The following is a 54,821-nucleotide window of genomic DNA, read 5'->3' on the forward strand; positions in this document are numbered from 1 at the left end:
GCGTCGACTGCGGTCAGTCCCGGCCTCCGGACAGGCGGGCGACGGCGGCGTGGATGAACCGCTGCGCCTTGGACGGCGGATGCGGTTGCGGTTGCTCGCCGCGGTCCAGGCGCTGCTGGCGGACCCGTCGCTGGTCGGGTTGAAGGATGCGCCGCGGCTAGCAGCGGTCGTGCTGTACGCGAAGTCGCGGGCGCCCAAGGGCAAGAAGAACGACCTCCAGACGTCGATCTGGGCTGCGGAGCTGGGGCGCTGGCTGGGAGTGGGCGAGTCGACAGTCCACCGCAACGTGCTGTCCCCGCTGCGGAAATCGGACGCCTTGCACACCCAGGTGGTGACGGACGCGAAGGGGCACCCGACCGGGCTGGACTGCCTAATCATGCCTCTGTGGAACGCCCGCAAGGGCGGGGGAGCGGCGCACCCTCTAGCGCTGTCGAAGGCCGAGTTGGCGACGTTGCTGCGCCTGATCGAGGCGCTGTTCGGGCCGGGCTGGGCGTCGAAGGACAAGGAGCCGATCCCGGCCGGGCTGCTGGCCGGCCGTACGGGTAAAGGCGCGGCGACGGACCGGCTCGGGCTGCTCCTGATGGTGCTGAACGCGCGCGCGTCGGGCTGGCTGCAGCTGTGCGGCGGCTCGGTGAAGAAACGGGAGGGGCGCGGGGCGGCGACGCTGGCGCGGCTGCTGGGCTGCTCGCCGTCCGGGGCTCGGAAGGTCTTGGCCCGGTTGACGGAGGCCGGTGTCGTGGCGCGGCAGCGGAAGGCGACGGCGACGCGGATGAACGGCCGCGGCCGGGTCATGCTGCTGCCGGTCGCCCGCGCGTACGGCCGGGTCCTGGCGTCTGTGGAGGCTGCTTCGGGCCCGGAGGCGGTGTTTTCGCAGCGTCCCGATGGTGCAGTCGGAGATCATGCCCCGGCCGACACCGCTGGTGCCCTTGGTGCAGCTGAGGTTCCGGGTGCTGAGGGTGCCGGGGGTGCGGAAGATCGGGAGCGTCCCGATGGTGCAGAGTTCCACGCAGACCACGCATCTGTGGTTCCTCTCATCGTCTCTCCGCAGCTCTCTGGTGGTTTTTCCGGCGAAGGCCGTGAGGGCAACGGCGGTCAGCCGAAGCGCGCGTGCGTGCGCGAGGGCCAGGCCGCCGATGGCGACGGCGCCGTCGCCACGGACGGGTTGTCGGTGGCAACGGTCGGCCCGCTGCGCGGGGAAAAGCCCACCAACTCCCCGGCCGATGAGCGAGACGAGCAACGTCCCGCCGAAGCTGGGGCCAGTACCCGACCGCGGGCCGTGGCAGGCGGAAAAGCACAGCAGCAGCGGAGGGTCGGCCTTCCGAAGGATCTTGATCTGCGGGTTGTCCTGACTCCGGTGGTGGGGCTGTGGGAGCAGCTGAACCGCTGGCAGCAGGACCAGATCGAGCGGTCGGCGTCGGTGGAGCTGGGGCGGCTGAAGAACTTGCTGATGCAGCCGGAGGCCGCGGCGCGATTGCTGGCCGACCGGCTCACCGACCGGCTGGAAGAGACCGGAGGTGAGGCCCTGGTCAGCAGCCCGTTCGGTTGGATCACCCGGCGGGGCCTGGTACAGCGACCGGCCTGCTCGGACGTGCGGTGTGACGACGGGATCCGCCTGGATACCGGCGGCGAGTGCGACAACTGCGGCAACGTGATTCACATCCGGCGCGCCCGGCGGGCCCGGATTGCGGCGGAGATCGACGCGCAGCTGCCCGGTCTCACTGATGGCGAGCGCCGTCAGGTCCTCGAGGACCGGCTCCGCAAGCACGCTGCGGTGGAGGCGGAGGACTTCGTGTGGCGCCGTGAGCAGGCCCGCGCGGCGCAGGCCAGCCGTGACGCAGCCCGTGCGGCGGCCCAGGAGCAGCGGGAGCGCGAGCGCGCGGCCGCGGTGGCCGCGGAAGTGGTCCGTCAGGCGCTGCCGTGTGAGGACTGCGGGCAGGAGCGGGCGGCCGGGCTGTGCGAGGCGTGCGGCTACCGGCGTCGGACCGAGGCTCTGATCGTGGAGGCTGGGCTGGTCGCGGCCACCTGGTCCGCGGCCTTGGACGACCCGGGCGCCGTCGCCGCCGTCACCGCCCACGTCCGCGCGTCGCTGGAGGCCGACATCGAGGCCGCCCGCGTGAAGTTCCTGGAGCTGCTGGACCCTGACGAACTGGAAACGAACCCGGTCGCAGCGGCTTCCGCGCTCCCCTTCGCCGCGCTCCAGGCGGTGGAGCAGGCGGCGCCGGAGTACCGGCGGTGCGCGCTGGCGATGCTCAGCCGGACCGAGGAAGCCGAAGCCGAGGCCCGCCGGGCATACGCGACCGAGCAGAACCGCCGCTGGTTTCGGGCCAACCCGAACGGCGCGGACGCCGTCGCCGCCGCAACCAAGGCCGCCGACACCGCCCGGGAGCGCGCCGCCCAGTACCTGCTCGAGGCGCGGCTGGAGCAGCTGCGCGGACAGGCCGCGGGCCACACCGAGGCGGTCGGCCCCGCGTCGTGGGCGGACCGGCTGCCCGAGCTCGCCGCCCGGCCCCTCGATGGCGACCCGGCCGGGGCGGTGATCGCATGAGCGCCGAGCTGAGCGGCGTCGACCTCGCGCGCCAGGCCTTGGTCGCGGCCCGGGAAGCGGCGAAGAAGAACGGCGGCCGCCGCCAGGAGAAGCCGAAGCGGTCCCGGGCGCGGGTGGTGCGGCGGGACGGCCGCGAGCCGCTCGGGATTGCCGCCGCGATCTCCCTGATGATGACCGAGCGCGGCATGGTCGCCCCAGCCGCCGGCGGCAGCGTCCTCGCCCGATGGGAGAGCATCCTCACCGCGGCGGCGCCTGAACTCGGCGGGCACGTCGAGGCGGTGAAGTTCGACGCGGACACCGGCCGCCTGGACGTCGTCCCCGCCGCCCCGGCCTACGGCACCAAGCTGCGCTGGAGCGCGCCGAAGCTGATCGCGGCAGCCAACGAGCAGGTCAAGGGCGCAGGAGTCCGCACCCTGCACGTCCTGCCGCCCGCCCCCGGTACGGTCGGCCACGCCTCGGAGGCCGCCGCCCCGGCCGGGCAGCCAGCTGCGCCCGCCGAGCCGGTGAAGGCGCGGGAGACGGCCTCGGACGGCTACCGGCGCGCACTCGAAGCCCACCGCGAGGCAGTGCCCGCCCGGCGCGTCGACCCGGCCATCGCGGAAGCGCTGGAGCGGCAGACCCGCGCGATGCGCGAGCTCAGTCGTCGGGCGTTCCCCGAGCCGGATGCCGTCTCGGACGATGGGTCGGCCCCGATCGAGGCAGTCCGTGCCCAACGCCGCCGCCAGGCCGCGGCCACCGAGGCTGCCGCTCTGCGCCAGGCCCGGGCCGAGCGCGCCCAGAAGTTGGGCGGCCCGGACATCGGGACTCAGGCACCAGGCGTGATCCGGCGTACGGCGTGAATGCGCACGGGCGGAGTCACTCGGCTGGAATGCGAGAAGTGCCGATGCCGCGGCTGCGTTGTCCTTTCCACTGGACTGAGGGTGTGTCTCTGACGGCTGGACGATATGACGTGGCCGGGCGAGGAATGGCGAGTACCCGTAGGGCCACCTGACGAGATGGCCGGCGAGACGTGACTTATTCGATCATGTGTGCGATGATCGGCAAGGTTTCAAAAACGGGCCCTCATTTCAGGTACGGTTCTTGAAACCTACTCAGGGGAGGGGCTGTGAACAGCGAACAGCCGTCGCGCTACGCGTCGGACCTCGCGCAGCTCGGTGTCAGCGCGGAACTCTTCAGCGAAGCCACCGACTATGCCGCCGAACAGGCACGCATGTGCAGTGAGTTCGACGCACCGTCCATGCCCGGTTCCATCTTCTGGAGCCGCGCGAACCGCTACCTAGCCGAGATCTTGACCGACAGGGAGAAGCATGACCCGCCGTGGAACTGGACGAAGCGCGACAGCATCCTGCGCGTCGTCCACCCCAGCGGGTCTCACGCCATCACCGCCATCAGCGCCCACGGCGGCGTAGCCGACCTGGATGCCAAGGTGCGGTCCAAGAACCCCAAGGGGCGCGCCATGGCGCACCTGGTGGAGAACAACGCGAAATTCGAAGCGCTGACCGGGCAGGGTGTCTTCTACTCAAGTGACGACATCGCGTTCGGCCGCGAGCTGGACGAAATTCCGCTGTGGTTCCTGCTCTACGGGAAGAACAAGGACGGCTCGCTGGCAGCAGAACTGTCCCTGCCCGTTAAAATGGACGGACAGTTCGTGAACGAGTGGAGCAAGCGAATCCCCGTGTTCACCAACAGGCCCGACCCGGGAATCAACATCGACCTCCTGGACAAGCCCGAAGAGAAAACCACCAACGTCAACGTGGCCCTCAAGGACCCAAAGAAAACAGCAGAAGACTCGTAGAGTCATTCACCCCAGGAGCTGAGGAAAGTGTTTACCCCCGAAAGGCTGGTACTCGCGCGCAAGCGGCGGCGTATGACCCTGGCCGCCCTCGCCCGCAAGGCTGACATCTCCGCTCAGAGCCTTACCGCCTTCGAGAACCACCGAAAGAATCCTTCGGCGGAAACACTTTCCTCGCTCGCCACCGCCCTCCGCTTCCCCATCTCCTTCTTCCACGCCGACCCGGCCCCTGACATGCCTCCCGGCGCCGTCAGCTTCCGTGCCCCGTCCAAGATGAGCGCCGCCGAGCGCGACAGCGCCCTCAGCTCAGGCTCCATCGCCGCCACCCTGAACACCTGGCTCGAGGAGCGCTTCTCTCTCCCCAAACCCGACGTCCCAGCCCTCCCCGAACTCACCCCAGAGCAAGCGGCTGAGCACGTCCGCGGGCTGTGGCGCCTCGGCGAAGCCCCTGCCCCCAACATGGTTCACCTCCTCGAAGCCCACGGCGTACGCGTCTTTTCCCTTGCTCCTGACTGCCTTGACGTTGACGCCTTCTCCACCACCCGCCATGGAACGCCCTACGTATTCCTGAACACCCGGAAGACCGGCGAACGAGGACGCTTCGACGCGGCCCACGAACTCGGGCACCTCGTCTTGCACAGCGGATACCAGTCCCCCCGCGGCCCCGAAGCCGAAGCCGCCGCCGACAGCTTCGCCTCCGCCTTCCTCATGCCCCGCTCCGGAATCCTTGCCCAACAGCTCAACAACGCCAGCGTAGAACGCATCCTCAGCGCCAAGCGCCGCTGGAAGGTCTCCGCAATGGCCTTGGCCTACCGACTGCGCACGATGAAGCTCCTCTCCGAATGGCGATTCCACCAGGCAGCAAAGCAGCTGGCCCAAATGGGCTACCGGAAGGGCGAACCGAACTCCGACCTCGTTCGTGAAAACAGCCAGCTGCTCGCCAAGGTCTTCGAAGCTCTTCGTGGCATCGGCATGACGCCGTCCGAGATCGCGGCCGAGATGAACATCGACCCCGAGGAACTGAACCACTTCGTCTTCGGCCTGATCCCCGTGGGCTTCCAGGGCGGCGGCGAGCTGACGGCGCCTGCCCGCCCAGCGCTGCGCGTCGTCACCTGACACCACTTGGCCCGGCCGTCGGATCGGCCGGCCACCTGACCCCGCGCCCCCGCCATCATCCCGGCGGGGGCGCAGCCGTGTGCTCGGGCACGTACTTACCCGAAACCCAGCAACCAATGCCAAATCGTCGACAGGATGGGGCCGGGGCACGGTCGCCGCCCCTTCCGCTGCTGAGGAGCTGCCATGTTCAACACCACACGACTGTCCGACGGCCTGCCGATCTTGGAGGAGGCGATGCAGCACTTAGAGGTGCAGGCGCTGCCGCCGGGGCAGCACGAGACGGCCGCTCGGTCTCTGGTGGCACGCCAGCGTCGTGAACAGCTCACTGACCGCCGTACCTGGGATGCCGGCGACCCTGCCCCGACCAAGAACGAGTGGGTTCGTGCTGTGCTCGATCAGTCGGGTGCTCTGTGGCGATCTATCCCGGGCAGCGATGTGTGGCGTGAGGTGCCCCGCATGGATCCAGGGAGGACTCCTGGCGCCCCGCTCGAGACCTTCGTGTGGTCCGAGTTGCTGGAGGAGTTGGGACCGGTGACGGAGCCGCCGGCCGCGTGGAGCCGCCAACGCGGTGAGGTGGTGGAAGTACTCCGTGGGGCGGTTGTCGAGCTGGACGACTTGCTGTTCCACACCGTCGGCGCCTACATGGTTGGCACCGAGATCCCGGACGGCCGCATGGGGGAACACGAGGACGATGACGACCTTCTCGACCACGCCACCATGTGGGCCGATCGTCTGGAGAACGCCGTCGAGAAGCTGCGCGCCGCGGCGAGCGCTGCCACGCTGCTCCACGATGAGGTGGTGACTGATCTGACGCAGGCATTGGCGTGTGTCGGCCTCGGTGACAGTCACGCGAAGCGTGGTCCCAATGGGGAGGTCAGCGTGCACCTGTCGCCGGAGAACGCGAATCGGCTCGGCGGCAGGCTGGGTATCAGCACTGACGTGCTGCCGATGAGCCTGCGGGATGTGGGGGTGAAGACCGTGGGTGGGTACAGCGCGGCTCACAGCACCACCGTGCATCTCACGGACGACGGTGGCCGTCTGCTGGTCAAGTTGCTGCACCGGGTGCCGTCCGACGGCAGTGAACCGGAGCAACTGGCCCCCTGACCCGCTTGCCCCGCCGCGATGGTGGCCCTGTGCTCCGGGGCCCGGTGGGCAACCACCCGGGTACTGGTCGTGTGAGGGTAGGTGCCGGCATGACACCTACTCACCCGTCGAATGGAGAACTGGTATGACCGCAGCAGGATCTGACCTGTACGCCCGTGCCGTGCCGATCTTCGGGAAGACGCACCTGGGTGGTGTCGCCTGGCCGTACGGGGTTGCCGACCCGGACCGCTCCCACTACCGCAAGGACGACAGCCCGGCCCGTTACAAGGAGGCGCTGCGGGACCGGCGCGCCGCGCAGCGGGTCGTGACGGAGTGGGCGGAGCGGTTCGGTCTGAAGCAGAGCGAGGCTGGCTGCTGCCCGGTGTGGCTCCAGCGCAGCGTGAGCCGTCGGTGTGTGCCGGAGCGTTGCACGCATTACGGCAATAGCGACCCTGACCGCAGGTGGCTGGACCACCTCACATCGTGGACCAAGGCCGGGAAGCCCGCAGTGCTCACGTCGGCGCCGTACCAGGTCAGCAAAGACGATGAGGCGCGCCTGGCCTGGTGGACGCAGGAGGACTCCCGGCTGTGCCTGGCCCGCGGCACGGGCTGGTACGGGTTCGACACCACGCAGATCGTCATGTGGCGGTCCGATCTGATCGCCACGGTCGATCCGGCGTAGCGCCCTATCGGGTCCGGCTCGGTGACGGTGCCGATGGCTGGGTTCCCCGTCGACGCCCTCGACGGGCTGCGCACCGTCCTCACGCTTTGGGGCTGGCCGGTGGCTGCTCTACCATCCGTTGGACGACGCGATGCGTTGAGCGCACCCTGGACTGATCACCACGGCCTGGCGCCGGCTGGCTATCGGGCGGTCCTTGCGGACCCCGTCGCCAAGTCAGTGTCGGTCCGCCTGGAGAATCCGCGGGGCCGACCTCTCACCTGACCCGGGGCGGCCCCGCGCCCACGTTCACCCCATCGTGGCGTTCCCCACCACAGCACCCTGGGCAACCCCACCCCATGACGACCAACGAGAACGCTGGCGACCGCTTGAGCGAGGCCCACACCGTGCAGGTGCTGAAGCTGCTGAAGGAGATCGCCGAACAGCTGCCGGACGATCTGGAGGGGCAGCAGCGGGCGTTCGACAGCACTCTGCGGTCCGCGTGGGTGGATGGCGAGGAGTGGGCGCTGGAGGTGGTGTCGAAGGCGACCAGGGGCGCGGTGGGCGGCGTTTGACCCTGGACGCGAGAGCGCCCCGGGCCGTGACATCCGGGGCAACCCAGGCTCTTCCGTTCCCCGTGGCGGGTGGCGCCCGATGTTCCCAGGTTCGGGTTCGGCCAAGGCGTCGTTGGTGGCGTCCAGGTACTGGTCGCGGTCCCGCGCGGTGCCCCACAGGTGCGATGCCCAGCGGCCGCGCTGGGACTGCCGCGTCCAGCCTCATGCTGGGCGTGATGCCGCATGCACCGCTCCCATCCGCAACGCCGATCCGGTCGACGGGGCGGTCCGGGACGCGGCAGACTCTGGACAGATGGAAGGGGCAGCATGAGCACACAGCCGATTCACCCGCACGAGCCCGACCGGGTGCCGCGTAACGCCGAGGGCATCGCGGCCACGCTCGACGGCGAGCGGCGGATGGAGTTCTACCGCGAGCTCCTGGCGGCCGCGCCGGAGGCCGCCGAGGCAGTCCTGCGCCGCTGGTGGTGCGAAGCCATGCTCGACACCGACCCGTCCGGTGGCCGGTTCGCCGAGGCCGCGCTGAACGGCACTCTGCCCACGAAGAACGTCGCGGCGGCCATCGCGCGCCGACAGGCAGCCGGGCTGCCTGTTGAGTGAGCCGGACGGCCAGGAGCCGGAAGGCTGGCCTTGTGAACTGTCCGAAGAGGTCGACGCGCTGCTGGCCGACTTATCTCTGCCGGGCGAGGTCTTCGGGGCAATCATCGCGGCGACAGTTCAGATCAACCAGACCCGGGGCATGGTGCCGGGAAGCACCGCCTCGGCGAAGTGGCCCCAGCAAAGACGAATGCCGCTCGGCCGGGACGGGGTACTCGGCGTCGCCGAGTACGTCATCGTTGCCAACGCCGACCCGCCGCACACCGTCCTCACCCGCATCCAGCTGTACTGATCGTCCCTTGGGCCCGTAGCCACACCTCGCGCAGCGCGTGGGGGCCTCGTCGCGGGCGGGGCGGCCGATGGTCGTACCGACCTTCCTGCTCCGGCCGCTGAGGAACGCGCGCCGCGCATGCGAGGGCCGCGGCGAACCGGCGCGGTCGCCGACCACACACCCAGTGCCCCACCTGCCACGACTGGCCCCTGTGTACCTGTGGTCACCGCTACGACCCCAGCGAAGGCAAGACCTGCAGGTGATCACCTATAGCTGCGCCCCACCCGCAGACGAGTGGAACCAGCCGCCGATCTGCTCGAAATCAGCCGCGTATCCGAACGGACGACGTGCCGCACCTCGTCGGCCAGCACGGTTGAACCAGCGGCCCGGCCGCACCGGACGGGCCAACTGGCCGGAGGGGAAGAGCGTGGGCAAACAGACGAAGTGCGGATCGACCGACACCAAGACGGGCAGGCCCTGCCAGAGGCCAGCCATGGTGGGCTACTCCCGCTGCCAGCGGCATCGCGGCGCATGGAACAAGCCGCAGGTGAAGAAGACAAAGAAGCGCTGAACGCGAAACGGTGTCCCCGGGCTGCCCGCAGCCGGGGACACCATGCCGACGTGGACCTGCTGCGACCCGCTTGGTTCGATGTGCGTACCACTAGGTCTGCCAGCACTTCCGGCTAGCGGGTGCGCGGGGGCGCCTGTATCTGATGAAGCGCCGACGGCCGCCGCACGCGGCGCCGGCTGGTGCGCGGCGAGCTCGGCCGGGCTCGCCGCGTACGGACGGTACGGCGCTCCACCGTACGGGTGGCAGGCCATAAGAAGGAGCTGGCCGAGGAGGAGATGGAGCAGGCCGACCGCGCCTGCGCCCGCCAGCTCCGAGACAAGGACGGCCTGTCGTGCCGCGAGATTGCAGCTGTGCTCGACGCTGAGGGCCTCCGTCTCAAGAGAGGGAGCCATGGCACCCGGAAACCGTCCGCCGGCTCAGTCAGACGTTGAGTCCGTCAGGGCTTGGCCACCGCTTGACCGCTGGTCCTCGAACATGTCCAGCTTCTTGCCGAACAGCGACTCCGCCTCTCCCGTGGCAAAGACGATCTTGCCGTACAGCGCGCACTGACAGATCAGAGAGTGGTCTGACTCCGACAGTTGAATCGCCCGTCGAGCCTCGGTCGGCTCAGTGAACCACTGCTTGATGCGCATGTAGTGGAAGCCCTCGGGACCGGTGTGGTCTCCGTAGACGATGTGACTGAGCCCTTTGAGGACCACCTCGTGGGAGAGCGCCTTCTTCGTTCCTGCGGGGTCGGAAAACGACACCTGCCAGGACCACTTTTGCCCTTCGCGGAGTTCCGCATCAGGAGGGAAGACACCGTCGAAGCCAGCGAGGTAGCCAGCGTTCGGACCGATTACGATGCTCTCCCACTCAGCATCGCCCAACCAAGGGGAAGCCGCCAGGAAGCCCTCCGCGACCTGACGAGTCTCGTCATCGGAAATCAGATGCTCTCCGCTCATTCCTTCTCCTCTGGCCTATGGTTCACCGCCCTATGAGCAAGGGCCCTTGCCTATCCTCGGTGATCGGACGTCCGCGTACTGTCCACTTCCACAACCGAACCCGAATCCCGGCCGATCGGTTGATGGGCAACGGAGAGGGGGCGCTCGAACCTCGGAGCCCCCTCTCCCTGATGTACCTGGTGCTACCACTCGAACGCGGGCGCGCCTCCAGACGATGAGCTTCTCCAGCACCTCAAGCAGCACCTGCTGCCTTCGCTCCGCCAGAAAGGGCCAACTCACCCAAGCGGGCACTGACAACAGAACGAAGAACAGCAACGGCACGAACCGATGTGCGACCCGACCGCCGCCCACGCCGTCCTCGCCCGCGGCGATGCGGCGGAGGCGTTCTTCATCGACCCGCTCACCGATATGCCCGTCCTGCGCACCCCCGACGACCGTGGCAAGTCGGCCTGGCGGTTCTACGCCCCGCTGTCCCTCCCGGCCAGCGGCGGAGGCGCGGAGCTCGCCTCGGTCGTGCTGCACCACACCGTGTGGCTCATCACCAGCGACGGGCAGGTCCACCCAGCGCCCTGCACGCCGACCGAGCACCTGTGGTGGGGCGACGGCTGGGGCGACCGGCCCAGCGAGGCCGCGACGGTCGTCAACGCGCTCCTGGAGGACGTCGGCGCCACCGTCAACCTGCGCGAACACTGGAAGGCCCCCAAGGGCCTGACTGCCCTGTTCAACGAGGAGCACAAGCACGGCGCCGAACTCACGCGCAGCACTCTCCTCCACGCCCGGATGACCCCGCCCTGTACCCGCTGAACACGCCTTCCTTCCGCCGGGCGACCACCTGACCGGCGCTACACGGTGTGGGCGAGGAAGTCCCGGACGGCGGGGACGCGCTGGTGCGTGCCGCAATTGGTCCGCAGGTCGGCGAGGATGCTGGTGCCCCGGGACGAGACGACGCCCTCAATGAGTGCAGGGGCTGCTCCGGTGTCGAACAGTGGATGGCGGTAGCGCTGATTCCGGGGCCGGTCGTCTCCCCAGCCTTCGCGCCTTGCTCGTCCCCCGTCGCTGAAGCGGTAGCTTCCGGCTCTCCGCGCCTCATCGGCCGCGGCCCCCTATGCCGAGCGATCGAACAGCCCGCGGGTGCGGGCCCCGAAGTGGAGATCACTTTGACCACCAACCTGTCCGACGCCGTCGAACTCCTCGGCGTCCCCGACCTCCACCTGGTGGAGACGGCACCGCCGGAACTCACGGACGCCCAAAGGGCCGCGATGAACCGCAGGTGGGAGGAGATGACCGCCGCCAACCCCACGCTCTTCGACGGGCCGGTGGTGGTGTGCACCAAAGTGGAGTGGAAGGACCCAGGGACGATGGTCCTGTCGTGGTGCCGCGCCACGTACCGGCTCCTCGTCCTGCGCCTGGACCCTGACCACGCTGTGCCGGCGCCCTCGCTTTTCGCCTCCGTCGCCCAGCCGACGACCGACGGACGCTTGCTGGTGGGGCGCATGGCGGCGTTGACCGTCGGCTCCGGGCGCTGGCAGCTGCCCGGCGGCACGATCGAGCCGCCCACAGGCGACGCCGGGCTGGTCGCGGACGCGTTGGCCCGTCATGCCGCCCGGGAGCTCGCCGAGGAGATCGGCCTCGACGTCCCGCACCGCGACCTGGAGTTGTGGGCGGTGACCCGCGGGAACTGGGGCAACATCGGCCTCCATTTCCGGGCGCCTGCCCGTCCGGCCGACACCCTCAGGGACGACTACGCGGCGCTCGCCTCCAGTGAGATCGGGCAGGGCCGCATCCCCGAACTGGACGGGATCGACTTCATCCGGTCGGAGGCCGACATCGCCAGCCTCGGCGGCCCCACGGCCGACTTCCTGCCGGTGCTCGCCGCCCTGCACTCCGGGGCAGACGCGGCCGGTCGGACCGGCAGCGGGAGGTAGCCGATGCCCGCGAGCCAGGGCGCCGCGGAACACCCAACCGCCCCGGGCGCGAGCGAGGAGGTCCTCGGCCGGGGCCGGGCAGGGCCGCGACATCCTCGGCGATCCGCTCCAGGCCCTGGTCTGGCTGACACGCCGCCTGTCCGGGCTCGGTACGCGACTGCGGGCCGTGAGACGCCCAATTGTGGTGAGGGTGTCCGGATCATGCGGGGGTGCTGGCGTAGGTGTTGGCCTGGGTGCGCCACATGGCCGCGTACGTGCCGTTGCCGTTGTTGTGGTGGAGGAGGGTTTCGTGGGTTCCTTCTTCGACGATTTCGCCGCCGTCGAGGACGATGATGCGGTCGGCGGTGCGGGTGGAGCCGAGGCGGTGGGTGATGAGGATGACGGTGCGGCCGCTGTTGCTGAGGGTGCGGATGCGTTCGTAGACGGCTTCTTCGGCCAGGGGGTCGAGGGCTGAGGTGGGTTCGTCGCAGATCAGGACGGGGGCGTTGCGGTAGAAGGTGCGTGCTGCGGCGATGCGCTGCCATTGGCCGCCGGAGAGGTCGCGGCCGCCCCACCAGGAGGGGGCGAGGTTGGTGTCGAGTCCGTCGGGGAGGGCGGCGAGGACGCTGTCGGCTCCGGCTGCGGCGGCGGCTGTGTGGATGGTGGGTTCGTCGCCGGGGCCTTGGCCGAGGGTGATGTTCTCGCGGGCGGTGACGGGCCAGCGGCGGAAGTCCTGGGGCAGCATCGCGAGGTTTTGCCAGATGTGTTCAGGGTCGGTGCGGGTGAGGTCGGTGCCGTCCCAGGTGATGGTGCCGGTGGTGGGGGTGTAGAGGCCGGCGAGGAGTTTGGCGAGGGTGGATTTGCCGGAGCCGTTGGCGCCGACGATGGCCAGCACCTCGCCGCGCTTCACGCGGACGCTGACGTTGCGGAGGGCGGGCAGTTCGCTTCCGGGGTAGTGGAAGGTGACGTCGCGGGCTTCGATGAGCTTCGGGTGGGCGGGGACGGGCTCGGGCTGGTCTGGGAGGCGGGTGCGGGCGGCGGTGTCGGTGAGGAAGTCGTCCCAGTCGCCGAGATACAGGCCGGTCTTGTAGGTGGTGTTGACGCTGTGGACGAGGCTGGTCAGCAGGCGCTGGCTGGTCTGGACGGCGACGAACGCGGTGCCTGCGGCGGCCACCGGGATGTGGCCGCTGGCGGTCAGCCACAGCAGTGCGGCGTACACGCCGCCGGTGGCGGTGCCCGCGACGGCGTCGCCGAGGAGCTGGTAGCGGGCGGCCGCGCGCCCGACAGAGGCGGCGGCGTCTTCGAGCCGGGCGGCGACGTCGGCGAACCGCTGCAGCAGCCAGGGGCGCATGGTGCCTGCGCGGACTTCCACGGCGGATTCGCGGCCGGCGGTGTGGAACATCAGGGAGTGCCGCAGGCGGCGGTCGGCCAGCGTGTGCCGGTCGGCGAGGTAGGCGGCGCGGGCGGCGCGGACTGCGGCCCAGCCGCGGGGGATGACGGCCAGCAGCAGGAGAGGCAGCAGCACGGGGTGGAGGTGGGCCAGGACACCGGCGGCGCCGAGCAGCCCCAGCAGGGCGGCGGTCACGGCGGTGAGCGCCTCCACCATGAAGTGGGCGTCCTTGGCGGCGCGGCTGGCGGCCTCGGACTGGTCACACCATGCCGGGTCGTCGTAGGCGGCCAAGGGCGCGCGGGTGGCGGCTTCCAGGTAGCGCTTCTCGGCGATGCCGTCGACGCGCGGGCCGATCCGCGCGGTGGTGGCCACGGTCAGCGCGGCCACCAGCGACCGGGCACAGGCCGCGCCCGCGACCACCACGAGCGAGGGCAGCGCCTGGTGCAGCCGCTCGGCCGTGGGCCCAGCAGTCAGCAGCGGGGCCAGGGCCCCGGTGGTGGCATATAGACCCACGGCGGTCACCGCCCCCGTCATCAGCTGGAGCAGGCCGGTGAGGAGAACAGCGCGGGGCGCGGCGGCCCACGCGAGCCGGACGGCGAGAGCGGACAGGTGCGGCAGGCGGCGGGCGATGGTCCACCAGGAGGCGTCCAACGCATCGTCATGGCGTTCTGCGCTCACGCTGTACTGCGGGATCGCCGCCGTCCGGAGCGCGGAGCGCCGTTGTCCCAGGTGGCGGTTACGGCGCTTGGCCGGTGTGGAGTTCGGGGTGGGAGAGGTCGTCACATCCGCGCCAACGATTCACCCGATCGGGTGTCACGGGCCCGTGCACTGGCGGAGGGTGGCGAATATACGTTCTGACGCGGGCTGTGATCGCCGTGCTGTCAGATGAGCAGGGCAGGCGTGTAGGGCCAGACGCGGTCGCTGGGATCCTGCCCGATCACTTCCTCTCCGGCTTGGATCCAGGCGTGGGCAGCGGCCGGAGCGGTCCGTGCTCCGATCACCCAGGTCACGCGGCGCCCGCGCAGCCAGGCAGCGAAAAAGCAGCCCAGTGACTCCTCGAGGCAGGCCGAACGGCCCGGCCAGGAGAGGCCCGCGCGGCGGACTGCGAGGAGCAGCAGGTCAGCTTCGTGAGCGGCCGCTGGGCGTCGGCGAGCGCGCGTCAGGGCGTGGGCGGCGGTGATGCTGGTGCGGATGGGAGCGCAGCGCAGCAGGAGCAGCGCGGCGGCCAGCCCGAGGACGCCGGCGGCGCGGTCGGCCGCTGTCAGTGCGGTGGTCTCGGGTAGGGGTGGGCGGATGGGCTGCTCGCCGGCCGGATGGGGGGCTGGCGCGGCGGGGGCGTCCAGCAGGCCGAGCTCGCCCAGCTGCCCGGTCAGTGCGGTCAGGTCGGCGCGAGCGGTATGCCGGTCGGCGCCTTGGCGGGCGAAGTGGTCGATGAGGTCGTCGAGGACCTGGTCGAGGGGCGTGCCGCTGGTGAGCTGGTGCCACAGGTGCGCGGCGGTGGCGTTGAAGTGCCGCCACTGGCCGCGGCGGGTGCGGGTGTCCATCACCGCGGCGGCTCCGCCGGGCAGACGTGCGGTGTAGAGCTGCGGGGTTACCGGCACGGGGAGCTCCTTTGGAGGTCGGGCTGCCACCAGGTGGCGCGTGCTGTCTGGAGGCGGGCGAGCCACAGTTCGGTGACGAGCAGGGTGTGGAGGGCGGCCAGCGGTGCGGGCGCACCGGCGACGGCGGCGTGAAGGCTGGCGGCGGCCTGGCCCGCGTCGAGCAGCCCCGCCTGGGCGAGCTCGGAGTGGTCGATGATGCGGCGCAGGACGGGGGCGTTGGCGGCCAGCCCGGCGTACAGGCTGGTGGTGAACGCGGTCTTGGTCGTGCGGTGCAGCAGGAAATGAGGGACCAGGCCGGTGAACGCCACCTGAGCGAGCGGCTTATAGACCCCGTGGCGCACCCGCTCGTAGGCGGGGATGCTCATGCTCGCGTCGATCACTGCGCTGTCGAGGAACGGCGCGTGTATGGGGAGGTTCCAGCGCTGGCGGGCGATCGCGTCGAACATCGCGTGACTGGAGGCCATCCACTCCAGACCAAGTCGGTCATGCAGCACCGCCGGGGTGATGTACGGGTCGGCGACTCCGGCGCGGTCGGCAACCAGCTCGCCCACCGCGCGGCGGCCGTCTGTGGTCAGCCAGTCCCCTGCGGCGGTCACTGAGCACCAGGCCAGGCTGCTGGCGCCTGGCGAAGTCGCGGCCAGCGGGCCAGGCCCCGTTAGCCGGGTGGCCAGGCGTTCGAGTGCACGCGGATACGGGGTGGCCGCGGTGGTGGCGAGCTGCTGCCATACCCGCCAGGGCGTGACGCGCTGCGAGCGCGCGTAGGCGGCCGCACGGCGCAGCGCCGAGGCTCGGCGGCCGGCGAGGAAGGCGTCGACGAGGTGGCTGTGGGCCGCGCTCAGCACGTTGTCACCGCCCCGGCCCGTCAGGTGCGCCTGCGATCCGCTCGCGGTCGCGGGCGTGAGCTGGGCGTCCTTGATGGCCAGCAGCCCCAAGGTCAGGGAGGGGATGTCCGTGGTCGGCAGGGCATCGGCATCGGCCAGTGCGTCGAAGTGCGCGACCCCGGCGGCGCGGGCGTCGACGACCTGGTGGGTGATGCCGTCGACCTCGGCGGCCGCCCGGCGTGCGTAGCGTGCGTCGTCATCCTCGGCCATCTGCGCGTCGGTATAGGTGACGGCCAGCAGCGGCCGGGTGCGGGCGGCGATGCAGGTGACCGAACTGCTGTCGACGCCCCCGGACAGATCGGCCGTGAGGCGCTCGTACGCCTTGGCCCGCCGCTCTACGGCTGGCGTGAAGGCGCAGCGGAGCCGACGTACTCCGTCCACGAGACCAGACGGCTTCGCCTCGCCGACGGGCGCCGTGCTGAGTTCCCTGCCGTAGCGCAGGATCAGGGCATGGCCGGGCGGCACGCGCCGGACCTTCTCGTAGTGGGCTTCATGGAGGCGGACATCCACGCCGGTCAGGGTGAGCTCGGCCAGCAGCAGCCGCAGGTTCGGCCCCGCACCGGCCAGCGCGGCCAGCGGTGCCGCCGCCGTGGACCACCAGATGCTGTTCTCGTACGGCAGCCAGTACACCGGCACCACCCCGGCACGATCCCCGACCACCCGCAGCGTGCCATCGCTGTGCACGACAGCCAGCTGTGAACCGGGCAGATACAGCGCCGGGCGCAGGTCACCGCCGAGCGCTGCCGTCAGGGCTGCGTGCCGCTCTGCCCGGGTGGCCAGGCAGCCCCCGACCGTGAACAGTCTCGCGCCCGTGCTCTTGTCGACGGTCGTGGCGATATCCCGCTCATCGTGACCGACAGCCCACAGCCATGCTCTGCCTGCGGCCCAGACCTCGCGGGCATCACGGGGCCGCACTTCAAGGGCTGATCCTGTGGTGCTGGTGGGGCACTTCCCGGCGACGAAACGCGCCATCCCCGGCCTCCTCCCACTCGTGGTTGGCAAAGCAAGCGCCCGGGACGGCTGGCCATCGCTCTACGGCCGCCCCGGGCGCGGTATCAATCCCCGGTCACCTCAACCGGCCGGATCAGCTCCAGTACTCGGTGTCGTCCGCGTTGTTCTGGTTGTTCGAGCCGAGGGTGGCGCCGGTGACCGTGCCGAGCTCGGTCACCACAGCCGGAACGTATGCGCCCTCGACGGCGGAGCCGGAAACCTGGGTCTGGTCTTCCATCGGAATGCCTCCTGCTCAGGGTTCGCCGCGCCCCTCAAATCCGGCATCCGGCCGGGAGCGTCGCGGCGGGGTGTGCCACCACCATCCGGGCACCCCGGCGCAGGCGGAAGACGGGCGGCGGGTGCGGTCCCGGTGCGGCCACGAGCACCCCAAGAGCACCGCTCGGCGGTATTCCGCCCCCTTGGCCTTGGCGGCTACCGTCAACATGTTCGGCCCGTTTAAACCGGAGGGCTGAGGGCTGATGACGCACCTGCTGACACGGGCCCGTGCCGCGCGCGACTGGAATCCGCCCGAATTCGCGCGCCGATTATGCGACCTGGGGGCCAGACGCGGCGTCCCGGTGGGCACCGGCAAGGACGGCGTCTACCGCTGGGAAGCCGGCCGCTGCCCCGACAAGGCCACCCAGCGCCTCATCGCCGAGCTGCTGGACATCCCCCTGGAAGCGGTGGACCAGTACCTGTGGCCCCTCTGGCTGGCTCTGGACCCGCTCCAACAGCCCACCCGCTACCCCTGGGACGCACCCGGCGCCATCCAGGCGCTCGACGACGTGTCAGAAAGAGAAATGATGACCATCAAGCGCAGGGACTTCACCTTTCTGACCGGCGCCACCCTCACCGAATCCCTATGGTCCTGGCTGACCGCCGACCCCGCCGCAGCTGGCCAGATCACTCAAGCCCGCCGGCTCGGCGAAAGAGCCGTCGTCCGCGTCGAGGACCGCGTCCGAGAACTCCGCCACGCCGACGATCTCGACGGCGGCGGCCAGCTCCTGACCGACACCGCCTCCAGCCTCCAACTCGTCGTCAACCTTCTCAAAGACCGCTCCTACACCAACGCCCATGGCGCCCGCCTCCACGCCGCCGCAGCCGACCTCGCACGCATGCACGCCTGGGCAGTCTTCGACATCCACGACCAATGCGCCGACGGCATCTTCCACGCCGCCCTGCGCTCCGCTCATGCCTCCTCCGACGCCTCCCTCGGCAGCCACGTCCTCGCCTTCTGGTCCATCGCCGCCCACAACACCGGCCGTGCTGACGACGCCGAAGCCATGACCAACGCCGCCCTCTCCGCCGCCCGGGGCCGCACCACCCCCCGGGTTGAGGCCATGCTGCTCTCCCGCCGCGCCCGCGCCCGCGCCCACCTGGCCAACTCGGCCGCGTTCACCGACCTCGGCAAGGCCGCCGACCTCCTCGCCGCAGCGGACGAGGCCCCGGGCGAGGACCCCGAATGGGTGTACTGGTTCGACCGCAGTGAACTCCTCGGCACCTGCGCCTCCACCTACCTCGACCTGGACCAGCCCGCCCGCGCCGAAGAGACGTTCATCGAAGCCGCCGCTCTCTTCCCAGCCGACCGCGTACGGACACAGACCCTCTTCCTCAGCCGTAGAGCGGACGCCCAATGGCGTCAGGGAGAGTTCGACGGCGCCTGCGCTACGGCCAACCTGGCGCTCGACCTCACGGAAGAGATCAGTTCCCACCGCGCTGCCGGCCCGCTGTACGACCTCGCCACCCGCATGCGGCCGCAGGAAGCCATCCCAGCCGTCCGCGACTTCCGAGAACGCCTCGCTGCCACCCTGACCGCCTAGCTGTGCCGTCCACATCGCCGCGCAGCCCGTCGACCACAACGGTGCTGTCCGAATGTGGGCGTGCCGCCCACGTGGCGGTGCTGGCTGCTGCTCGGATAGGTACGGGGGCCTGGTTGACGCCCGCCATGGATGAGCAGGTCGCCGCGGAGCTGTGCGGCCTGGAACCCGAGGCAGAGGAGACGCTGTACATGCTCAAGGTCGGCATGCCCAAGGTCACGGCGGATGTGAGGCAGCAGCGGTGAAGGCGAACACCCGCCGGGGCAACAGGCTGGCCTTCGACGAGGTAGCCGCGGTCTATGACCAGGCCCGGCCCGGCATCCCGGACCACCTGGTCACCACGATCGTGGACATCACCGGCCTTGCCCCCTCAGATCCGGTGCTCGAAGTCGGCGCCGGGACCGGCCAGCTCACCATGCCGCTGCGGGCCGCCGGAGTCGAGGTCACCGCCGTTGAACCGGGGGAGCGTCTGCGGGCCCTGCTGAGCAAGCGCACGGCCGGCGACAGTGGCGTGACCGTCCTCGGCGGGTTCTTCGAAGACCTCCCAGATCTCCAGGCTCCTGCTGGCACGTTCGCCGCCGTGGTCTCCGCCAACGCCTGGCAGTGGCTCGACCCGTCCGTCTCCTACACCAAGGCCGCCGACCTGCTGCGGCCCGGCGGGCACCTGGCCCTGATCTGGAACTTCCCCATCGTGGCCGACACCCGGCTGCAGCACGAACTGAACAAGCGGGCCTTCGGTGACTACCCCGACGCTGTCCGCGACCCGGCCACCCACCTGCCCGGCCTTCAGGCGCACGCCGCGGAGGGCCGCGCCGAACTGGCGGCCTCCGACCGGTTCGAGACCCCCTGGTGGCAGTTCACCACCGACACCCTCTCCCTCAGCCCGGACGCCTACTACGACCTGCTCCTGTCCTACGCCAACGCCGCCGTCCTCGATGCCGCCGCCCGTACCGACATGGCCCACCGTGTCCACACCGTTCTCACCGACCACGGCGCGGACACGGTACCGATGCTGAACCACCTGTACGCCTGCATCGCACGCCGGGCGGACCGGTGACCGCCACCCCCACCACGGCCGGCGTGTGCTCAAGTGTGAAGACGACGGCGCGCCCGGGCCGACAGGGCTGTTGGGCCGTATGATGATCACCGTGACAGTCGTTCGTCGTGCTCTGGGGGCTGGCCCACAGACGCCGCCCCCGGCATCCAGTACGGCATCCCCTCAGCGTAAGGGGGCGGCTGAGGCCGATCTGGACGCTGATCTGCCGGCCATCCGGCTTCCGGACCTGGGCGATCTACGCCACCGCGGCGTACTGGGAGCGCCAGGGAGGCTTGGGCGGTGAGCTCGACCCGTCGTGCCTTGGGCACCGGACCTCGTCTCGGTGAGCCGGAGTCGTCACCGGATGGGGATGGCCGCGAGCGTGCCCGTACGGTCGCGGAGCGCGCCGCCCTCGAGCCTCCTGTCCCGTTCCTCGAGGACCAGCTGGAGGCGCGGCCGCCGGGCCGTCGTCAGCTGGGCACCGGGCCTGAGCGGGACGACGCCTTGTAGCGTGCTGAGTCCTTGAGCCGTGGCTGGTCGGGCAGGAGGTGTCCGGAGCCGGAGCTGGCCGCGTTGGTGTCGGGGCTGGAATGTCCCAGGCTGCGGCCAGTGACGTTTTGGCTGCTGGGTCCCGGTGGGCTGCGGTTCGGCGTGAGCGCCAGCCGGTCGGCGTACGAGCGCGCGGCGGGGCCGCTTCGTTCGGTGCTTGTGCGACAAGGTCAGTGGCGTGTCTGGAAGTTGGCTTACCCATGCTGCTCGCTCCTGTTTGGCAAGCGGCTGCTCCTGTGTGATCCATGCCACGTATTTGGTCGACGTTGAGCGCTTCGCCGGTGACGCCTTCTTATTTACACAGGTCACAGGGTTGATCACGTACGCGTATTTTCGTATGAAACTACTTATCGTGGCCAGTTGAGGCCACTCGGTGATTTTCCGCAGGTCGTGCATGCGTGTTCCGGCCCGGAAATCGCTTAGGTGGAACACGAGGCCCAAAAAGCCTCCGGCGTACGCCCGTTGTGCGCCGTGTCCACCTCAACCCTCAACGAAGAGGACCGTGCGATGGATGTCCCCGCGATGCGCGACGCTGCCGGGAGGCCGATGTGATCGGCGACAGCACCTCCGAAAGCGCCGCATCTCCGGACGCAGGAGCCCCTCAACCCGTGCACGCTCCGCTGCAGCTCCCGCTGGAGTTCGAAGCCTTCTACCTCGGACACCAGGAGTTCTTCCACGACTACGCCGAGGCCCAGCTCGGCAGCCGCCGCGTAGCTGAGGAAGCGATTCACCAGGCGTTCCGGGAGATCCAGGCGGGCTGGGAGCAGCTGCTACGGGAAGGCAATCTGGAGCAGCGTGCCTGGACGGTGGTACGCCGGATCGTGGGGCGCCGCCTGGAGACCGAGGGGCGACCGCCGGCGTTCGTCATCAACGGGCCGATCGCCCTGGCACTGCGAGCTGCCCGGAACAAGCTGAAAGTCATGCAGAGCGTCTCGGGTCTGTACGAGGCGATAGCCGAGCTGCCGCCCCGCCAGTTCGACGTGATGGTCCTGCGCTACATCCTGGGATACCCCCCAGCCCGGATCGCCTGGTTCATGGGCCTGACCGAACGCACCGTGGACTACCACTGCCGCAAGGCCAAGGAACGGCTGCGCGTCCAGCTGGGATACCCCGGCCCGGAAGCCAAGGAAGGAAAAGGAAAATGACCTCCTCCGCCCTCGAAGACGTCCTGGCCGACGCCCGCATCCCCACCTCCTCCAAATCCTTCGACGTCGCGGCCGGCCTTCGCCGCCTGGCCGCCGACGCCGCCCTCAGCTCCCCCAACCCGGACCTGACCCGTGCAGCGCAGGCCCAACAGCGCCTGAGCGTGGTCTCGCGCTGGGTCCTCAACGAGCCGGGCGCGGCCGGCCACGTCGACCGCCTGGCCGAAGACCCTCCTCAGGCCGGGGAAGAGCCGGGCCACGCCGAGGCCGCGGAGCAGCTGGACATCGACGGTGCCCTGGTCTACGGCTGTCTGCTGTATCTGACCGGGCACCCGGAAAGCGCCGAGTTCTGGTGGAAGCTGGCCGCCGGCGCAGGCCACCGCGCCGCCGCCTACTGCCTCCACCTGCGCCACTGCGAGCTCGGCGAGGACCGCGAAGCACAGCACTGGCTCCACCAGCTCGTCCAAACCATGGACGAGAGCGGCGACGGCTTCTTCGAGGCCCTCGAGACCGTCGCGAAGTACGTGGGCACCAACGGCTCTGCCGCCAGTGTCCCGACGGGCTGCCTGGAAGCCGAAGTCGAGCGGCTGGCGTCCCGCGCACCGGGCTGCGGCATCGTCCGCCGCCCCGACCGGCGTCTGGCCGACCGGTTCCACCGCTTCGCCAACTGCCGCTGAACCAGGCACGCGACGCCCCACAGAGAGGAACGTCTGCCATGCAGCAGAATCCCGAGCCCGCCGACATGCCCAAGAACGCGGCCAACCCGGCGGTCCGCGCCATCCGGTGGGCGGTGCGCCGCCGGCGCACCGCGGCCCGCCTCATGCTCCATGGAGCCTGCTACGGCACGGGCACCGCCGCCGTCAGTATCGTCGCCGTCTGGCTCCGGCACCTCCTGTGACCACCCCGCACATGCGGCCGGCCCGGTGGCGGGCCGGCGGCGGTCACCTGCCGGGCACAGGGGCGGTGCTCGGCGGCGGGGTGCCGACGGCAATCCGGGCTCCGACCAGTTGACCGGCCTGGGCAGCGGTGCGCAGGGCCTTGGCGGCGGCCTTGCTGTCGTGGCGCAGGTCGGCGAGGCCGACGTGGCCGGCGTAGAGCACGGCCCATCCGTAGCGGGCGGCCTGGGCGAGCCAGCCATCCGGCAACTCCACGCTCCCGGCGTAGAACTGCCCGCCGTCGGGTTCAAGGACCAGGAGTCCGTCCTCGCCTGCGGGGCCGTGTCCGAGGAGCAGCACGCCGATCCACTCGGGCGCCTGGGGCGGGGCCTGGCGCATCCGGGAGACCAAGTGGAAGCCCTGGCCGAGCAGGTGGCTGGCGACCACGTTGGTCAGCTCTGCGCCCGGGCCATTGACGATGTATGCCCTGCTCACAGTCTCGGCGACCAGCACGGGCAGGTCGGCCCCGCCATGGTCGAGGACAGCAGCGGTCATGGTCATGTCGTAACCGTCGGCGGGCACGGACGGGCCGAGGCCGGCTCCCGTCTGGATGACCTCGGAAGGGCCGCATCGGTCGTGCACGTAGACGACGTGCGTAAAGGTGCCGCCGGTGAGGACCACCGTGTTCACCGTGCCGGTCAGTGGCTCCCGGCAACTGGCGCAGATGCCGCTGGTCAGGGAGATATCGGCGGCACGGGCGATGCCCTCGGGGCCGAGTAAGGCCCGGACTTCGGGGCTCATCTGCACCTCAGGCATGGGGCTGTTCCCCGTCGTGCTCGTCGCGGACGACGACGGCGTGCTCCTGGTGGGCGTAGCCGCGCAAGTTGTCGTCCCACCAGGGGGCGGCCGGCACGGGCCCGCGGCTGGTGCCGTGGGCGCGGTCGTGGTCCAGCAGCTGGCGGGCGGTCGCTTCGGCGTCCTGCTGGCTGGTCTCGGTGGGCTCGACGTCGGCCAGGGCGGGTTCGGCGCGGTCGGCGAGTGCGGCCCGGTGCACCAGGTAGGCGCGGTGGCGCCGCTGGTCGCCGGGGCGGACGGTCCGCTCGATGTCCAGCCGCTCGACTGCAGCTGTCTCGCGCAGCAGCGCGAGGCAGGTCTTGGGGGAGATCGTGCTCATCGAGTCCTTCCGGCAGAGGGTCGGGCCGAAGTCGGCTCCCACGACTCCGGCCGCAGTGAGCGTACAGATGCACGTCAAGCCTGCACGGAGTCGTTGTCGACGGTCAGGGCCCTGGGCCTTGTGAAACCTGCGCGGCTCATCCCACCTGGTGGGCACTGCCCGCAGCAGTGCGGCCCTGGACGACAGCTGACCTCAGGACGCCGTTCGCTTCGTCGTGTTCTTCGCCGACGTCTTCTTCCTGCTGGTCTTCTTCGCGGCGGTCTTCTTTCCCGGGGCCTTCTTCTTCGGCTGCATCTCCTGTACCTCGGCCTCGCCCTCATTCTCCCCACGGGACTCACGGGCGGCCCGCACACTGTCCCGGAGGGCGGCCATGAGGTCGACGACCTTGCCATCCGGCTCAGCTGGCGTCTCGACCTCGGCCGGTTCGATGCCCTCGGCCTTGGCGCGGATGACGGCTTCGACAGCTTCCCGGTACTCGTCGCGGTACTGGCTGAGGTCGGTGCCGCCGATGGCTTCCATCAGCTCCATGGCCTCGTCGACCTCTGCGTCGGAGAGGTCCACGCCGCGGGGTGCGAGTCCTTCGGCTGAGCGGATCTCGTCGTCCCAGTGGAGGACCTGGAGGACGATGGCGTCGCCCACGACCCGGAGCGCACCCAACCTCTCCCTGTTGTGCCAGGCGAACTTGGCGACGGCGACCTTGTCGCTGCGCTGGAGAGCTTCCCGGAGCAGGATGTACGGCTTGGCGGCAACGGCGCCGTCGGCTTGCAGATAGTAGGGGCGGCCGAAGCGGATGGGGTCGAGGCGCTCGGCTTCGACGAATGCCGCGACGTCGATTGCCTTCGCGGTGGGCAGGGGGAGGTCGTCGAGCTCCTGGTCGCTGATGGGTATGAGCTGGTCTTTCGACGCTTCGTAGGCGCGGCTGATCTCTTCTGGGTCGAGTTGCCGGTCCTCGATCTCGCAGACCTTCCGGTAGCGGATCCGGCCGCCGTCGGCGGTATGGATCTGCCGGAAGCTGATCGAGTGGTCGTCGGTAGCGGGCAGGACGCGTATAGGGATGGTGACGAGGCCGAACGCGACAGCGCCGCTCCATACAGGACGCATGGCTACCTCCCAGAGGCCCCCCTGGGGTCTTCCAGCGTAGGCGTGTCCGGGCTGGTGTGCCTTTGATCAGCTACGACATCACGTTCGATTAGTATTCGAATGGTGAGTGCAGCTGAAGAACGGCGGTCGAGAGTCGAAAGCCGGGCCGTGGATGCGCGGGACGATCTCCCTCCCGACCTCGACCGGCTCCGAGCGGTAGAGACCTATTTGCGCCTCCAGCTCGCCGCCGTCCAGGCACGCATCGCGGAGCTGGAAGACGGGCGGCCGGCCCGGGCCGCCGGTCCGGCCGTCGGCTGGACGCTCCAGCTCCTGCCCAGCCCAGCGGGAGCCTCCCCGCGCGGGTATCTCCATCGCGAGACCTGTTTCATACGAGGCGGGAGGCCGCTCAGCCGAGAGCAGGCCCGGCTGGTCCTGGCGATGCCCGACGTCACGGCGTGCGACGCGTGCGGCCCAGAAAAGGGGCTGTGATGTACCGCGTGATGCTCCAGTTCGAGGAGAGCGGCCCGGGCGTTACCGGGGAATGGGCGTCCGGCGCCACGGCTCGGAAGACGTACCGAGAGTGGATCGGACTCTATGCCGCCAAGGATTCCGCTGTGGTCGTCCAGCTGGTGGAGGAGACGGACGGCGTACGGCGCACGCTGAGGCGGTGGACCGCGCAGGGTGAAGTCGTCGCTGCCGGTGAACTCGCCAACTGAACAGCACCCCTACGAAGGAGGCCGAACGGACTGTGCTGGTGAACGACTGCGGAACGCCCGATCCGGCGGGGATGAGTCACGCGGAGGCGGCTGCGCTCGTGCAGCGGATCATGGATTCGGACTACGCCTCCGACATGGAGGCGGACAGCTGGCTGGAGCGGCTCGCCAGAGCCCTGGCGTGCCCGTCTGGCTACATCAGCGACTTGATCTTCTGGCCACCAGGGCGGGAGCTCTCGGCTGATGAGGTGGTCGATCGAGCTCTGGCCTATCGCCCGATTGCTTTGTAACGCCGGTACTCAACCTGCAAAGGGGTGCCCCGCCGCACGCGCTGACGCTTCGAGGCATCGCCCAGCGGGGGTGATGCTCCGAGGCGCCCGCTCGGGGAACGTGGTCGGGGCAGTCCCGATACTTCAGGGGATATCGACGGGTGCGGTGGCGAAGAGGAGGTAGTTGAGGACCACCGTGATCGGGGCGAGGAAGGCCAGCCACAGCCGGGCGGCCTCGCGCCGCTGCCAGGTTGCAACGTAGTCGGCGAGCAGCAGGCCGACCGGCAGGGCGAGGCCGAGCCGGTAGACGGTCCACGCGACTTCCAAAAGCAACATCTGCAGGTCACCCGCCGAGGCGACACTCAGGCCGCTTAGTGACCTATCAGGAGCGACGCCCTGCCCGTCCCGGGTTTCTCGGGCCCGAACCGGTGCGGGCCAGGTGCCCGGGTTGATGTGCGGGTACACCGAACGCCTGACCACCGGCCACCCGGCCTGCAGCGAATGCATGGTCGCATGGACGGCTTATGATCCGAACTCGTGGACATGCCTGCCAGACTTATCGCCCTTCAGCAGACAGCTGACGCCGAGCACGCCAACCTCACAGGCCTTATCGGCGACGAGCACCGCGCCCAGTGGAAATGCTGGTTCGACGCCGCCGTCGAGAGCCAGGCCGCCATCACCAAGCACGCCGAGGACGCCGGCCTCAACCGCTTCGAGCTGGAAGCCGCAGTGAAGAAGGCCGTACGACACCCGGACCCGAAGGACTGATGAGACAGGGAGGCGGTCACCACACTTCAGAGCCGCCTCCGCGCCATTCTGGGGCACGTGACCCCGGGCATCGTCGCGTTCGCTCTCCATCACCTCGGCGCGCTGTTGCCCGATCTCACCGCCGAACAGCGGGCACGGATCGACGCGGCCGCCCGCGTCCTGAGCATCCAGGTGCGCGAGGACCTGACCGGAGCGAACGGCACCGGGACTGGTCCCGGCGAACACGAAGGCAGTTCGTGACGCCCGCGGCAGCCGGTCGTCAACTTGCCCAACAATCCCCAACTGCTTGTGCACCCTAATTTAGGGTGTAGGGTGGGTGGTGTGAGGCAGGGGACAGCCCCAGCCCGCTCCGTAAGTCACTCGGAGAACCCCATGAACACGACTGCCGCGGCCGTCGAGGCCAGCGTCACCGTTGAGACCATCCGCACCTGGTGCCGGAACGGCGTCATCACCGCGACCAAGACCGCCGGCCGGCGGGTCATCGACGCCGCTTCCCTCGCCCGCCGTGTCGCCATCGGCGCCATGCGCGCCAGGACGGAAACCCCTACGCCCCAGGAGCCTCCCGCCACCCACCGGCAGGTCGACTACGCCATGAACCTGCTGAGCAACCTGGCCGCCAGCGACTTCGGTCTGGAGTTCTACGACGGCCCCACCACGCGGCCCGAGATTGCGGCGCTGTCCAAGGACGCTGCCAGCAACCTCATCGAAAACCTCAAGGACCGCCAGAACGGCCCCTGCTGACGAGCAGCGATGGCCAAGCCGCCACCGCCACCCTCTGACCGACCCACTTCCACCGGCCAGCACGCCCTTGGCCCGAGTCCTTGAAAGGGATCGCCATGTCTCCCACCGGAACCACCGTGCGGATCATCGAGTGCACCAGCCCCACCGAGCTGTACCGGCACTACGACGGCCAGAGCGAGGCCCAGCCCGCTTACATCGAACTCGACACCCAAACCGGAACGCTGTCCGCCAGCTATAACGGCGAGATCGGCAACGCCGTGCCGTTCACCGTCTTCCACGGTCTGGACCGCCGCTACAGCATCCCCGTCCTTACGGCTGACGCCGTGAACCGCGTCATGCGGGAGATCGCCCCGCTTGCCGACCGGATCATTACCGGCACCGAAGCTGTGTGGGACGGCAACAACACGGTCGCCGAACTCACCGAGGACGCGCTCGCCGCCGAGGAACAGATCGAGAAGACCTTGGGCTGCGGATACTTCTCCAACGATCTGCCCCCGTTCGGCGACGAGGACCTGGTCGGCGTGTGGGACATCGACGGGGCCGTCAACGGCCAGGAGGTCGACGAGTACGACATCACCGCGGACACGACCAACGCCCTCCTGGACGAGATCGAGCAGGACATCCTGGACAACCTGCGGGACTGCGGCGACCAGCAGGTGGTCGTCTGTCACGGCCTCGGCGACTACCTGCGCGGCCTGCGCGACGAACTCGCCGAGGATGACCCGCTGAACCCGGCCGAACTGCGCTCGGCCCGCGAGTACCTGAGCCTGACCGGCGACCACCTGGCGAAGCTGCTCGGGGTGAACCCGCGCACCCTCCGGTCGTGGGAGCAGGGCCGCGACCCGATCCCCGGCCGCGTCCGGCCGGAGATCGCCGAGCTGAAGGCGGCCACCGACAAGGCCGTGGCAGACATGGCCGAGGCGTGGGGCGAGGGCCAGCCCCTCATCACGTACCGCGACGATGACGAGTACAAGGCCGCGAACCGCGGCGGCCGGTGGACGGCATCCTGGCACCGCCGGGTCTGCGTCCGGGCCGCCGAGCAGACCGGCGCCCGCATCGACTACGCGGAAGACGCGGACGAGCAGGGTGAGGCGTGACCCGCATGTCCACCATTGCGGAGGTGGGCGCGCCGATTCCGCGGCGTGCGCCGCAGCCCCGGCGGGGCCTCATGATCCTGCGTTCCTCTCTCCGACCGATAAGCGTTCCGCGCTGCGGCGAACCCCCTGAACACCAAGTCGGAAAGGACCAAGACGCGTGATCCCGCGCCCCAGCAGCCACCGGGCCGTCCAGCTCGAAGGCCACAATGCCCCGACCGGATCCGTACTCGAGCTGCGGACGTACCAGACCGAAGCAGTCGAGGCGATTGTGGCCGCCCTGGCCGGCGGGGGACGTGCCCAGTTACACGCCGCCTGCGGCAGTGGAAAGTCCCTCGTCGGCGCTGTAGCCGGGATGCACCTCGTTGCCGGTGACGGGCTCCTGGTGGTGCTGGTGCCGTCGCTGTCACTCGTCGCCCAGACGCTGACTGCCTGGCGCGATCACACCAGGTTGGACGCGTTCCTCGCGGTGTGCAGCGACGACACCGTGACCGACGCCCCCACCCACACCTCCGACATCGATTCCGACGTCACGACCGATCCGGCCGTCATCGCTGCCTGGCTGACCGGCGGCCGGGGACGGCGGCTGATCGCGGGTACCTACCAGTCCGCCCATCGTCTGGCTAAAGCTCTCCGCGACACCGGCCAGGCGGCGGATCTGGTGGTACTGGACGAGGCGCATCACCTCGCGGGACGCCCGGACTTCGTCACCCGGCGGGTGCTGGAAGACTCCTTCCTGCCCGCCCGGCGGCGCTTGTTCATGACCGCCACCCCCCGCATCGATGACGTGCGGGTGGAGACCGTCAACGGCCTGTCGATGGACGACCTCACCGTCTTCGGCCCGGCCGCCTACAGCTACCCGTGGGCGCGTGCGATCAGCGAGGGCTTTCTGGAGGACTACCGGATCGTGGTCATGGGCGTGACCGAGGCCCAGGCGATGAAGCTGCTCCAGGACGACGAGCACGCATTCGTGGACCGGTCCGGCGCGCCGGACCTGAGAACCCTGGCGGCCCAGGCGGTCATCACCAAAGCCGCCCGCCAGTACGGGCTGCGCCGGATCCTCGCGTTCTGTCCCCGGCTGGATGCCGCCCGTGAATTCACCCGGACCCTGCCGTCCACTGCTGCCCGGCTGCCCGCAGGGCAGCGGCCCGATGGCGCTGTGCATGCGGACCATATCCACGGCGAGATGAGCAACCGCCAGCGGCAGGCGGTCCTGGACCGGCTGCGCCGGCCGCCCGGCGAGTGGATCGTGGTGTCCAACGTGCGATGCCTGTCCGAGGGCGTGGATGTGCCAGCAGTGGACGCGGTGGCCTTCACCCACCCCAAGCGGTCCCAGGTCGACATCGTTCAGGCCGTGGGGCGGGCCCTGCGCCCGTCGCCCGGCGGGTCGGGCACGGCCACCATCATCGTGCCGATCGTCATCCCCGACTCCACGACCCAGGTGACAGACCTCGATCCGGGGGAGTTCAGGACTCTGTGGCAGGTGGTACGGGCCCTGCGCGCGCATGACGAGGCACTGGGCATCGAGCTGGACATTCAGCGCAGCCATGGGACCACACGGAACCCGCAACTGCCGTCCCGCATCACCGTCGAGCTGCCGACCGGCACCAGCGACCGGGTACTGGAGCAGCTCAAGGCGATCACGGTGAAGCAGACCACCTCGGCCTGGTGGGAGGGATACGGACATGCCCGTACCTACTTTTCGGTCCACGGCCATCTGAACGTGCCGTTCCAGTACGTCACGCAGGAGGGCGGGTTCCGGCTCGGGCAGTGGATCGTCAACGCCCGGCAGCACCACCGGAAAGGCTGGATGCGCCGGGACCGGATCGAAGCCCTCGACAAGATCGGCATGATCTGGGAGACCAAGGCCCGGCTGTGGAAGCTGTTCACGGAAGAGTTGAAGACCTTCCGCCGGGCCTTCGGCCACGTACTGGTACCGCAGAGCTACATCGCACCCAGCGGCTACCGGCTGGGCCAGAAGATGAACAGCACGCGCAGCAACCCCCACCGAGTGCCGGAGCATGTACGCGCCACCCTCGACAGCCTGGGCATGGTCTGGAACACCCGGCACGCCCGGTGGCAGGAGCTGCACACCGCGGCGTGCGAGTACCGCGAGCAGCACGGCCACCTTGAGGTGCCGGCCCGCTACACAGCCCCCGACGGCTACCCCCTGGGGGCGAAGATCAAGGCGCACCGCAAGCTGTGGCGTGAAGGACGCATCGACCCCGCCGAGCAGGCGTCCCTGGAAGAGCTCGGCATGCGCTTCGACACCACCGACCAGCCCTGGCAGGAGTTCCTGGCCGCATGCGACCGCTACATCGCGGCCCACTATGACCTCAACGTCCGCAAGGACTACGTGGACCCCACCGGGTACCGACTGGGCAAGAACATGGGCTACTACCGAGCCTTGCACGCCGGGACGAAACCGGGCGGGCTCGCCGACGACCGGCGCCAGGCGCTGGAAGAACGAGGCATGGTCTGGAGGGTCAGCACCACCCGAGACCTCACAGCCGACGAGGCCCAGGCCCTGCGCCGTGTCCCCGCCGCCCGTCAGGGTGAGGAGGTGATGCGCCTCCTCAAGGAGGTCGGTATCACGCAGTCGAGCATCGCGGCCGCACTTCGCATCCACCGGTCCCACCTGAACGTCAAGATCAAGAAGTACCGCGAGACCCGCTCTTGGCCGGTCAGGCAGCGCAGGAACGACAGGTCGTAACACGCGACGCCCGCCCTTCCCCGGCGGTCTGTTCCCGCTCCCCGGCGCGCTGCACGATGGAGAGGTGAACGAGCACGGCGAGAACAACGGCGACGTCAGGCCCGGCGCTGCGCTGGGCATGTGAAAGGCCCTCGAACCCGGGAAGCGACGGGATCGGGGGCCTTCCGCGTGTCCGCGGTTACGCGGTGGGGGCGGGCGTGCTCGGCGCGGCGGTTTGGACGGTGAGCGCGCGGTGGTGGTGGGCGATCACGGACCTGGGGCCGAACAGGAAGCTGTCCGGGGTGAAGTGCGGTTGAGCGAGGTGGCGTTCGAGGGCGGGGAGGTAGTTCCAGCGCACGGCAGGGTGGGCGGAGTGGGCGTAGTGGTGGAGGTCGCCGTACGGGAGCCAGGTTGCTGCGGCGAGCGCGACCAGGAGGCGGTTGTGGGGGTAGAGCCGCAGGCACCGGCCGGCTTCCACCCAGGCCGGGGAGCCGGTGCGGGGTTCGGGGTCGAACCAGGTGTGTTCGACCATGAGGCTGAGCCAGGCCAGCTGGGGATACAGCAGGAGCCGCGGGATCAGGACGCCGCAGAGGAGGGCCGGCCAGCCGCCCACCAGGTAGGCGGCGCCCAGGACCGCGGCGACGGCGGCCGTACGGTGCCATTTTCCGGAGTGCCGGAGGTTGGCGGCGATCCCGGCCGTAGTGCTGCGGAGGCCGCGCCAGGTGAGCGGATGCACTACGGCGCGGGCGAGCTGCAGCCGGGTGATGCCGGGGCGCAATCCGGCCTGGTGGAGCTCGGCGAGGTTGGGGTCGACGCCGGGGCGGGCGGCATTGGGGTGGTGGTCGCGTACGTGCAGGCGCCGCCGCTCAGGGACAGGAATCATGCCGAGTGGGTGGTGGGCGAAGGCCTCGGCGAGCAGCTGGTTGGCACGGCGGGTGCGGGCCAGGACACCGTGCACGGCGAAGTGGCTGATCTCTTGAAGGTGCCGGAACTGGACCGCGACGCCGAGGGCCGCCACGGCGGCCGCCAGGGGGCCGTGTGCGGCCAGGTGCCACCATCCGGCGATCTGCAGCCACTGGCCGGTCAGGAGCAGCGTGGGTGTCCAGGTGGTGACCTGGATTCGCTGCAGGGCTATGAGGTCGGCGGCGCTGCCGCTGGCCGGGCGGCGGCGGGAGTGGTGGATGCGGTCGGGCAGGCGCAGTGCGATGCCGAGGGCGATGAGCGTTAAGGACAGCAGCATGGTGAGTCACCCCGGTGGGACGGACGGGGATGGGGGAGGCCCCACCCGTTGATCACACACCGTACATCTAGTGACTAGCTTTTGGGGTGGGTGGTGCCCGCACCGGGACAGTGGACTGGTCCGGGCAAGCAAAAGCGGCCCCCGCCGAGGCGGGAGCCGCTTCACCATCGCCCTGCCGGGCCCCGGGCTCTACAGTGCGTCGATCCCCTCGCGGACGTTGCCGGTGTCCCAGTCGGTGCTGTCCAGCATCGGTCCACGGCATGTCGGTGGTCGGCAAAGACAGCAGTCGTCGTTCACGCCGCGCAGAGGAAACCGAGCGGCCAACCGGCTGCTTTGCCTGCCGGGCCGGGGTCCTACAGCGCGTCGACTGTCTCGCGGACGCGGTCGGTGTCCCAGGTGGTGCCGTCCAGCATGGGCCGGACGACGGTTTCGTAGCGTTGGAGGATCTGCGGTGCGGCGTCGGCGCCATGTCCCCACACGGATTCGAAGCGGCCTATCCAGCGCTCGGCACCCTTGAAGTAGACGCTGGAGCGGCCCTTCGTGTAGTCGGCATCGCCCTGCTCCTCTTCCACCAGGACGGCGGCCGCCGCGACGATGATGACGTCCACGGCCTGGTCCGCGCGCAGCCGGTCGCGGACGGCCAGCCCGCAAGTGACCCCGAGCTGGCGGTGGTGGTTGATGAGTTGAAGAAGATCGCGGGCGTATTCCTCGCGGACAAGGTCGTCCTGGTAAGCGATGAATAGCCGGTCGATGCTGCCGCCGGCCTCGACCAGGCGGCGGTTGGCGGTCAGGTATTCGCGGCGCCGGGTGAGCAGTGAGGGGTTGGTGGTCAGGTCCGCGGCCAGGATCCGTTTGGGCAGGGACTGAGAGTCGATGAGCGTGTTGACCAGCAGTACTGACAGGCGGGGGACTTCGCTGGCGTAGACCCGCAGGTGCCCGTCGGCGATCTCGCCGTAGTCGGAGATCAGCTCCTGCTCCAGCTGGGAGCGGACCAGGCCGTAGTAGTGCGCATCGTCCATGGCCTTGAGGTTAGTGGCGCGCCGTAGCGTGATGAATGCCTTCCTCAGCCATAGGTGATTGGCCGTCATGACGATGACGATCGCGGTCTCGGTGATCAGCAGGCCGTTCCTCACGCTGGCGCGGGCGCTGGCCCAGGCGATCACCGGGATGACGATCCCGGCGAGGCCGATGAGCGCGTTCAGGACCGGTGACGCCAGTGTGTCGGTGATCCGGGACGCCGGATCGCGGCGTGGTGCGGGCATGGCGGGTTCCCTCCCCCTAGACGGCCCGAGGCCGTGAGCGTTGATGATGTGCGGATACCGCCGCAGCGCCGGACCCGCGATGCGGCACCGAAAGCCCGCTTAATCCCTGTTCCTGCGCCCGTGGCCTGCCCGCTGCCGGGCGGCCGGCAGGTGCGCAGTGGGCGTTCGTCGGGTGTGTGCACAAGTCAGGTGGTGGGCGGCACCGGGATGTCGTAGGTGATGTCCCACCGGTCCGCGGGGATGAGGAGGTCGGCGGTCTCCACCGGCCTGCCGCTGGTGTCGTGGTGGGTGCGCTGGATCAGCGTCGCCTGGGTCCCGGCGGGTACGCCCAGCAGCTGCGCCTGGTCGCGGTCGAGATGGACCGGACGAATGGTCTCCACGGCCCGGGTCACGGTGATGCCCAGGTGTGCCATCCGGGCGGCCACGCCGCGGCCGGCCAGCGGGCCGCCTTCGGGTAGGACCACCACGGTGCCTCCCGTGATGGCCATGGGCTCCCAGCTGGTGCACAGCAGCGCCGGCTGCCGGTCGGCGAAGATCTCGTAAACCGTCCGTACACACAGCGCGCCGGCGTCGGCGGCCAGGCGCTCGGCGATGTCCGGCGGGGCCGGGACCTTGGCAATGCTGTCCGCTTCGAAGGTGCCGTCGAAGCCGGGGCCGGCCAGCCCGGTGGCCGGAGTGCGGAGCATGGTGCGGCGCTGGTGCGGGGCGCGCACGTAGGTGCCCGAGCCCGCGCGGCCCTCGAGGAGGCCCTCGGTGATGAGCAACTCCTGGGCGCGCCTGATGACGTTCTCTCCGACGCTGAATTCGGTGCCCAGCTCGCCGCGTGAGGGCAGCCGCTGGCCCGGGGCCCAGGTGCCGTCGGCGATGCGTGCGCGGAAGGCGGCTGCAACCCCGAGGTAGGGGGCGGCTCGTGAGGTGCCGTCAGCCATTTGTCTCCTCGCCCACGGCGCTGACCTGTACTGATTGACAATCTAGTGGACTAGATCGAATCTAGTGACTAGAAGTACAGTCCGTGTGGATCGGGGGTGTGGGCGTGACCGAAGACCACCAATTAGCCGCAGTCCAGTCCGCCGCCGCCCAGCTGGCGCTCCTCGGCGGCACACCGCCCCGCGTCATCCCCGAACCCGGCGCCATACGCATCGAGACCGAGGTGACCCCACGCCTGGCAGACCGCTGGCCCCAGGTCCTCGAAGTCCTCAACCGCGGCGCCGACTTCGGCCTGACCCTCACCCACGCCGGCCAGACCGCCTGGCTGCGCATCGAACGGGAGACCGGCACCCACCCATGACCACGCTCGCACTCCACCCCTTCATCAAAGGGCACGGCGCCGAAAACGACTTCGTCATCCTCCCCGACCCCGCGGGCCACCTCACCCTCACATCCGCCGAAGTCGTCCGCCTATGCGACCGGCGCACCGGCCTGGGCGCCGACGGCATCCTGCGCGCCGTACGCTGCACCGCCGACCCCGAGGCCACCGCGATGACCGAGGCCGAGTGGTTCATGGACTACCGCAACGCCGACGGGAGCCTGGGCGCGATGTGCGGCAACGGCCTGCGCCTGCTGGCCCGCTACCTCGTCGACGCTGGCCTCCACCGCCCCGGCGCCTTTCTCGTCGCCACCCGCGCCGGAGTACGTCAGGTCCACGTCCCCAGCGACGGCCCGGTCACCATCGACATGGGACGGCCCCGCCTGCCCGGCACGAGCGGCATACAGGTCACCGCGGCAGGCCGCACCTGGCCCGCCACCCACGTCGACATGGGCAACCCCCACGCCGTCGTCTTCCTCGAGGACCCCCACCTCGCCGGAGACCTCCGCACCGCCCCCACCGTGACGCCCGCCGCCGCGTATCCCCACGGAACCACCGTCGAATTCGTCACCACCCGTGGCCCCCACCATCTCCAACTGCGCGTCCACGAACGAGGCGTCGGCGAAACCCGCGCCTGCGGCACCGGAGCCTGCGCCGCCGTCGCCGCCGCCCGCGCACACCACACCCGACCGCCCCTTGCCGCCCACTACACCATCGACCTGCCCGGCGGCCGCCTCCACATCGTGGTACGCCCCGACGGCGCCATGGAACTCACTGGCCCCGCCGTCATCACCGCCCAGGGCACCGTCAGCCTCATCCTGCCCACACTGGAACAGCAAGGGGCACACCCGGCGCTGACCAGCGCCGGGTGATGACACACCAGGGGAGCAGCCGGCCGCATCTGTGCCCAGTGATCTGCTGGCGCGTCGCTGGAATGGGTACTTGTACCGCATGAGCGGCCGGATCAGCTGGCCGGGCATCGTCCACGGCCTTCGCACTGCTCCTCTGCCTCTGTGACGGAGCACAGGATCAGACGAAGGCCACCCTCGCGTCCGGCGGATACCCGTCCGGGCGATCAAGTTCGACACACCGTTCGAGGTCTCAAGACCACTCGGCGCCGGGGAGCCAGGCCTTTCAGGAGTTCAACGGCCGCTTGAACGTAAATGACCAAGTCACCGGTCCACTGCCGTTCGCGTGATGGCTCACAAGCTGCCAGCCCTTCCTGCCATGTCGCTCAAGCATCTCGTCGATGTCCGACAAGATGGAGTGGCCGTCCCGAGGGCTGACGATCACGAACTTGTGCTCCCATATCTCCATGCCCTCACCCTGCCCGAACCAAAGCAGTCGCGTGCCCTGATGACCACGACCCCGGGGTTGCACGACAAGCTAATGTCGGGAGGCTCGTGTGCCCGAAGAGGCCGGCTCTTGGTCCGCACTGTTCGAATCGGATGACACCACCCGTGACTCGTGGAGTTCGGCCCCCACACTCCACCATCCTGGTCGACTGCGGCCTGGAGTGGGACGCGGTCGTCGTCGCGCCGCTGGAACGCGGCCTGGCCGCCCTCACCCGGCTCGGCCTTCCGATAGACCGCGGCTACCTCGTGCTGGCCGACTACGTTCGCCAGGAACTCGTCGTCCACGTTCCCGCCGGCACCGCCCGCCGGTGCGCCGCTTCGGGCACCCGCTCCTTGACGACCGGATCCTGGCTGCTGGTGCCAGCAGGTGAGCGCGGATCCATCTTCGCCACCTGGCTCAGCCCGCCACACCGTAGCCACCCCCGCTACGTCGACCCCGGTGAACTGTCCGACGCGTTGCAGCACGTCGACAAGCACAGCCAGCGTGAAATGCCAGCCTGCAGCTCTCCCTTGTGAGCAGCAGGCCATCAGAAGCCTCGGCGCGTCACACCCCCGGCCCGCCGGGGCTTCTGCGGGCCTTCAGTTCCGTGGACGCTGGGCCTGCGCTGGTGTCAGGCAGCCGAGGCCCTGACGCCCTTCTTGCCCCGGTAGTCCGGGGTCTGCGTCTTCTTCGTCTTCTGAGACTGCTTGTGCTGCTCGGTACGCGTCGTGGTCGTGGCGGTGGCTGCCTTCTTCTGGGCGCGGAGCTTGTCGGTCCGGTCGGTGACGCAGGTGTCGTATCCGCCGCACTCGGTGCGGGCCTGCTGGTACAGCGGGTCCGCGTTGGACTTCTTCGCCTTCTTCGTCGAGTCTGCGATCGCCTTCGCGTTCTGCTTGCGGAGCTTGTCGGTCCGGTCGGTGACGCAGGTGTCGTATCCGCCGCACTCGGTGCGGGCCTGCTGGTACAGCGGGTCCGCGTTGGACTCCTTGGCCTTCTTCGTCGAGTCTGCGATCGCCTTCGCGTTCTGCTTGCGGAGCTTGTCGGTCCGGTCGGTGACGCAGGTGTCGTATCCGCCGCACTCGATGCGGGCCTGCTGGTACAGCGGGTCCGCGTTGAACTTGTCCGCGACTGCTTTCGCGGTGTCGAGCGCCTTTTGGGACTTGATCAGCTCAGGAGCGACCTGGCGGGTGGCGCCCTGCGTGAATCCCTTGGATTCGAAGCTGCGGAAGAGGACCTCGATGTCGTTGTTGTCCTTGATCTCGTTGTAGTCGTCGATGATCCGCTTCGCCAGAGCCGGGTCCTTGCGTGCCTGCTCCAGCAGCTGCTGGTCCCTGCGGTCCAGGTGGGCTGCGTAGTCCTGGCTGATGCCGTCGGCGATGACCCAGGCAATGGCGTCAGCCATCTGGTTGGTGCCCGTGCTGCCCCGGAACCCGGTCTTCGGCGTCTTGAGACTGCTCCACCCCTTCCAGGACGCAGTGGGGCCACTGGGGGTGGTGCTCCTGGTTCCCTTGGGCGTGGTCGTGGGGCCGGTGGCGGTTGTGCCCTTGTTCCCCTTGGTTCCCGTGGTTGTCTTCGGCGTGGTCGAGGTGGCCGTCGGGCCGGGGGAGGCCGGTCCCTTCGGAGGCTTCTTCGGGTCGCGCGGTGTCGTACGCGTCCCGCCGGTGTCGCCGTCGTCGTCCGTCGGTCCCTGGAGCCGGCGGCGGTCGGTCTCGGCCTGGGTCAGGTTCGCACGGGCCGTCTTCAGCTGTCGCAGCTTCTCCCGGCGGTCCGGACTGGACTTCTTCGTCTCGTCCTCAAGGCTGCTGATCTTGTTCCTGAGGCTGCTGATCTTCGTGTCGAGGCCCCGGATCTTCTCCTCGACGCTTCCAGTGTCCGGCTGGGTCTGCTTGACCTTCCAGTACTGCTTGTTTATGTACCTGGCTTGCCTGCGGGCTACGTCCCGGTCCTTCTCGGCCCTCTCCCGCTGGGCGGGAGTCTGGGCCCGGTCGGCCTTCTGGTTCAGATCGTGGATCTTGTCCCCGCCCTCGGTGACCTGCCGCCGCAGCCCGTCGGGGGTCTCCTTCAACCGCCGGTTGAGTTCCAGTGCGTCCTGCACAAAATTCGGCGTATCGGAGATCGAGAAGCTGACGCTGCCCGTTCCGAACTTTGTAATGAGACGCTTGGCTACGAGCTGCCAGGGCAGCTTCCACTTGCGGTTCGGGTCGTGAGGGTCCAGCGCGTCCGGGACCAAGGCCTCGTAGATCTTCCACTGCAGCTTGTTCCAGCGGCTGGGCTCACGGTCGGAGGAGTCCGAGGTCGGACTCGGCGGGGGCGGCGCGGCCGAGGCCGTCGCCGCCGGCCCGACCAAGGAGAAGCTGACTGCGGCGATGATGGCCACCAGAGCCATCCGCAAGGGCACCGGCCAGCGGCGGGGCGCACGAGCCAGCCACCAGCCAGCCCCTCTCCCTCGGTGGGAACCTGTCTTGCGCGAAGGGACGTTCATGGGATTCCTCCTGATACAAGGTGGGGTGCCGGGCGGCCGAACCCGCCGCAGCTTTAAGTTCTGACTTCACTCCGTAGTCCTGGACTGCTGGAGGAAGCCCTCGCACCGGGCGCCGTCGAACGGCTGCCGGGCGGTACGAGAAGCGTCGAGGGCCGCCGACCCCCGCACAACGGATCAAGGCGTCCGGGACCGTCCGGGACCGTCCTGATCCGTCCCAGCCCAGGTCAACACCCTGACCGGACACTCCCGGACACCCGGCCGGACCTCACCACCAACGTCAGTAGCACCTTCTGCCTTCGCAAGGCGTGCCCGCGTGCCGCCCGCAGGCGTTGTCCACGCGCGCGCTGCGTGCGCGCCCTCGAACGGGTCGGGCCGGTCGGCAGCGTCACAGTGGTTGTCACTGTCACAGGCCCAGCCTCGGCCGGTCATCACCCTCGGCCTACCGCCAGGGCGGGCGCGGTCTGGGCTCGTTGGAAGCGGTGAAGTTCGGCGGCGGGGCCGGGCGGGTTGCCCGCGTGGGCTGGTCTGCGGGAACGGGCCGGGCCCGGGATTGGGGCTGCGATCCTCGGTGCGCCAGTTCGGTCCACCCTGCAGCACCTGTTGCAACCGCCCCTTGAATCGACCCTCCGGGAGCTTCCGTCATCGGGGTTTGCGCCGTCTGCCATCTACCAGTGGGGGAGGGACCGTTACCAGTGGTTGGGCAGGCCGGTCAAGCAATCTGTGCATCAGATCGCGTGATTGGGTCGAAGGGGTGGCCCCCGGAAACGGGCAGGTCACAACGCGTGCATGAGACGTCGTCCGGCTGACAGGGTGCGGTGTGTTGGTTGGGGACTACGCCGCGGACTACGTCTCCGTTCCGCCTGCCACGTGTCCAGGGGCGCAGTCGTCGATAAATGCCCTGGTCAGGCCAGGGTTGCGGGGCTAACTCCGCCGCGTTCCATCCTGGCGCCGCCCTGTCCGGGCCTCCCTGTTCCGACCTGTGGCCAGGGAGTTCCGCTCCACCGCCATACCCCGCATGTGAGACACGCATGCCCGAAACCTGGAGGAATCAACCGCTATGTCAACGCTTGCCCTACTGGTCGTCCTGCTGCTGGTCCTGGTCGGCCTACTGGTCGTGGGCGGTCTGGCCTACGTCGTGTACCGCCGTCCGATGCTCACCCAGCCGCTGACGGTCGCGCTGGCCGGGGCGGCGGTGCTGGTCGCCGTGGTCACCGTCGTGGTCACCGCCGGCGCCCCATGAACCGGGGCGCTCGGGCCCGCAACTCCGAGCCGAGATGAGCGCTGTGGGGAGTAGTCGGCGCCGCCCGGACCCGCCGGGCGGTTTGCCGTTCGAGGTCAGCGCGTCGCAGCAGCGCTCTGGGTAACCGGTCCAGCGCAACCACAAGCGCGACCAGGGGTGCGACGAGATACGAACGCAATGTCTGGCCCTGCCAGGTCAGGCTGCCGGGCGTTCGACACGCAGGAGCAGGAGATCGAACTCAGGGCCGCCAGGGGTGTTGTGGTACGGGCCCGCGTACTTGTAGCCCATGCGCTCGTACAACCTGCGCCCGGCCGCGTTGTCGGGCCGGACCAGCAGGGATGACCACTCAGGGTTGATCGCTTTGAGCAGTGCCGTGTGCAGCTTGGATCCGATGCCCTGGGATTGCCAGGCGGGGCTGACCGCGAGTTCACACAACCCCATGAGGCGTCCGGCGCGTACGTGCTCGGGGATCGCTGGCAGCAGGTCGCCGTACCAGTACTCGGGCGTGCAGGGGAAGGCGTAGCCGAAGCCGACCATGGTGCCGCTCGCGTACGCGGCGGCCAGGGTGAACCCCTCGTGGCGGAGGTGGCCGAGGACCTGGCGGTGCAGCGCGGGCACGGACAGGCCATCGGTGGACGCGCTCGGGGTGTCGACGATCTCCGGGTGGGCATCGGCCCAGATGTCGGCGATCGTATCGAGCAGCGGCTCGGTCTGGCCGGGGCCGTAGGTGCGGATCACGACGTCTGTGCGGGTGCTGGGGGTCACGACCGTCCTCCTGTGGTGGCGGTGATGGTGCGGTACTCCTCGATCCAGTCGGCGACCACGGGCACGCGGCGGTGTCGCTGCAGCGCGCCCGCGACGTTGTGCAGGGAGCGCAGCAGCCGGTCGGACCGCACCTCGGGCAGGAACGCCAACACCTTGCCCGCGGCCGCGGCGGCCACCTCCGGCTCGGGCCGGTCCCTCACTGCATGCTGGATGGCGACGTCGGCCGTGTACAGCGCCCTGTTCCGGGCGAACGCCTCCCCGTACAGCAACACGGCCTGTTCGACGCCAGAAGCGGCGCGTTCGTGCTGGCCGAGGTCGGCACGGGCGAGTGACTCCAGTCCAGCCAGTTCTCCGGGTGTGTAGAAGTCCAGCCACGGCGGGTCTGCCTCGGCGGGTCCCTTGGCGTAGAGGTGGTGGGCTCGGACGATGGCCTGATCGGTCGCGCTGGCGTCGCCCATCAGGGCCCACCCGCCGGCCTCACGCATGTGAAACAGACTCAGCAGCCGGGGGGAGCCAAGGCCGCGGGCGACGGTCTGCGCGCCCTGAGCGGCGGAAATCGCCTCGCGCGGGCGGCCGGAGGCCTTCGCCAGCGAGCTCAGGCAGCCGAAGGCGTGCGCCTCCAGCTCCGGGTCGTCGGCGATCCGCGCGGCGGCCAGAGCCTCGCCGTACAGCGAATGGGCATCCCCGGCACGGCCGGAGTCGAACGATAACCATCCTGCGGCGATCGACAGCGCGCCGGTCGTCGACCGCAGCCTCGCCTCGGTCCTGCTGCTCGCGAAGGTGCCGTTCTGGAGCCACTGGTAGGCGGTGTGCAGCGCCTCGGCAGCGGCCCGGCGCAGCGACGCCGACCCCTGGTCGTGATCGGTCGCGTAGAGCTCGGCCACGGCCCGTGTGACGGCCCGAACCTGGGTCGTTCCGATCTTTCCTGGTGTCTTCTTCTTGGTGCCGAGCGGCCCCAGGGCGATGCCGGTTCCGTCTCGCAGGAAGTTGCGCCGTTCCACCGGATCACTCTCCTCCTGCGGTCCGTACGCGGCGGCCGGCGGTACGGACAGTGCTGGGGCGATGCGGAAGCCGAGGTCGGCCATGCTCCGCCCGGTCATCCTGGTCAGGATGCGCTGATACACCGCGCGGGGACAACCGACGTCCCCGTCCTCCCAGGCCGCCACCAGCCGTGCATCGCACCCCACGTTTTCGCCTATCGCCCGGCCCGAGGCGCGGACCGCCGCGGCGAACTCGCCGCGGCTCATCTGGAACTCCAGTTCACGCACCGCGCGCAGCACGGTGTTGGGCGTGATGCTGCGGCGGTCGGCCATGCCGGGCTCCGGAATCCGCGGGCGGGAAAGGTGCGGCGACGGTACCGCTCCCACCCGCTATGTGCCCCGGTCTTGGCCAGGGTTCACCCATCCCGGCATGTCCCGTGACCGACTTACATCGTTCTTTCATCGGTGCGACATCGCACCCGCCGACGGCCGGCTGCTTGCGTGGAAGGTGACGTGACGACTGACCGGGAGGGACGCTGTGGCGGACGCTTCGAACAGCCAGACGGCGATGACCGCAGACACGGCCGAGATCGACGCCCGCACCATCCAGCGGACGTACCAGGCGGTCCTGTGGGGATCGGGCGCCCTGACGGCCGAGAAACGCACCGAGCTCGGTGACCTCCTCCGAGGCCACATCCAGCTGCTCCTGCCCGAAGTCGCCGTGTATGAGCCCCGGATGCGGGGCGAGTATCAGCGCACCACCGTGCACATCATCACCCGCGCTCGCCGCCTGCTCGGGAAGAAGGACGCAGACGTCTGGGATCTCGCGGTGCAGTGCCGGGCCCTGCTCACCCTCTACCTGCACCCCGGCCCCCTGGAGCCAGCGGGGGACACTGTCACAGAGAGCCGATCATGACCAGCACGACCGCAGCGCAGCCCCGCAGAACCGGATACCCGGGCTACACCCTGAAAGGACGCCGCGCCCCGGAGACCGCGGAGGAAGGCCGGTGCCTGGTACGCGTGGCGCTGGCCGCGTGGGGCCTCGCCGATGAGGCGGAGACCGCCGCGCTGATCATGTCCGAACTCGTCGCGAACGCCGCCCGGCACGCCCGCGGCCACACGATCCGCATGACCGTCAACCGCCCGGTGGACAACCGGGTGTACGTCGCCGTGATCGACCGAGCTCCCCTCAAGGTGCCCACGATGCTTACCCCCGGCCCGGACGCCGTCCAAGGCCGCGGGCTCCTCCTGGTCGACGCCGTCTCTCATCAGTGGGGCTGGGAGTACATGGGCACCGGCACACGTCCGTGGGGCAAGCGCGTATGGGCGACGCTGGCAGTGGCCCCGTGAGGCTCCACAAGCCGGTGGCCGGCCAGGACCCGGTTGCTGACAACGTGCTCCTGGTGCTCGCCACCGCTTCGCTCATCGCTGCTCGCGGCCGCGAGCACATAGCCCGCACAGACTCGCCCGACGCTCTCCCCCGTGGGCGCGGGCGACCGAGCCCCCAGCTGGCGCCCCGGCTGGGGGCTCCCTCCTTAGAGGACAGCCGGAACAAGGTCAGCCTGCAGCTCTCCCCGTTAGCAGCAGGCCCATCAGAAGCCCCGGCGGGCTACACCAAACCCGCCGGGGCTTCCCCGCCGCTGTTGCTGTCTATGCGGTGGGGAAGTCAACTCACGTACAGGAGGCCGGGCGCCTGCCGCTGCGCGCAGCCGGCCAATGAGCACATGCCCGTACTCGTGAACGACCAGATGGCCAACGGGACCCGGCGTTCCACCCCGTCACCTCCCAAGTAACCCACCTCGAAGCCCTCGACCCGGGCGGGCGCCGCCCCAGAGACGGCCAACAGCCGGGTCACTGGACCTCGCGCTCGCTTGGCGGAGCCGTCCAGGCCATCGCCAAGGCAAAGCCGAGGTCATCGAATCGGGCCCCGGGGAAGACACTCCCGTAGAGCTCGCGGAACTGCTCGCGCGACAGGTAGCGGTCGCTGAGCAGGTGGGCCAGCCACGGTCGGCTGTGCCAAAAGAGCAACTGGAACCATGCGTCACGAAGACCCACGCGGCGGATCTCACTGGGGAAGCTCCACAAGGCGGGCCAGGTGTACGCCTTGCGCGGCGGCGTCGGATACAGATCACACACGTTGTCGATCAGCGCGACGGTGCCGCCGGGCCGTACGAGGCTCTTCAAGTGCTCCAAGCCCGCGCGGTAGTCCTCCAGGTGGTGCTGGTGCAGCATCGTGTGGCTGTAGACCAGGTCGAAACCGTCTTCGTCTTTCAGCCCGAACAGATCCTCGACCACATAGCGCACGTTGGGCCGGGCCCTCTTAGCCTTGGCGATCTCGATCAGGGGAGCACTCAGATCCAGGCCGACGACTTCCTCGAAGCCGTCCGCCAGGGCCTCGACCGCGTGCCCCGAACCGCAGCCGACATCCAGGGCACGCTTGCCCTTCAAGCCCAGCCCGAGCAGCCAGGCGGTGTTCTGCCCCGGGAGCAGACTCACAAAGCGGTCGTAGTCGAGGGCGAACCGGTCGAAGGACTGAGCATCAGCTATCTGCGTCATACCTCTCGCGTACACGGCACGGCCCCCCGAGCGCGAAGGACCGACCGAACCCTCGCCAGATCGAATGAGAGCTCGCCACGGCTCTCGCCAGATCACGCGCGCACTCGCCAAATCACACGCGACCCGACACCTGCCGCCTGCCTGACGGTCAAGATCGCCCTATCCGAAAGACTTGATCGGGTTAAATATAAAGGCTAAATTGAGGGGTAAGTTTCTGGTAGTGTTCGAGGTGGAGGTGACGTAGGTGTCGAGCAATGAAGACCTGAAGAAGAAGCTGTTCGCGTCCGTGGATGCGCTGTTGGATGAGGAGCCGCAGCTCCCGCCCCCGGCGGAGCGTGCGCGGTTGCGCGAGGCCGCGGGAATGACCCAGCTGCGTCTGGCGAAGGCCCTGGAGACGACCGAGCAGACGGTGAAGAACTGGGAGAACGGACGGAGCTCACCGCGGCCGCCGCGCCTGGAGGCATACCAGCGGCTGCTGGAGGGCTGGGCGGCGAGGTATCCCAAGGACGCCGCCACCGTCCCCGCGGCCGCGCCCCCGGCCCACGGAGCTCCCGCCGCCGCCCCGGTGCCCGCTTCGACTCCCCAGCCGGAGCCGGTTCCGCAGACGTTCACCGGCCCTGCCGCGCCCGAGGCGGAGACCGCCGCGCTGGTGAAGGCACCCGCCGCCCAGGCCGCGCCCGAGGGTCCGGCAGCCCGTTCTGCGACGTCGCGCCGTCCGGTTGCGAAGAAGGCGGCCAAGCCCGCCGTCGACCCGCGGTTCCCGCACGGGCCGCTGGCGGTGCTGGACGGTGACGGCTCCGCGTACGGCGTCGACGGCATCGTGCTCGACTGCCCGGCGACCACGGTGGTGGAGCTGGTGGAGTGGACACTGCGCGAGGCCGGCCTCGGTGCGCCCAAGCTCAGCCGCCACGGCAAGGACCAGGACCCGCTGATCGTCCTCACCGCGGCCGCCGCCGTGAAGCTCGGGCTGCCCGAGCAGCTGGAGGACCGCCGGGGGTTGCGTCTGCCCGAGGACCACCCGGTCGTCAAGCAGGTACTGAAGGCGCGCTGGCAGCTCACTCAGCGCGGCTTCGGCCCGTGGGCCCGGATCTACCGCAAGGCGCAGGGCCGCGACCGGCAGTGCGTGCAGCTGGCGATCCTGCCGTGGGACGCGCTCGACTCCCGGGCCTGGCCCGGCGTGAGCGAGATGGAGCCGGCCGACGTCGCCCGTGTCCTGGGTGTGTACGCCCAGCGGGTCATCACCCCGCGCGGCGGCACGGCGGTCAACGGCCTGGAGCTGATGACCGCGCTGCGCCCGCCCACCCGGCCGGTGCGCGATGAGGAGACCGGCAACTGGGTGTCCGGCCCCAACCCCGGCTCGCTGGGCACGGAGCCGATGGACCCGGCGCCGCCGGAGGGCCAGCCCGAGCACCCCGCGATCTACCACTCCGGCTGGCAGGGCGGCTTCCTGCACGAGGAGGCGTACCAGTGGGTGCGGTCGGTGGACCTGCTCAACGATGAGGAGTGCACGCTGCCGTACGCGGTCGGCCTCGACCTCAACACCGCCTTCCTCGCGGCCGCCGCACGGCTGGTCGTCGGCCTCAGCGCCCCCGACCACTTCCACGCCCCGAAGTTCAACCCGAAGATCCCCGGCTCCTGGCTGGTCGACCTGTCCCACATCGAGTTGGACCCGCGCCTGCCGTCGCCGTTCACGCCGACCGGTGAGCGTCCGACGGGCCCCGCCTGGTACCAGACGCACACCGTCGCCTACGCCCAGGAGCTCGGCTACAACGTGGAGCCGATCGAGGCGTACCTGCGCCGCGAGACCGGCGCGTACCTGGACCCGTGGCACGACCGGCTCAAGACCGCGTACGTCGACACCCTCGCCGACCTCGGCGTCACCAAGGACCTCACGGACGCGGAGTTCCTGGCGGCGATGGAGCGGCACAAGGACGTCGACCCGGCGATGGCGGCCGTGCTGTCCGCGATCAAGGCGACGGTCAAGGGCGGCATTGGGAAGCTGTTCGAGAACCCGCAGGGCAAGGGCTACAAGGACGGCGACCCGTGGCCGGCCATGCAGCGCCCGACCTGGCGCCCCGACATCCGCGCCGCCGTCATCTCCAAGGCCCGGGTCAACATGCACCGCAAGCTCAACAACATGGCCAAGATGACCGGCCTCTATCCGCTCGCTGTACTGTCCGACTGCGTCGTCTACCCCGCCCCCAGCCCGAGCCCGCTGGACTTCCTGCCCTATGCGGAGTCCGGCAAGCCGAAGCCCGGCGCGTTCCGTCTCGGGCCCACCCCGGGCCTGGCGAAGCTGGAAGGCGTCCAGTCGATGCTGTGGGCGGTCGACCTGATGGAGCAGGGCCTGAACCCGGCCCGGCACATCAAGGGCGGCGACGCGGTCCTGGACGAAGGGGAGTAGGACGGTGGCCGGAGAGATCGACGACGCGATCGAGCGGGCCGACCGGGAGTCCTTCACCCGGGAGCCGCCCAAGACCCTCAAGGGTCAGATCGGCTACCTGCTCAAGCAGTTGGGCAGCGCGAAGGCCGTCGCGGCGGAGCTCGGTGTCACCGCCGACTCCGTCAACCGCTACCGGCGCGGCGCCCGCAAGCACGCCCGCGCCGACGTTGCCGCGAAGATCGACGACGCCGTACGGCAGCGGTGGCAGCCGCAGGTGCGCAAGCGCCGGCAGCGCCAGGCCGCGACCACCGGCGGGATCACGGTGGAGACGAGGGCCCGGTTCGGCTACACCGCGCCGGTCGGCACGACCGACGACGGACGGTTCCGGCGACTCACCGTGCACCTCCCCCCGGAGTACGCCCGGCGTCTGTTCGAGGCCCGCGACGCGGGTGCCAGCGACCAGCAGATGCGTGGGATCATCGCTGAAGGGTTTAAGGATGTGTATTTCCAGGACGGCGGCAGTCGCGCTATGGGACTGTCGGACGTGGAAATCAACGACATCGACTATTTGGACCTGGACTACTGATAGGAGCGAAAGCATGACCGCTGAATTCCCGGCTATCGACCGCGACAAGAGCCCGCTGATCGACGCCGACCACGACCCGGTCCGCATCGCCGACGCGCTGCGCGGCAGCCCGCACATCCTCGGTGCCCGCGCCGAACCCGGGTCGGACCGCGTCACCTTCACCACGCTCGCGGGCAACGGCTTCGACCTCACGCTGCAGGACGCCGAACCCACCGACGACAACATCCTGCCCTCGCCGGCGCTCACCGAGGCCCTCGCCGCGGCGATCCTCAACCACCCCGACTTCTACGTCGCCACCCCGGACTCGCCGCGCGATGACACCATCACCATCCAGACCCGGCGCGGCCAGCGCTACCTCCTGGCCCTGGACGTCGACCCGGACGCCGACGCCGACGACTACCCCACCCCGGCCGAAGACCTCTCCTACACCGCCGACCGGCTGCTCACCAGCGACCCGAGCGACGCGGAGCGCGCGACGGCCGAACTCCTCAACTACGTGGCGGCCACCTGGGACAAGCAGGATCTCCCGCTGCGCCAGCACGCCCAGGCCGTCGCCCGCTCCCTGACCCGCTAACCGCGCGCCAGCCCGGCCCCGGCCCGGCTGACCACCCCTGAACGGCTCGGGTCCCCGGCATGTCAGCTGCCGGGGACCCGAGCCCTCAGTGTTCCACCACCGCAGCCGCACACCGAACCCCCTGGAGGAACCCGTGCCCTGCACCACCAACCACAACCGGCGGGAGCCGCAATGGCCGTGACCCAACACGCCGCGCCCCAGCCGCTCTTCACCTCCTGGCGGGACGTCCCGACCGGGATCTACGCGACCGCCACCCAGCTCAAGACCATGGACCTGCCCCGCCGGCCGGGCCCGCCCGCCGCCACCGTCGACGGCCAGGACGGCATCGGCCGGAGCACCACGATCACCCTGTACCGGATCGACCAGTCGACGCCGACCGCGTCCACGGCCGCCCAGCTGGCCGCTGCCCGCAGCCGTGTCGAGAACTCGGTACGGGCCCGGGTGTGCGCGGACTGCGGCGCCCGCCCCGACCGCGCGCCGATCGCGACGGAGTCGTACGGCGCGCTGTGCCCGGCCTGCTGGCACATCCGAGGCCTGCGCCACCGCCAGGAGGAAGCCCGCCAGGAGCGCGCGGCCGCCGTCCGCACCGCCCGCGACCTGCTACGTGTCCCGCAGAACCGGCCGCTTGGGGTGCTGCACGTCGACTACACCGAACGCGGGCACACCCCGGCGGGCACCCGCCGCAGCCCGTCAGCGGCCAAGGTCACCGTCATCGGCGCGAACGGCCTGGTCGTCGTCGAACCGCTGCTGCGCCTGGTGCCCCCGCGGGCCAAGGGCATCCCCGACGGTGCGAGCGACCCGGTCTCGGGCTCGGAGGTCCTGGCCGCGATCCTGTCCCAGCTCACCGTGCTGATCTGGCGCTACCGCGACCTGGACGACCTGTCGGCCGGGCTGCGCTCACAGGGCGCCACCTGGTTCCTGCCGTCCGACGGACACGTCCGCGAGATGGCCCGGCTGGCCACCGCGTGGCGCGGCGAGGTCACCCCGGACGGCGATCGGCCCGTGGCCGTCGCACCCGGCCGGGCTGACCGGATGCTCTACCTCCTGGGTCAGATCGCCGACACCGATCAGGCGCCGACCATGCCGACGGAAGTACGGGTATGAACGCGTGCGAAAGCCCCGAGCAGCTCGCCGACCGGGTGCAGTTCGACCTGGAGAGTGCCGGGCTCACCCCCAAGCAGCTCGACGGCGAGGCCGGCGGATTCGCCGTCTACATCGACGAACAACAGGTCCACGTGGACTGGTTCACCCATCACCGGCTCGACTCGGCAGACCTCGACAGCCTCGTCCTGTCCGACGGCCTGTTCACCGACGTGACCCGGCGCTACCAGACAACCGCCACGACGATGCACGTTGCCCTCGGCTCGATCCTCGCCGCCTTCGGCTACTGCCCCCAGCGCCGCGGCTTCGGGTTCGGCTACATCGTCACCTCAGAAGGGACTCCCACATGACCACCTCCGCCAACGCCAACGCGCAGCTCGCCGACTCCGCAGCCATCGACGGGGACATGAGCCCGTTGCTCGATGGCCACGACGTCGTCGGCATCGCCGAAGCGCTGCGCCGCAGCCCGCACATCCGCAGCGTCGACGACGTCTCGCCCGGCGACAAAGCCGTCTGGTTCCGGGACGCGGGCGGTACGGGCTACACCCTGTCCCTGACCGACGTGGAGCCGATCCCCGAGGACGGTCCACAGGGCGAGGCCTACGCCTGGGACGCCGTCGCCGCCGCGATCGGCAACCACCCGGCCTTCGCCAGCGCGGAACTTGTCAGCAAGCCCATCGGCCTGAACCTCGACACCATCACTGCGGTCACCCGCACCGACTTCGAGTACACCCTGAAACTGACCGCCACCTTCCGTCCTCGCGCCGACAGCGCTGAGGAGGAACCGCCCGCCTCGGTCGACCGCATCCTCCAGGCTGTCGGCCAGCTCCGCTCCCGCAGCGACGACAACCCGGACGCCGTAGTGTTCGACGCGTCGGCCGACCTCCTTGAGCACATCGCCGGGACCTGGGACCAGCAGGACGACCAGACGCGTCAGCGCGCTGTGGCCCTCGCCCTGGCCCTGGTTCTGTAGGGGGAGACGAGATGCTCGCAACGGTTCCCGCCTCTGCCGGTTTCGGCGTCGCGGAGCTCCAGCTCGACATCGACGACGCGGAACACGATCGACGTCACGCCACCGGCTTGGGCGTCGCCACCGGTTACGGCTTCGGCGGCCTGAACGTGCTGATGGCGCTGCCCCACGGCCTTCCCGTCCCGCTCGCCGCCCTCACCGATCACCAGCGCGCCTACATCCGCCGGGCCCCGGCCGGTATCTGCACTGTCACCGACGGCCAGGTCGTCCGGCACGTCACGCGTCCGTGCCAGGTGCGGCTGGCCACGGTGCGGGCCGCGAGCGCCTCCCAGCTGGCCTGGGACGCGGCAGAGAAGTTCACGGTCTTCTGCGCCCGACGAGTGATCATCACCAGGGCTCCCAGCGTCAACTACCCCGAGAAGCTACTGGAGTTCGGCTACTACGGCATCGGCGTCAGCCTCCAGCACCCCGACGGGCACCTGGAGACGCTGGTGGAGCCGCGGCCGTGGCGCACCAGACGGCACACACCCGAAGCCTGGTGGTTCGCTGAGACCGCATACGGCCAGTTCCTCGCCCAGCAGTCATCCCCGTACGCCCCCGCGCTGTCGCCAGCGCCCTGATCCGGCAGGAGGGATCTGTCCCATGCCCGCATCCACGGCCACCCGGCGCGCGTACCGTGAGGTGACGACCCGCCGGGAGGACCAGATGAGCGCGCAGCCCGACCACGCACCCGTCACCCCGTACGCCCCCGCGCCCGGAGCTCCGGCCGAACTGCTCGCGCAGCTGCGCGCCGACCGGCGCGCGGACCGGTGGGTGCCGGCCTTCCAGCAGGAGTGGACGGCTGCCCTCGAGGAATCTCGCCGGACGTTCTCCCTCGCCGGGCTGTACGAGGTCGTCCAGGTGTGGCAGGCGCGCGTCGCCTCCGCCCCGGCGGTCGACGCGTTCCTCGACTCCGGCCGGGATGAGTCCGGGTTCGTGGACCTGGAGGAGATCCGGAGCAGGCGCCGGTGACCGGACAGCCGTACGCGGTCCGGCTGTCGCCGCCGGCCGCGAAGGTGCTCGCCGCACTGCCCGAGCACGCGGAGCAGATGGTCTGGGACGTCCTGGACGCCGCGGCCGGGAACCCGTGGGGCTTCCCGCAGTGGGACGCCGGTGACCCGGAAGGCGAGGACGTGCGCATCGCGTCCGTCGGCCAGCTCTCCGTCATCTACTTCGCCAACCGCGTCCTGCGCCACCTGTCCGTCCTGGACATCGTCTGGCTCAGATAGCCACCCGGTGAACGGTCCGGGCCCCGCATTGCAACTGCTGGGGCCGGACCGTTCCGCATCGTGCCACGGCTGTGTCCAGAGCCGTTGACGCCGATGGCTGATCATCGACTCGTGCTTACCGCGCGCCGGCCGTCACAGTGACGTGATGGATGCAGGACTCGCCGCCGTTCTCGGCGCCACCGTCGGGGCTCTCGGCACAGCGGTGACGGGTGCCACCGCAGCATTTCTCAGCCGCAGCACGGCCCGCCACCAGGTCCGGACCGAAGCTCTCCGGGCCCTGCGGGAGTCGAGACGGGCCACGTACGCCAGCTACGCGAAGACGATCGACCACTACCTGGACAAGCTCGCCACCACGTTGATCCCCCTGAGGCGGGTGGAGCGCTTCCCGGAGAAGCGTGAGGAGTGGGTGGAGAACGCCCACAAGCGATGGAACGAGGCGCTCAAGTACCGGCAGACCGAGGTCGACACCCAGCGGGTCCTTCTGGAGCTGGACGCCACCCCGCAGATGTCCGAGGCCGCGCTGCAGGTGGCCAAGTGGTGTGGCCTCCTCAGCCGGTCGACCGGCCGTGCCATCGCAGACATCAAGGGCCACGACCTCGACGCCGGCCCCCTCTCGCCGCCATCCCCGGCCTATGCCGAACTTCTGGTGACCGAAGGGTTCGACCCGGAGAAGCCCGACCTGGTTCTTCTGGAGAAGCAGGCCCGTCAGGCGTACAGAGCCTTCCTGAGCACGGCGGCCGCCGACCTCGGTGAGAACGGGATCCTTGCCTGACACAGGCCTGTGAGGTCTGTGAGCCACACACCCCGTTTCCCCTGGTGAACAGGGTGCGCTGTGAGGCTGTCAGGTGTGAGGCGAAGGCCTTCGGCAGGGACCTGGTGTCCCCTGACAGGTGATCTTGACTGATTGTCAAGTGATCTTGACGGCTGGGTGGGGCCGCTGGCTGATGGCGGTGCCCTGGCCTGGTTAGGTGGCCGGAGGCATCAGAATCGGTCGGCGGCCCCGACGTGCCTCGCCGCAGTGAAGCATCCAGCGGACGTCATGGACGGTGCATGTCTCCAGGTCGGCGACCAGTGGAACGCCACCGAAAACCGCCGGGTCCTCCAGGAAGGCAACTACTGGGTCCACAATGTCGTCCTCCCCGTCCTTGCACCACCTGACGGTCCAACCTGCCGGGGCCGGGATGCTGTGTTCATAGCCCGCGCTATCGCGGATGCACCGAAAACCGGGCTGCTTGCTGGCCCGCACGAGACGACCGGCTTGGCGATCCAAGATCAAAGCATTGTGATCGCTATCCCACCCTGCCACTGGCCTGAGCTTTTCAAGCTCCCTCCCCTGCTGTACCTCGGTGAACACCGCAACCCAGCGCGGACCAGTCATGCGTTTCTCCTACGATCAGGCAGGTAGTGCCGGCCATCGTAGGGCTCCGGTGGGCCGTCGGGGCGGCGATCAGATTCACCTGACAATCGGTCAAGATCATTTGTCAGAGGTCACCTGGTGCTGCTCCTGGTGGTGGTCGTCGGACGGGACCAGGGTGGTGTCGTGGATGCAGCGCAGCATTTACATGGGCCCGCGTAGCACAAGGGTGCTGCACGGGTCGGAGGCCGGCCCCGGGCGGTGCAGCACGGTGGCACGGCTTGTTCTTCTGCTCCACAACGATCCGGTGTGGCTGGTGCTACCGGCGTGCTGCTCCGTCCCGGCCGGGAACGACGACGGCGCCCTCCCGGTCGGGGGGCGCCGTGGTGGTGCGCGACGTTCGGCGGCGGTTCAGCCGGCTAGCCGGAGGGCGGGCCGGGCCTCGGGGGCCGGGGCGTCCTCGCCGCCGTCCGGGTCGGGGTCGAAGTCGGTGCCGGTGCGCCCGTCGCGCACGCGCGGCGGGCGGATGTCGCCGACGGGAAAGTTGATGGGCCACACGTGGGTGTCCGGGGCCTCGAGGTGGTTGGTCATGTGGGCGAGCGACTCGTAGCCGGCCAGCAGCGGGTGGATGAGCAGTGTGCCCTTGCGCTGCCGCTCGCTGATGATGCCCTTGTCGCGTAGCTGTCCGATCGCGCGGGAGACCGCGGACTGCGACAGGCCCAGGCGCTGGGCGAGCTCCTGCTGACGGATGTGGACCAGGCCGCCGGGCTCCTGGCGCGCGGTCAGCACGTCGAAGATGTCGCGGGCCGTCGCCGACAGGCACGCGTTGGGCAGGACCTCGAACAGCTGCGGGTTGTGGAATCCGGCAATCGTGCTGCTCATCGCGAGGTCTCCTTCTTCCCGACCGTCGGAATTTCGATCTGGTGCTCCAGCAGAACGTTTTGCAGTGACACGACCAGCTCCCGGTGATGATCGCTGCCCCACCCATAAGCGTAGAGCGGGTTGAGCCGGTACAGCCCGCGCTTCTCCTTCCAGGTGAAGTTGTGTCGGGTGAGCTCCCCGATGGCCTTGCTGACCTTGGTCTGCGAGCAGCAGAAGTGCTCGCCCAGCTTCGCCTGGGTGGTCTTCACCAGGGCCTGCTTGTCGTGGTGGGTGACCATGTAGTCCAGCACGTTCCGGGCCACCGTCGTCAGCCGGAACTTCCACAGGTTCGCCTGCAGCACGTCCGAGATGCTGGAGTGGTTCGTCCCGTAGAAGGCGTAGGGGCGGCGCTTGCGGTCGTAGGTGAACGTTCCGCCCTTGGACAGCTCCTTGAACTTGTTGAGCAGGGCAGCGGCGGATTCGAGGCCGTTTACGTAGTCCCGCTCCGGCTCGGGGGCAGGAGCCAGTGGCGACGTCCGCGATGGCGCCGGCGCACTGCTTCTCAAGGGCTGAGCCACTGACTTCCCTCCATGATCACCGAGGCGCATAACATACCTCATGAGTGATGTTATGCGTGAGATCCATTCGCTTCCGGCGTGTCTCTAGCCAGGAGAGATCTAGTCGGCTAGGCCGCATACATCTCCGGCTGCGCGACCGCGATCTATGCGTGCAGGGGAATAGAACTTTCGCGTTTCCGCAGGTCACAGCTTCGCGCCTATCTGATCTTTAGAGGCTCACCCCCTCCGGCCCGCGCTGCGCCTTCCAGCCGCTCCATGCAACTGCGAGGCGGCGACCAGGCGGGGAAACCCGGATCCATCCGCCGATGTCCCGCCAGCTGCTGCGCGTCGGCCCCCAGCCGGGGCTGAGGCGGCTTCGCGTGCGGCTCCGTGATGCGAGTGCGGACCGTAGGCGGCACCAGCGGAGCTGCGTCTCGGGTAGTACCGGCCGTGACGATCAAAAGCGAGGAAGCGTGGCCGGTGCCGGTGGGCGGTTCCGCCGCCCGGCCTAGCGGCCGTTCGGCTCCGGTACCTCCGCACGCCGAATTCCGGCATTCCCATATCCGGACTTCCGTTCTGTGGCTGAGCAATTTACGGCCGCGAAATTGTGGATTCCACCGGTAGTTAATGGCCCCGGGCTGGGGTAGTGCGGCAGGGTCCCAAACGCTACACAGATCCGCACCATGATGCATCAGCCCTTCCATGGGTTCGCTCGCGCGGGTGATGCATCGACGGATTCCGCCCCATGGTGGCGGGTTGGCGTGTATGCTGACGGGGTATTGGTGAACGTGTCGGAGCGAGTTGAGGAGTAGGGGAGGGGGTTCGGGTGGAGCGCAGCGGAGCCCGTCACTGCAGTGAAGCCGGCACCCTGTCAGTCCGACGATCCGTCACCTCCGTTGCGGGGGTGGTAGCTGGAATTCCCAGTGGCTACACAGGCCCGCACGTGATGCACCTCCCCTTGCTGCCAGCCTCAGCATTCCCGCTTGCGGGAATGCTTCCAATTCGCGCTTGCGCGAATTGATCCGCTTTTAGAATTCCGCTTGCGGAATTCAATTCCCGCGTTTACGCGGGAATTTGGCGGAGCGTCAGCGGAGCCGTCACTACTGCCCGGCTTGCCGGGCAGTATCCCGCTCCGCGGG

The 54,821-nt window shown here is 69.6% G+C and carries 59 protein-coding genes; 41 read left to right on the top strand and 18 right to left on the bottom strand.

All coding sequences use genetic code 11. The features are described from left to right. The first annotated feature begins 49 nt into the window (after positions 1–49). From PV419_RS44640 to PV419_RS44680, 9 genes are all read left to right on the top strand, one after another. Positions 50–2,545: a hypothetical protein gene (locus PV419_RS44640; protein WP_319698955.1), complete on the top strand. Its 2,496-nt coding sequence runs from the start codon at positions 50–52 to the stop codon at positions 2,543–2,545. Beyond that, positions 2,542–3,384, top strand: a complete 843-nt coding sequence (locus PV419_RS44645; protein WP_319698957.1) for a DciA family protein — start codon at positions 2,542–2,544, stop codon at positions 3,382–3,384. The genes PV419_RS44640 and PV419_RS44645 overlap by 4 nt, the downstream gene beginning before the upstream one ends. Positions 3,385–3,650: 266 nt before the next feature. After that, positions 3,651–4,340: a hypothetical protein gene (locus PV419_RS44650; RefSeq protein ID WP_319698959.1), complete on the top strand. Its 690-nt coding sequence runs from the start codon at positions 3,651–3,653 to the stop codon at positions 4,338–4,340. 27 nt (positions 4,341–4,367) lie between these two features. Further along, positions 4,368–5,453: an XRE family transcriptional regulator gene (locus tag PV419_RS44655; RefSeq protein ID WP_319698960.1), complete on the top strand. Its 1,086-nt coding sequence runs from the start codon at positions 4,368–4,370 to the stop codon at positions 5,451–5,453. 183 nt (positions 5,454–5,636) lie between these two features. Next, positions 5,637–6,557 carry a hypothetical protein gene (locus PV419_RS44660; protein ID WP_319698962.1) on the top strand — a complete coding sequence of 307 codons (921 nt, stop codon included), beginning with the start codon at positions 5,637–5,639 and terminating at the stop codon, positions 6,555–6,557. Positions 6,558–6,681: 124 nt separating this feature from the next. Continuing rightward, on the top strand, positions 6,682–7,218 hold the full coding sequence (locus tag PV419_RS44665; RefSeq protein WP_319698964.1) for a hypothetical protein: 537 nt from the start codon (positions 6,682–6,684) through the stop codon (positions 7,216–7,218). Positions 7,219–7,553: 335 nt separating this feature from the next. Then, positions 7,554–7,769 (top strand): hypothetical protein, encoded by a 216-nt coding sequence (locus tag PV419_RS44670; RefSeq protein WP_319698966.1) that lies wholly within the window; start codon positions 7,554–7,556, stop codon positions 7,767–7,769. Between the two features lie 306 nt (positions 7,770–8,075). Then, on the top strand, positions 8,076–8,366 hold the full coding sequence (locus PV419_RS44675) for a hypothetical protein (RefSeq protein WP_319698968.1): 291 nt from the start codon (positions 8,076–8,078) through the stop codon (positions 8,364–8,366). Then, a complete protein-coding gene (locus PV419_RS44680; RefSeq protein ID WP_319698970.1) occupies positions 8,359–8,655 on the top strand; it encodes a hypothetical protein in 297 nt (98 codons plus the stop codon). Before PV419_RS44675 ends, PV419_RS44680 begins: the two co-directional genes overlap by 8 nt. Positions 8,656–9,621: 966 nt before the next feature. On the opposite strand, the gene PV419_RS44685 is transcribed toward PV419_RS44680, so the two are convergent. Then, a complete protein-coding gene (locus PV419_RS44685) occupies positions 9,622–10,146 on the bottom strand; it encodes a hypothetical protein (protein WP_319698971.1) in 525 nt (174 codons plus the stop codon). A gap of 327 nt (positions 10,147–10,473) precedes the next feature. Between PV419_RS44685 and PV419_RS44690 the strand changes: the two genes are divergently transcribed. Both PV419_RS44690 and PV419_RS44695 read left to right on the top strand, forming a co-directional pair. Beyond that, a complete protein-coding gene (locus tag PV419_RS44690; protein WP_319698972.1) occupies positions 10,474–10,950 on the top strand; it encodes a hypothetical protein in 477 nt (158 codons plus the stop codon). 353 nt (positions 10,951–11,303) lie between these two features. Further along, complete coding sequence (locus tag PV419_RS44695) at positions 11,304–12,071, top strand: NUDIX hydrolase (protein WP_319698974.1); 768 nt, start codon at positions 11,304–11,306, stop codon at positions 12,069–12,071. A 199-nt stretch (positions 12,072–12,270) separates the two neighbouring features. Here the strand turns inward: PV419_RS44695 and PV419_RS44700 are convergent, their stop codons facing one another. From PV419_RS44700 to PV419_RS44715, 4 genes are all read right to left on the bottom strand, one after another. Continuing rightward, on the bottom strand, positions 12,271–14,223 hold the full coding sequence (locus PV419_RS44700; protein ID WP_319698975.1) for an ABC transporter ATP-binding protein: 1,953 nt from the start codon (positions 14,221–14,223) through the stop codon (positions 12,271–12,273). 98 nt (positions 14,224–14,321) lie between these two features. Beyond that, the gene (locus tag PV419_RS44705; RefSeq protein ID WP_319698976.1) at positions 14,322–15,041 is read right to left on the bottom strand and encodes a lasso peptide biosynthesis B2 protein; all 720 of its coding nucleotides are present in this window, start codon (positions 15,039–15,041) and stop codon (positions 14,322–14,324) included. After that, positions 15,032–16,894, bottom strand: coding sequence for an asparagine synthase-related protein (locus tag PV419_RS44710; protein ID WP_319698977.1), 1,863 nt, complete (start codon positions 16,892–16,894; stop codon positions 15,032–15,034). The genes PV419_RS44705 and PV419_RS44710 overlap by 10 nt, the downstream gene beginning before the upstream one ends. Before the next feature lie 112 nt (positions 16,895–17,006). Beyond that, entirely contained in the window at positions 17,007–17,150 is a 144-nt protein-coding gene (locus PV419_RS44715) for a hypothetical protein (protein ID WP_319698978.1), read from the bottom strand. A gap of 241 nt (positions 17,151–17,391) precedes the next feature. Here PV419_RS44715 and PV419_RS44720 point away from each other — a divergent pair, with 241 nt between their 5' ends. The 6 genes from PV419_RS44720 (at position 17,392) to PV419_RS44745 (ending at position 22,354) form a co-directional block, all read left to right on the top strand. Continuing rightward, complete coding sequence (locus PV419_RS44720) at positions 17,392–18,732, top strand: transcriptional regulator (RefSeq protein ID WP_319698980.1); 1,341 nt, start codon at positions 17,392–17,394, stop codon at positions 18,730–18,732. Between the two features lie 238 nt (positions 18,733–18,970). Continuing rightward, entirely contained in the window at positions 18,971–19,786 is an 816-nt protein-coding gene (locus tag PV419_RS44725) for a class I SAM-dependent methyltransferase (RefSeq protein WP_319698982.1), read from the top strand. Between the two features lie 279 nt (positions 19,787–20,065). Then, complete coding sequence (locus PV419_RS44730; RefSeq protein WP_319698983.1) at positions 20,066–20,275, top strand: hypothetical protein; 210 nt, start codon at positions 20,066–20,068, stop codon at positions 20,273–20,275. 647 nt (positions 20,276–20,922) lie between these two features. Next, positions 20,923–21,459, top strand: a complete 537-nt coding sequence (locus PV419_RS44735) for a sigma-70 family RNA polymerase sigma factor (protein ID WP_319698985.1) — start codon at positions 20,923–20,925, stop codon at positions 21,457–21,459. Further along, a complete protein-coding gene (locus PV419_RS44740; RefSeq protein ID WP_319698987.1) occupies positions 21,456–22,133 on the top strand; it encodes a hypothetical protein in 678 nt (225 codons plus the stop codon). Before PV419_RS44735 ends, PV419_RS44740 begins: the two co-directional genes overlap by 4 nt. Positions 22,134–22,171: 38 nt before the next feature. Further along, complete coding sequence (locus PV419_RS44745) at positions 22,172–22,354, top strand: hypothetical protein (protein ID WP_319698989.1); 183 nt, start codon at positions 22,172–22,174, stop codon at positions 22,352–22,354. A 43-nt stretch (positions 22,355–22,397) separates the two neighbouring features. Here PV419_RS44745 and PV419_RS44750 read toward each other — a convergent pair whose 3' ends face one another. The 3 genes from PV419_RS44750 to PV419_RS44760 all read right to left on the bottom strand — a co-directional run bounded on the left by PV419_RS44750 (position 22,398) and on the right by PV419_RS44760 (position 24,606). After that, complete coding sequence (locus PV419_RS44750) at positions 22,398–23,147, bottom strand: hypothetical protein (RefSeq protein WP_319698991.1); 750 nt, start codon at positions 23,145–23,147, stop codon at positions 22,398–22,400. Then, positions 23,140–23,505 (bottom strand): hypothetical protein, encoded by a 366-nt coding sequence (locus tag PV419_RS44755; protein ID WP_319698992.1) that lies wholly within the window; start codon positions 23,503–23,505, stop codon positions 23,140–23,142. Before PV419_RS44755 ends, PV419_RS44750 begins: the two co-directional genes overlap by 8 nt. Positions 23,506–23,697: 192 nt before the next feature. Then, the gene (locus PV419_RS44760; protein ID WP_319698993.1) at positions 23,698–24,606 is read right to left on the bottom strand and encodes a Ku protein; all 909 of its coding nucleotides are present in this window, start codon (positions 24,604–24,606) and stop codon (positions 23,698–23,700) included. A 102-nt stretch (positions 24,607–24,708) separates the two neighbouring features. Here PV419_RS44760 and PV419_RS44765 point away from each other — a divergent pair, with 102 nt between their 5' ends. From PV419_RS44765 to PV419_RS44775, 3 genes are all read left to right on the top strand, one after another. Then, a complete protein-coding gene (locus PV419_RS44765; RefSeq protein WP_319698995.1) occupies positions 24,709–25,074 on the top strand; it encodes a DUF6233 domain-containing protein in 366 nt (121 codons plus the stop codon). Then, a complete protein-coding gene (locus tag PV419_RS44770) occupies positions 25,074–25,301 on the top strand; it encodes a hypothetical protein (protein ID WP_319698996.1) in 228 nt (75 codons plus the stop codon). Before PV419_RS44765 ends, PV419_RS44770 begins: the two co-directional genes overlap by 1 nt. A gap of 71 nt (positions 25,302–25,372) precedes the next feature. Continuing rightward, positions 25,373–25,588: an e9imm peptide gene (locus PV419_RS44775; RefSeq protein WP_319699046.1), complete on the top strand. Its 216-nt coding sequence runs from the start codon at positions 25,373–25,375 to the stop codon at positions 25,586–25,588. Between the two features lie 123 nt (positions 25,589–25,711). On the opposite strand, the gene PV419_RS44780 is transcribed toward PV419_RS44775, so the two are convergent. After that, on the bottom strand, positions 25,712–25,903 hold the full coding sequence (locus tag PV419_RS44780) for a hypothetical protein (protein WP_319698998.1): 192 nt from the start codon (positions 25,901–25,903) through the stop codon (positions 25,712–25,714). A gap of 207 nt (positions 25,904–26,110) precedes the next feature. On the opposite strand from PV419_RS44780, the gene PV419_RS44785 reads away from it, so the two are divergent. The 5 genes from PV419_RS44785 (at position 26,111) to PV419_RS44805 (ending at position 30,883) form a co-directional block, all read left to right on the top strand. Continuing rightward, the gene (locus tag PV419_RS44785; protein WP_319699000.1) at positions 26,111–26,335 is read left to right on the top strand and encodes a hypothetical protein; all 225 of its coding nucleotides are present in this window, start codon (positions 26,111–26,113) and stop codon (positions 26,333–26,335) included. 57 nt (positions 26,336–26,392) lie between these two features. Continuing rightward, positions 26,393–26,575, top strand: coding sequence for a hypothetical protein (locus tag PV419_RS44790; RefSeq protein WP_319699002.1), 183 nt, complete (start codon positions 26,393–26,395; stop codon positions 26,573–26,575). Positions 26,576–26,707: 132 nt separating this feature from the next. Further along, the gene (locus PV419_RS44795; RefSeq protein ID WP_319699004.1) at positions 26,708–27,076 is read left to right on the top strand and encodes a hypothetical protein; all 369 of its coding nucleotides are present in this window, start codon (positions 26,708–26,710) and stop codon (positions 27,074–27,076) included. A gap of 95 nt (positions 27,077–27,171) precedes the next feature. Beyond that, positions 27,172–28,173, top strand: coding sequence for a hypothetical protein (locus tag PV419_RS44800; RefSeq protein WP_319699006.1), 1,002 nt, complete (start codon positions 27,172–27,174; stop codon positions 28,171–28,173). A 157-nt stretch (positions 28,174–28,330) separates the two neighbouring features. Then, the gene (locus PV419_RS44805) at positions 28,331–30,883 is read left to right on the top strand and encodes a DEAD/DEAH box helicase (RefSeq protein ID WP_319699007.1); all 2,553 of its coding nucleotides are present in this window, start codon (positions 28,331–28,333) and stop codon (positions 30,881–30,883) included. Positions 30,884–31,061: 178 nt separating this feature from the next. Here PV419_RS44805 and PV419_RS44810 read toward each other — a convergent pair whose 3' ends face one another. From PV419_RS44810 to PV419_RS44820, 3 genes are all read right to left on the bottom strand, one after another. Continuing rightward, positions 31,062–32,102 carry a fatty acid desaturase gene (locus PV419_RS44810; RefSeq protein ID WP_319699009.1) on the bottom strand — a complete coding sequence of 347 codons (1,041 nt, stop codon included), beginning with the start codon at positions 32,100–32,102 and terminating at the stop codon, positions 31,062–31,064. A 353-nt stretch (positions 32,103–32,455) separates the two neighbouring features. Next, positions 32,456–33,364: a hypothetical protein gene (locus PV419_RS44815; protein WP_319699011.1), complete on the bottom strand. Its 909-nt coding sequence runs from the start codon at positions 33,362–33,364 to the stop codon at positions 32,456–32,458. 185 nt (positions 33,365–33,549) lie between these two features. Then, on the bottom strand, positions 33,550–34,293 hold the full coding sequence (locus PV419_RS44820) for a GntR family transcriptional regulator (RefSeq protein WP_319699012.1): 744 nt from the start codon (positions 34,291–34,293) through the stop codon (positions 33,550–33,552). Between the two features lie 104 nt (positions 34,294–34,397). Here PV419_RS44820 and PV419_RS44825 point away from each other — a divergent pair, with 104 nt between their 5' ends. The 3 genes from PV419_RS44825 to PV419_RS44835 all read left to right on the top strand — a co-directional run bounded on the left by PV419_RS44825 (position 34,398) and on the right by PV419_RS44835 (position 36,541). After that, the gene (locus tag PV419_RS44825; protein ID WP_319699014.1) at positions 34,398–34,652 is read left to right on the top strand and encodes a hypothetical protein; all 255 of its coding nucleotides are present in this window, start codon (positions 34,398–34,400) and stop codon (positions 34,650–34,652) included. Continuing rightward, complete coding sequence (gene dapF, locus PV419_RS44830) at positions 34,649–35,542, top strand: diaminopimelate epimerase (protein ID WP_319699016.1); 894 nt, start codon at positions 34,649–34,651, stop codon at positions 35,540–35,542. Before PV419_RS44825 ends, dapF begins: the two co-directional genes overlap by 4 nt. A gap of 588 nt (positions 35,543–36,130) precedes the next feature. Further along, on the top strand, positions 36,131–36,541 hold the full coding sequence (locus PV419_RS44835; protein WP_319699018.1) for a hypothetical protein: 411 nt from the start codon (positions 36,131–36,133) through the stop codon (positions 36,539–36,541). A 95-nt stretch (positions 36,542–36,636) separates the two neighbouring features. Here the strand turns inward: PV419_RS44835 and PV419_RS44840 are convergent, their stop codons facing one another. Continuing rightward, positions 36,637–38,391: a hypothetical protein gene (locus PV419_RS44840; RefSeq protein WP_319699019.1), complete on the bottom strand. Its 1,755-nt coding sequence runs from the start codon at positions 38,389–38,391 to the stop codon at positions 36,637–36,639. Positions 38,392–39,544: 1,153 nt separating this feature from the next. Here PV419_RS44840 and PV419_RS44845 point away from each other — a divergent pair. Then, the gene (locus PV419_RS44845; protein WP_319699020.1) at positions 39,545–39,727 is read left to right on the top strand and encodes a hypothetical protein; all 183 of its coding nucleotides are present in this window, start codon (positions 39,545–39,547) and stop codon (positions 39,725–39,727) included. 195 nt (positions 39,728–39,922) lie between these two features. Here the strand turns inward: PV419_RS44845 and PV419_RS44850 are convergent, their stop codons facing one another. Continuing rightward, complete coding sequence (locus PV419_RS44850) at positions 39,923–40,492, bottom strand: GNAT family N-acetyltransferase (protein WP_319699022.1); 570 nt, start codon at positions 40,490–40,492, stop codon at positions 39,923–39,925. Continuing rightward, positions 40,489–41,805 (bottom strand): hypothetical protein, encoded by a 1,317-nt coding sequence (locus PV419_RS44855; protein ID WP_319699023.1) that lies wholly within the window; start codon positions 41,803–41,805, stop codon positions 40,489–40,491. The genes PV419_RS44850 and PV419_RS44855 overlap by 4 nt, the downstream gene beginning before the upstream one ends. A gap of 235 nt (positions 41,806–42,040) precedes the next feature. Here PV419_RS44855 and PV419_RS44860 point away from each other — a divergent pair, with 235 nt between their 5' ends. Both PV419_RS44860 and PV419_RS44865 read left to right on the top strand, forming a co-directional pair. Further along, entirely contained in the window at positions 42,041–42,388 is a 348-nt protein-coding gene (locus tag PV419_RS44860) for a DUF6415 family natural product biosynthesis protein (protein WP_319699025.1), read from the top strand. Continuing rightward, positions 42,385–42,822 carry an ATP-binding protein gene (locus tag PV419_RS44865; RefSeq protein WP_319699026.1) on the top strand — a complete coding sequence of 146 codons (438 nt, stop codon included), beginning with the start codon at positions 42,385–42,387 and terminating at the stop codon, positions 42,820–42,822. Before PV419_RS44860 ends, PV419_RS44865 begins: the two co-directional genes overlap by 4 nt. A 501-nt stretch (positions 42,823–43,323) precedes the next feature. On the opposite strand, the gene PV419_RS44870 is transcribed toward PV419_RS44865, so the two are convergent. Continuing rightward, positions 43,324–44,028: a class I SAM-dependent methyltransferase gene (locus PV419_RS44870; protein ID WP_319699027.1), complete on the bottom strand. Its 705-nt coding sequence runs from the start codon at positions 44,026–44,028 to the stop codon at positions 43,324–43,326. Between the two features lie 244 nt (positions 44,029–44,272). On the opposite strand from PV419_RS44870, the gene tap reads away from it, so the two are divergent. The 10 genes from tap to PV419_RS44920 all read left to right on the top strand — a co-directional run bounded on the left by tap (position 44,273) and on the right by PV419_RS44920 (position 51,682). Continuing rightward, the gene (gene tap, locus PV419_RS44875; protein ID WP_319699029.1) at positions 44,273–46,432 is read left to right on the top strand and encodes a telomere-associated protein Tap; all 2,160 of its coding nucleotides are present in this window, start codon (positions 44,273–44,275) and stop codon (positions 46,430–46,432) included. A gap of 4 nt (positions 46,433–46,436) precedes the next feature. Then, entirely contained in the window at positions 46,437–46,997 is a 561-nt protein-coding gene (gene tpg / locus PV419_RS44880; RefSeq protein ID WP_319699031.1) for a telomere-protecting terminal protein Tpg, read from the top strand. A gap of 13 nt (positions 46,998–47,010) precedes the next feature. Then, positions 47,011–47,571 (top strand): hypothetical protein, encoded by a 561-nt coding sequence (locus tag PV419_RS44885; protein ID WP_319699033.1) that lies wholly within the window; start codon positions 47,011–47,013, stop codon positions 47,569–47,571. A gap of 171 nt (positions 47,572–47,742) precedes the next feature. Further along, entirely contained in the window at positions 47,743–48,675 is a 933-nt protein-coding gene (locus PV419_RS44890) for a hypothetical protein (protein WP_319699034.1), read from the top strand. Beyond that, the gene (locus PV419_RS44895) at positions 48,672–49,022 is read left to right on the top strand and encodes a hypothetical protein (RefSeq protein ID WP_319699036.1); all 351 of its coding nucleotides are present in this window, start codon (positions 48,672–48,674) and stop codon (positions 49,020–49,022) included. The genes PV419_RS44890 and PV419_RS44895 overlap by 4 nt, the downstream gene beginning before the upstream one ends. Further along, a complete protein-coding gene (locus PV419_RS44900; RefSeq protein ID WP_319699037.1) occupies positions 49,019–49,645 on the top strand; it encodes a hypothetical protein in 627 nt (208 codons plus the stop codon). Before PV419_RS44895 ends, PV419_RS44900 begins: the two co-directional genes overlap by 4 nt. Before the next feature lie 11 nt (positions 49,646–49,656). Continuing rightward, positions 49,657–50,262 (top strand): hypothetical protein, encoded by a 606-nt coding sequence (locus tag PV419_RS44905; protein WP_319699038.1) that lies wholly within the window; start codon positions 49,657–49,659, stop codon positions 50,260–50,262. A gap of 85 nt (positions 50,263–50,347) precedes the next feature. After that, positions 50,348–50,653, top strand: coding sequence for a DUF6247 family protein (locus PV419_RS44910; RefSeq protein ID WP_319699048.1), 306 nt, complete (start codon positions 50,348–50,350; stop codon positions 50,651–50,653). Beyond that, a complete protein-coding gene (locus PV419_RS44915) occupies positions 50,650–50,910 on the top strand; it encodes a hypothetical protein (protein WP_319699039.1) in 261 nt (86 codons plus the stop codon). Before PV419_RS44910 ends, PV419_RS44915 begins: the two co-directional genes overlap by 4 nt. Positions 50,911–51,055: 145 nt before the next feature. Next, complete coding sequence (locus PV419_RS44920; RefSeq protein ID WP_319699041.1) at positions 51,056–51,682, top strand: hypothetical protein; 627 nt, start codon at positions 51,056–51,058, stop codon at positions 51,680–51,682. A 993-nt stretch (positions 51,683–52,675) separates the two neighbouring features. On the opposite strand, the gene PV419_RS44925 is transcribed toward PV419_RS44920, so the two are convergent. Both PV419_RS44925 and PV419_RS44930 read right to left on the bottom strand, forming a co-directional pair. Then, entirely contained in the window at positions 52,676–53,146 is a 471-nt protein-coding gene (locus PV419_RS44925; RefSeq protein ID WP_319699043.1) for a replication/maintenance protein RepL, read from the bottom strand. Then, entirely contained in the window at positions 53,143–53,691 is a 549-nt protein-coding gene (locus tag PV419_RS44930) for a hypothetical protein (RefSeq protein ID WP_319699045.1), read from the bottom strand. Before PV419_RS44930 ends, PV419_RS44925 begins: the two co-directional genes overlap by 4 nt. Positions 53,692–54,821: the final 1,130 nt, after the last annotated feature.

The organism is Streptomyces sp. ME19-01-6 (assembly GCF_033793745.1).
Lineage (GTDB): Bacteria > Actinomycetota > Actinomycetes > Streptomycetales > Streptomycetaceae > Streptomyces.

Excerpts from the sequence above, each read along its gene's own strand:
- PV419_RS44645 (WP_319698957.1), top strand. The coding sequence starts at position 2,542 with ATGAGCGCCGAGCTGAGCGGCGTCGACCTCGCGCGCCAGGCCTTGGTC.
- PV419_RS44660 (WP_319698962.1), top strand. The coding sequence starts at position 5,637 with ATGTTCAACACCACACGACTGTCCGACGGCCTGCCGATCTTGGAGGAG.
- PV419_RS44665 (WP_319698964.1), top strand. The coding sequence starts at position 6,682 with ATGACCGCAGCAGGATCTGACCTGTACGCCCGTGCCGTGCCGATCTTC.
- PV419_RS44670 (WP_319698966.1), top strand. The coding sequence starts at position 7,554 with ATGACGACCAACGAGAACGCTGGCGACCGCTTGAGCGAGGCCCACACC.
- PV419_RS44675 (WP_319698968.1), top strand. The coding sequence starts at position 8,076 with ATGAGCACACAGCCGATTCACCCGCACGAGCCCGACCGGGTGCCGCGT.
- PV419_RS44685 (WP_319698971.1), bottom strand. The coding sequence starts at position 10,146 with ATGAGCGGAGAGCATCTGATTTCCGATGACGAGACTCGTCAGGTCGCG.
- PV419_RS44690 (WP_319698972.1), top strand. The coding sequence starts at position 10,474 with ATGTGCGACCCGACCGCCGCCCACGCCGTCCTCGCCCGCGGCGATGCG.
- PV419_RS44710 (WP_319698977.1), bottom strand. The coding sequence starts at position 16,894 with ATGGCGCGTTTCGTCGCCGGGAAGTGCCCCACCAGCACCACAGGATCA.
- PV419_RS44715 (WP_319698978.1), bottom strand. The coding sequence starts at position 17,150 with ATGGAAGACCAGACCCAGGTTTCCGGCTCCGCCGTCGAGGGCGCATAC.
- PV419_RS44720 (WP_319698980.1), top strand. The coding sequence starts at position 17,392 with ATGACGCACCTGCTGACACGGGCCCGTGCCGCGCGCGACTGGAATCCG.
- PV419_RS44740 (WP_319698987.1), top strand. The coding sequence starts at position 21,456 with ATGACCTCCTCCGCCCTCGAAGACGTCCTGGCCGACGCCCGCATCCCC.
- PV419_RS44745 (WP_319698989.1), top strand. The coding sequence starts at position 22,172 with ATGCAGCAGAATCCCGAGCCCGCCGACATGCCCAAGAACGCGGCCAAC.
- PV419_RS44750 (WP_319698991.1), bottom strand. The coding sequence starts at position 23,147 with ATGCCTGAGGTGCAGATGAGCCCCGAAGTCCGGGCCTTACTCGGCCCC.
- PV419_RS44755 (WP_319698992.1), bottom strand. The coding sequence starts at position 23,505 with ATGAGCACGATCTCCCCCAAGACCTGCCTCGCGCTGCTGCGCGAGACA.
- PV419_RS44760 (WP_319698993.1), bottom strand. The coding sequence starts at position 24,606 with ATGCGTCCTGTATGGAGCGGCGCTGTCGCGTTCGGCCTCGTCACCATC.
- PV419_RS44770 (WP_319698996.1), top strand. The coding sequence starts at position 25,074 with ATGTACCGCGTGATGCTCCAGTTCGAGGAGAGCGGCCCGGGCGTTACC.
- PV419_RS44775 (WP_319699046.1), top strand. The coding sequence starts at position 25,373 with ATGAGTCACGCGGAGGCGGCTGCGCTCGTGCAGCGGATCATGGATTCG.
- PV419_RS44780 (WP_319698998.1), bottom strand. The coding sequence starts at position 25,903 with ATGTTGCTTTTGGAAGTCGCGTGGACCGTCTACCGGCTCGGCCTCGCC.
- PV419_RS44785 (WP_319699000.1), top strand. The coding sequence starts at position 26,111 with ATGCCTGCCAGACTTATCGCCCTTCAGCAGACAGCTGACGCCGAGCAC.
- PV419_RS44795 (WP_319699004.1), top strand. The coding sequence starts at position 26,708 with ATGAACACGACTGCCGCGGCCGTCGAGGCCAGCGTCACCGTTGAGACC.
- PV419_RS44800 (WP_319699006.1), top strand. The coding sequence starts at position 27,172 with ATGTCTCCCACCGGAACCACCGTGCGGATCATCGAGTGCACCAGCCCC.
- PV419_RS44810 (WP_319699009.1), bottom strand. The coding sequence starts at position 32,102 with ATGCTGCTGTCCTTAACGCTCATCGCCCTCGGCATCGCACTGCGCCTG.
- PV419_RS44815 (WP_319699011.1), bottom strand. The coding sequence starts at position 33,364 with ATGCCCGCACCACGCCGCGATCCGGCGTCCCGGATCACCGACACACTG.
- PV419_RS44820 (WP_319699012.1), bottom strand. The coding sequence starts at position 34,293 with ATGGCTGACGGCACCTCACGAGCCGCCCCCTACCTCGGGGTTGCAGCC.
- dapF (WP_319699016.1), top strand. The coding sequence starts at position 34,649 with ATGACCACGCTCGCACTCCACCCCTTCATCAAAGGGCACGGCGCCGAA.
- PV419_RS44840 (WP_319699019.1), bottom strand. The coding sequence starts at position 38,391 with ATGGCTCTGGTGGCCATCATCGCCGCAGTCAGCTTCTCCTTGGTCGGG.
- PV419_RS44845 (WP_319699020.1), top strand. The coding sequence starts at position 39,545 with ATGTCAACGCTTGCCCTACTGGTCGTCCTGCTGCTGGTCCTGGTCGGC.
- PV419_RS44855 (WP_319699023.1), bottom strand. The coding sequence starts at position 41,805 with ATGGCCGACCGCCGCAGCATCACGCCCAACACCGTGCTGCGCGCGGTG.
- PV419_RS44860 (WP_319699025.1), top strand. The coding sequence starts at position 42,041 with ATGACCGCAGACACGGCCGAGATCGACGCCCGCACCATCCAGCGGACG.
- PV419_RS44865 (WP_319699026.1), top strand. The coding sequence starts at position 42,385 with ATGACCAGCACGACCGCAGCGCAGCCCCGCAGAACCGGATACCCGGGC.
- PV419_RS44870 (WP_319699027.1), bottom strand. The coding sequence starts at position 44,028 with ATGACGCAGATAGCTGATGCTCAGTCCTTCGACCGGTTCGCCCTCGAC.
- PV419_RS44885 (WP_319699033.1), top strand. The coding sequence starts at position 47,011 with ATGACCGCTGAATTCCCGGCTATCGACCGCGACAAGAGCCCGCTGATC.
- PV419_RS44890 (WP_319699034.1), top strand. The coding sequence starts at position 47,743 with ATGGCCGTGACCCAACACGCCGCGCCCCAGCCGCTCTTCACCTCCTGG.
- PV419_RS44895 (WP_319699036.1), top strand. The coding sequence starts at position 48,672 with ATGAACGCGTGCGAAAGCCCCGAGCAGCTCGCCGACCGGGTGCAGTTC.
- PV419_RS44900 (WP_319699037.1), top strand. The coding sequence starts at position 49,019 with ATGACCACCTCCGCCAACGCCAACGCGCAGCTCGCCGACTCCGCAGCC.
- PV419_RS44905 (WP_319699038.1), top strand. The coding sequence starts at position 49,657 with ATGCTCGCAACGGTTCCCGCCTCTGCCGGTTTCGGCGTCGCGGAGCTC.
- PV419_RS44910 (WP_319699048.1), top strand. The coding sequence starts at position 50,348 with ATGAGCGCGCAGCCCGACCACGCACCCGTCACCCCGTACGCCCCCGCG.
- PV419_RS44920 (WP_319699041.1), top strand. The coding sequence starts at position 51,056 with ATGGATGCAGGACTCGCCGCCGTTCTCGGCGCCACCGTCGGGGCTCTC.
- PV419_RS44925 (WP_319699043.1), bottom strand. The coding sequence starts at position 53,146 with ATGAGCAGCACGATTGCCGGATTCCACAACCCGCAGCTGTTCGAGGTC.